Raw genomic sequence first — 57,671 nt, 5'->3', positions numbered from 1 at the left:
CCCTTGTTGGAGATGACAATTTTATCCTCTAGAAGCGATACTAATCCTTCTGCTTCATATTTTTCAAATAAATGCCTTATATTCTCAAAACAGAGTCCGGTTAAGTCTTCGTACTCTCTAATTGGAATAGGAGAAAATAATCTGAGACGATTAAGAAAATATTCAAAGGTAAGGTCTTCATTTGATATGTGGTCATCAGTAGCATAAATATTACTAATTCTGTTCTCATTCATGCTCCTGATATATTCGCAGGTATTTTCGATTCGTGATTGTCTGTGGATGCTGTTACTCTCCGTGATTTTACTGTGAGCCCCTGAACCTGCGCCTAGATAATCTCCGAAAGTCCAATAATTGAGATTGTGTTTACATTCAAATCCTTTTTTTGCAAATGCACTAACTTCGTAATGTACATAGGAGTGTTGCTTTAGAAGGTCATAGCCTTCAAGATAGATTGAATCAATGATATCCTCTTTAGGTAGGGGAGGTATATTTCTGGCATAAGGAGTATCCTCCTCAATGGTCAGTTGGTACCAGGATATATGGTTGGGATTTAGTTTGATAACCTCATCAAGATCCAATATAGCATCTTTAAGATTTTGTCCAGGCAGAGAGTGCATAAGATCAATATTAAAGTTTTGAAAATATTTTGCTATATTTTCGGCAGCTATGATGGCTTCATTTCTGTTGTGTATTCTGCATAGCCGTGTAAGACTGTCATTATTAAGACTTTGTACTCCAAGACTTATTCTGTTAATACCTAAACGACGATACTCTCTGATGTTGTTCTCTGTAACTGTTCCCGGATTAGCCTCCATACTGATTTCTACAGAATCGGACAAACAGAAATTACGAACTATGGCGTCCATAATCGATTCAATCTGTTTAGGATTAAGAAGAGTCGGTGTACCTCCACCGATGTATACGGATTCTATTTTTCTTCCGGAAGACGCTTCAGAATATATGCTGAGTTCTTTTATTAAAGCACTGACATAATTATCCTGTACACCGTCAGTACCTATTTTTTCAGAAAAGAAATCACAATATGGACATTTGCGAATACAGAATGGAATATGTATATACAGGCCTAACGGTGGAATAATCATAGAGAATTAAACTCCATATTTTTTAAGGAGAACTTCTAACATATCTTTCATTGCCTGTCCCCTGTGACTGAGTTTGTTTTTTAGCTCTGGGGAGATTTCGGCAGCAGTTTGTCCTAGTATCGGAATTAAAAAGGATGGATCATAACCAAAACCATTGGTTCCTCTTTTTTCTAAAATAATTTTACCTTCCCACGATCTTTGACAAATTATCGGGGTTGGGTCCATTTCGTTCTTCATAAAAACAAGAACACACCAATAACGTGCTGTTCTATTACATTCCGGATACGCAGATACTTCTTCAATGAGTTTATTAAGATTTTCCTCGTCAGTTGCATTAAGGCCACTGTAACGTGATGAATAAACACCAGGTCTGCCATTTAGACAATCGACCTCTATACCGGAGTCATCTGCAATAGCCGGTAATCCAGAATACTTTGCGGCATTTCTTGCCTTTATAATGGCATTTTCAACAAAGGTTGTTCCTGTTTCATCTGCAGAAGGAACATTGAATTCACTTTGAGGTATAACCTTAATATCAGTAAATTGAAGCATTTTATTAAATTCTGCACACTTAGCTTTATTGCCGGTTGCCAGCACTATCTGTTTTTCTGAAGTATTCAATTTAAGTTCCTTGAAAAAAAACGTTATATCAGAATAAAATTCTGCAACTTATCGGTTAACTAGTATCAGGTTAGTATACGAACAAAAAAGACTAATTTCTACAAAAAAGGGAATCACAGTGTGTGTGATTCCCTTAGCGCAAGAGATATTAAATATTATGACTGGACTTCCAGAGTCTCTGTTTTAGCATTTTTGGGTTTATACTTGGTGAAATATCTCATCACAAGTATAAAGAAGATAGGTACAAAGAATACGGCAAGAACTGTTGCTGAAAGCATACCGCCGATTACACAGATACCTATTTCGTTACGTCCTGCCGCACCGGCTCCAGTACTGATGGCAAGTGGCAGCACACCAAGTATGAATGCAAATGATGTCATTAATATTGGGCGTAAACGAATGCGTGATGCTTCAATAACTGACTCAGATAAACGATGTCCCTTATCGTATAATTCCTTAGCAAATTCTACAATAAGAATTGCATTTTTGGCAGAGAGACCAATAGTGGTTAAAAGACCAACCTGGAAGTAAACGTCATTTTCAAGAGGCTTACTCCACGGTATCAGCCAAGGGAATAACTGAGTCAGATAAGCTGCGCCGACAGCACCGACGATACCTAGAGGTACAACCAGCATAACGGCAAAAGGAATACTCCAGCTTTCATATAATGCAGCAAGACAAAGGAATACGAACAGCAGGGAAATGGAATACAGTGCAACTGAGTTCGAACTTGCCTGCCTTTCCTGGAATGAAACGCCATTCCATGCAATGCTGTACCCAGGAGCATTTTCTTCCACAAGTCTTGTCATTTCATCCATTGCCTGACCGGTTGAAATACCATTTGCAGCTTCACCCTGAATTTCTACGGCAGATACACCATTAAAACGTTCAAGTCTAGGTGAGCCATAGGTCCATGATGATTTTGCAAAAGATGAGAATGGAACGAGTTTACCTTCATTGTTGCGGACATACCACTTGTTAAGATCGTCTTCACTCATTCTTGAAGATGCTTCTGACTGCAGATAAACCTTTTTAATACGGTTTCTGTCCATAAAGTCATCAATATAAGAAGAACCCCAGGCTGCAGACAAAGTGTGGTTGATGCTGCTTATTGCAAGTCCCTGAGACATAGCTCTAGGGTAATCAACATCAATCTTAAGCATAGGCGTGTCATCCATACCGTTAGCTCTTACGCGGGTCAGCAGTTTTGCTGACTCAGGAGAATTTGTTGCAGCTATAACTTGATTTCTGACATTCATCAATGCCTCATGACCATGTTGAGACTGGTCCTGAATGAACATGTCAAAGCCTGCTGCGGTACCGAGCTCCGGTATGGCAGGTAGGTTAAATGCAAACACCAGACCTTCACGTATTCCCATCAGGCGAGGGAATGCTCTCTGAACAATTTCTCTAACATGCTGGTCATTACGTTTACGTAAATCCCAGTCTTTCAGCTTGATGAAAGCCATGCCTGCATTCTGGCCGCTGCCTGCAAAAGAAAAACCTGCGATGCCCATTACTGATTCCACGTTCTCAGGTTCTTCATTCAGGAAATAATCACTAAGTTGGTTCAGAACTTCACGGGTTCTTTCCATTGTTGCGCCGGCAGGCAACTGAACCATTGCCATCAGCACACCCTGGTCTTCTTCCGGTACGAAAGAAGTTGGTATGCGCAGGAACATTGCTAAAGTCGCAACACAGATAACAATATAGAGAATAATGTAAGGGATTAAAGATTTGATTACATAATTCACTACTTTTACATATAAATCAGTACAGAATTTAAATGTTTGGTTAAACAGTGCGAAAAACTTATCCAGAGCGATTTTGCGCAGTTTATCTGCAAGAGTATCCTTTATTCTGGCAAGAACACCTAATGGACCACGGTAAGTAGGTTGGGTGTTTTCATCTTTTAATATTGTGGCACATAGAGCCGGTGTCAAAGTCAGTGCCGTAAATACGGACAGAGCCATTGCTGAAACAATGGTAATAGAGAACTGTCTGTAAATGATACCGGTTGAACCACCGAAGAATGCCATAGGAATGAACACGGCAGACAGGACCAAAGCAATACCAACGAGAGCTCCGGTGATCTGATCCATTGATTTCTGGGTTGCCTTGTATGGTGAAAGGCCTTCGGAGTGCATGATTCGTTCCACGTTTTCAACTACCACAATGGCGTCGTCTACAAGCAGACCGATTGCGAGTACAACACCAAACATAGTCAATGTATTGATGGAGAAATTAAACACTGACATGATGGCAAAAGTACCGAGCAGTACGACCGGAACCGTAATGGTAGGAATGATTGTTGCCCTGATGTTCTGCAGGAACACGTACATAACCAGGAATACAAGAATGATTGCCTCAAACAGGGTATGTACTACTTCGTTAATGGAAATCTTAATAAATGGAGTGGTATCGAACGGATATACAACTTCATAGCCGGCAGGCATATATTGTCTGAGTCTTTCCACTTCCTGTACGACTCTGGCTGATGTTCCTATTGCATTTGCACCTGATGCGAGGCGAATACCGATACCAGTCGTAGGCTGTCTGTTATATTCTCCGGAAAACTGGTAGTTTGAAGTTCCGAGTTGAACATCGGCAACATCCTGCAGCTTAACAAAAGAACCATCAGAATTCATGCGAATAATAATGTTTCTGAATTCTTCTGGAGAGGTAAGTCTTGACTGGCCTCTGATGGTATAGCTGTATACCTGTCCTGGAACAGCTGGCGCACTGCCGAGGGAACCGTATGTAACCTGAGCATTCTGCTGAACTATGGCTGATTCAACTTCAGCGATAGTTAAGTTGTACTTATTCAGCTTGTCTGGGGATACCCATACGCGCATTGCATATTCAGCTCCGAATACGGTAATGTCACCTACACCTTCAAGACGGCTGAGAGGTTCTTTCATTACGGAATGGGCGTAGTCTGCAAGGTCATATACTTGGATTGAAGGATCTTTAGAAATAAGACCTACAACCATGAGAAATGCATCGGTACTTTTTTTAACGTCAATACCGTTCTGCTGTACAACAGTAGGTAACTGGGAAGTACATTGATTGAGCTTGTTCTGTACCTGTACCTGAGCAATATCCGGATTGGTGCCAGGTTCAAATGTAATTTTGATTTCAGATGAACCGTAACCATCGGAAGATGAACTCATGTACATGTAACCGTCAAGGCCAATCATGTTCTGTTCTATGATTTTGGTAATTGTATTTTCAACAGTTTCTGCATTTGCGCCCGGATAGCTTGAGCGAATTGTTACTGTTGGTGGGGCAATGGTTGGATATTGTGATACCGGCAGGGAATTAATAGATAAAATACCTGCAAGCATGATTACTATTGCCAACACCCATGCAAAAATGGGGCGATCAATAAAAAAACGGGCCATTGGTTATTTCCTTTATTCCTTGTTCTGCACATCACTGTTTTCAGTCTGTGGTTTCTTGTCTATAGGGGTAACCGGAGCTCCGGGACCGATTTTCTGAAGATTGGTTGTAATAACCCTGTCATTCTTCTTGATGCCACTGACTACTATGTAGTCATGTTCATACTCACCATTAATAACAATGTTGTGCTGTTCAACGGTGTTTACGTTATTTTCGCTCTTAATGGTATATACCATGTTGGTACCATTATTCTGTCGAAGAACGGCTACTTGAGGAACAAGAAGAACGTCTTTCTGGATTCCCTGATTTACGTTCGCCTTGATGTACATTCCGGGGAGAATGTATTGATTATGATTAGGAACCTTTACACGCACATTCACCATACCGGTAGATTCGTCGACGGTAACCTCAGAAAATTCGAGAGATCCCTTCTGTTCCAATTTTTCTCCGTTTTCAAGGAACAGTTCAACCTGTTCACTTCCTGAATTATTTGGGTCGAACAAACCTTCAGCCATATTCTTTTTCATGTTGAGGTGTTCCGTCACCGATAATCCAAGGTCAACATAGATAGGATCCAACTGCTGAATTGTAGCCATAGGCGTTACCTGACTGTTGGTAACCAGAGCTCCTTCAGTTACGTTTGAACGACCTATAGTCCCTGTGATAGGTGCGTATACTTTAGTATAGGCAAGGTTTATTTCTGCTGTTTTGACGGCTGCTTTTGCTGCAAGAACCTGAGCCTCTGCTGCTTTGTTGCTTGCAAGAGCATCATCGTAATCCTGTTTACTGATGGCATTGGTGTTTATTAATTTGCTGAATCTGTCATATCTAAGCTTTGATGAGTATAGATTTGCTTCAGCCTGTGCAAGAGAGGCTTTGGCACTGGCTAACTGGGCTTCGTACATGGCCGGGTCTATTTGATAGAGCTGATCTCCCTGATTGACTACCGAACCTTCAGTAAAAAATCTTTTTAAGATAACGCCTGAAACCTGAGGTCTTACTTCAGCTGTTCTTACGGCTGTAGCTCTGCCGATAAGAGACGAAATTACCGGAATGTCCTTGGAGGTAATTTCCTGATAATCGACAGGAGCCGCAAAGCCGTGAGCTTGATTGTTTGGTGCTTTATCGCATGCTGTAATTGAAAAAGTGGTTAACATACATGCAAAAAAAGCTGTCTTGTTTAGTTTTTTTGAATGATAGTGCATTATAGTGCTCCAAATATTAGTGTACGCTTACAATTATAGCCATTTTTTTTCTTTTTTTCTATACATACATATAAGTATGTATATATACTATTGGTTGAATGGATAAGTGAAATTTAATGTAATTAACAAACAATTACATATATAATTAGTCAATTCGTATGTTAATATGGATATGTCAAACTGTTCTTATGGTCAGTATGGATAAAGATGACGGTTCAGAATCATATATTACGTAGAGAGTAATTTTTAAATGGTTAGGAAAACAAGAGAAGAAGCACTGAAAACAAAACAAAATATAATGGATGTTGCCAAGCAACTGTTCTGTGAAAAGGGCTATGAGAAAACAAATCTTAGTGACATAGCAGACGTGGCCGGAGTTACGAGAGGTGCTATTTACTGGTATTTCCAGAACAAGGATGATTTATTCATTGAACTCTGCAAGGACATGATAGATGCGGATACCAACCTTTTTCACCTTGTCGAAGCCATTAATAGGGATAACCTTTCTCCGTTGCAGAGTCTGAGAGAGTGGTTATACACAATAAATGAATCACTTAGATGTAAGGATAACATCTTATTTATAAAGATAATTAATAATGTGCTTTGGGGAAATCACGGCAGTAAAAGAATAAAAAAGATGTTAAGAGACATAAACAGTGATTTCAACAAGAATTACCTGCTTCTTATCAAAGATGCCATAAAGAAAAAAGAGCTTCCGGAGAACGTAGATCCTGTAAAAGCCTCAAATTTTCTCTGTTCGGTTATAACCGGGTATATCATGCAGTATGTTGACGGAGCCCAATCTGATATAGTCGATTTTAACAAGCCTCTTGTAGACATGTTTATTGAGCAGTTGCCAAAGTTTATATTTTAATTTTAGTTTTTTATCAGTAATCATTTAGATTTTTTAAGATTAATGGATACGACGATTCTAATAAATCGCCGAATATGGGGACAAGGTGAATTATTAATAAACTGTAATTTTATTGTTTTTAATATGTTTGATTTTTGATTAAGCATACTTTATAATAAGATTGTTCGTATATTCAAATATAATAGAATAGTATAAATTTTTTTTATACTTAAAATAATATTAAGAACGAAGGAAGATATTTATGAAGAAAAGTTTATTAGCTGTGGCCGTATTAGGTGCTTTTATTGGTGGTAATGCCTTTGCGGCAGAAGAAAATACCGGTTATATCGGTGTGAAGGGTGGTTGGAGCCATGTAATGGGTCATCAGTCTCGTTGGGTTGACACTGCTGACCGCAAGACCAGCAATGATTTTGATGCAGGTCTGTATGCCGGTTATAATTTCACCAACTTCTTAGGTATTGAAGCTGGTTATGACTATCTCGGTAAGTTTGCCAACAAGGGCTACAATGACAGCAAGAAGCTTGGTGATTACTACGTTCACGGTGCTGAAGCAGCAATTGTTCCTTCATACCCAATTACCAAGGATTCTGATGTTTTCGTTAAGTTAGGTGCTTTATTCGCTACTGTTAAGGATGATGCTTACGGTAAGAATGCATTCCATACCTCTCCATTAGTTGGTGCTGGTACCCGCATCGGTTTAGGTGATGACTTCACTCTCCGTCTTGAGTACTTATATGCTCACAAGTTCATGGATAGTGCTTCTAAGTTCGGCTATGCTCCAAATCTTCAGAATGTAAATTTAGGTCTTGAATGGAAATTTGGCGGTGCTGCACCAGCTCCTGCTCCTGTAGTTGCTCCAAAGGCTCCAGAAACCGTAGTAATTAACGAAACCATTTCTTTAGATGCTGCAACCTTATTTGATTTCGGCAGCTCAAGCTTATCTGCAAATGGTAAGAACCGTATTGCTACCGAAACCCAGAAGATTCGTGAAAACGACTTAAAGGATGTTTCAATTCGCGTAGAAGGTCACACTGACCGTATTGGTTCAGAAGCTGCTAACATGAAGCTTTCAAAGAAGCGTGCTGAAACCGTTGTTGAAGAATTCATCGCTAACGGTGTTGATCAGTCTGCTATCTCTGCTGAAGGTTACGGTGAATCAAGACCAGTTACCGGCACTGAATGTGACAATATCAAGAACCGTAAGAAGTTAATTGAATGTCTTGCTCCAGATCGTCGTGTAGAAGTTAAGTTCTCTGGCGTTAAGCAGGTTATCGAAACCAAGTAATATTCATAATAGAATTATTAACTTGAAATAATTTAAGAAGGGAGAAGCTATGACTTCTCCCTTTTTGATTTTGAATATCATTTTTTAAATTTTAGAATCTCTAATTGTAAAAAGAAAACGGCCGGTAAATGTTCATTACCGGCCTGTTTAACAAATAGTGGAACGATTATTAGTCCACATTAATTAGGTAATTTACTAGGCATCAATTTCAGCTAGATGCGCATTTTCTGAGATAAATTCCTTACGAGGAGCCACTTCTTCGCCCATTAATTTGGTAAAGGCTTCGTTAGCTTCGATGGCATCATTTAAAGTTACTTTTAAGAATACACGATGATCAGGATTCATTGTAGTATCAAAAAGTTCTTCAGGATTCATCTCACCTAAACCCTTGAAGCGCATGATCTTGATTCCGCTTAAACCTTCCTTAAGCAGGAAATCATGAACTTGACCAAAATCAGTTACATTCTGGGTTTTGGTTCCACATCTTACGTATGCATTCTCTTCGAGTAAGCCATTAATAAGCTTGGATACCTTAGCAATCTTCGCATAGTCCTGACTTACAAAGAATTCGTAAGGCAAAGAATAGTTCTTAGTAACCCCGTAATGAAGAACACTGACTTCAGGGTAATAAGATTCTTTATCTTCTCTAAACTTTGTATGAACAGAGAAAACAAGGCCCGGAACTTCTTTCTTCTTCAGTCTTGCTTCGAACGCATTTTTCCATGATTCGAATTTAGATACATCCTTCATGGAATCTTCAGTTAACGGATCTATGAAGACCAGTTCGCTGGTAAGCATCTCAGGAATTCTTCTGTCAATACGTCTGTAAAGAGGGAACAGGTTAACATACTGCAGGAAAATGGATTCTAAAGGCTGACCGAAAATCGGAGGCGCATCAGGATTAACAAAAAGCTGAGCATCATTAAGTGCCAATGATGTTTCATACTCGTTCTTTTCAACTTCGTCAGTTATGTACCTGAAATTCTTCTCAGATTTACTGTATTTGTAGAGCGGAGGCTGAGCAATGTATACGTAACCTCTTTCAATCAGATCAGGTAACTGTCTGTAGAAAAATGTCAGCAACAGAATTCTGATGTGTGCACCATCCACATCCGCATCGGTCATGATTACGATGTTGTGATATCTCAGATTATCAGGATTGTATGCATCCCTGATACCGCATCCAAGAGCATTAATCAGGGTTCCGATGGTTTCAGAACTGATGATCTTGTCGAATCTGGTTTTTTCAACATTCAGAATCTTACCGCGTAACGGGAGAATTGCCTGATATTCAGGTTTTCTGCCTGATTTTGCACTACCGCCAGCGGAGTCACCTTCCACTATGTAAAGTTCACATTCTTCCGGTTTCTTGCTTGAACAGTTAACAAGCTTGCCCGGAAGGTTAGAAATAGCGTCCTTTTTATTGAAACGTTCTCTGATCTTCTTTGCTTCTTTTCTGTACTCTGAAGTTGAAAGAATTCTTTCTATAATCAGTTTAGCTTCAGTTGGATTTTCATTTAAAAATTCCAAAAATTTTTCACTAACTATAGAGCTGACACATGATGAAACTTCAGACGAAACCAGTTTGTCCTTTGTCTGAGAAGAGAACTTAGGATCAGGAACCTTTACAGAAACTATAGCAGTGATGCCGTCAACAGCGTCACTGTGAAGAATATCGATGTTATCCTTATCCTTTTTAGGAATGAAGCTACATTCTTTAATATACTCTTTTACTGCGGAAACAAGACCTCTTCTGAAGCCGTCACGATGTGTACCGCCATCTTTCTGTGGAATATTATTGGTGAAGCAGAAAGTATTGTCCGCATAGGCATCAGTATACTGAACTGCCACTTCAACATTAATTCCTTCCTTTTGATCGAATTTAGCACAGTAGAACAGCTTTTCTGTAAGTTTGTTCTTACCGTGGTTAAGGTATTCGATGAAGGACTGAATTCCGCCCTGATAATGGAATTCATCGTGCTTGTTTTCGACACGTTCGTCTGTAAGGTTTATTCTTACACCGGAGTTTAGGAACGATAACTCTCTCAGTCTGGTCTGTAACTTTGTGTAGTCAAACTCTGTAATGGCAAAAATTGAAGGGCTTGGCCAGAAATGAATTTTTGTACCAGTCTCACTTGTATCGCCTATGGCTTTCAGAGGAGCTGTTGGATGTCCTCCGTCAACGTAGGTCTGCTGCCAAATATGTCCCTGTCTTTTAATTGTGAGCTGTAATTTGTCAGACAAAGCGTTTACAACTGAAACACCTACACCATGAAGACCACCAGAAACTTTGTATGAGTTCTGGTCAAATTTACCGCCGGCATGAAGAATTGTCATTACAACTTCCGCTGAAGAAACACCTTCTTCAGGGTGAATGTCTACAGGTATACCACGGCCATCATCTTCTACGGAAACAGAACCATCGGCATGAATGACAACGTTGATGTTTTTACAGAAGCCCGCCAATGCTTCGTCAATAGCATTATCCACAACTTCGAAGACCATATGGTGCAAACCTGAACCATCGTCTGTATCACCAATATACATACCTGGTCGTTTGCGAACAGGATCCAATCCTTTTAATACTTTGATTGAATCCCCATTATATTCTTTATCTTGTTCGCTCATAGTTTTGTCTTTACTCTTTGAGCCGCCGTAAAGCTCATTACAGCGGTGATGTTTAAACATGAAAAATCAGATGAATTATAGCACAATACAGCTATTTTTTAAATTGCTGTAATGCGTGCTTTATTCTGAACGGACAACAAAATGTGAGTATGCACAAAAACGAAAATTACTTGTACCGAGAGGAGGAATAACTCTGATTATGTTGATAATTTCGATTTGTTTAATACATTGTGACTACAGGTAGCAGTGCAATTATGGATACCATATTGAATTTAAGTGCACAGTTTACATAAAGGTGATTGTATGCTTAAATGAAATTACTTACGTTTTTTACATTAATTCATAATCTTAGGAGACATGTGTTCATGAACCATATTCATTCGGTATTTGATGCCCACAGGGCAGTATGGGCACTGTGGCCTAGCAGTTTATGTAATTATCATGACGAAGCAGTTCCACTTCAGAAATCTTTTGCAAGGTTTGTTGCAGCTGTTTCCATGCACACCCCGGTATTTGTGGCCGTATCAGAAAATGAGTATGAAAGGGCTCGTTTTATAATTCCCAAACACATAACCATGTATAAAATTGACTGTGACGGGGTCTATGCAGATGATCTTCATGTTCATTTTGTATACGAGGACGGGGCTTCAAAAGTGGTTACGGGAGCGGATATTTCCTGTAAGGCTACGTCTGTTTTAAACGGTTTTAATAATTATCACTGTTTAAACTTTTCAGAGAAAAAGCTTTTGTCACATCTCGATTTCGAAACAGATGGCGAAGGTACTTTTGTTGTTCTCCAATCTAACCTGAATTTATGCGGTTTCACATTAGAATCTTTGAGGAATATGTTCGAAAAATTTGGTCGTGTTCATAGGATTATGCTGATAAGGGACACAGATTTTCCGGATATACATGTTCAGTCAGTTACAGATTTATTACGTTTTGTCGGCCCCGGAATCGTGGTGCTTAACAATGTTCCTCACGAGGAGAAAAATCCTTTTTATAAGCTGCTAAATCATGTTTTCGGGATGGTTTCAGGTGAACGTGATTCAGAGGGACGTGAGTATATTATTAAAACAATTCCTTTTGGCAGATACGAAGGTGCGGGATATGCCACATATCGTGATAGGGGCTTTAAATATTCCGTTGCAGGAAGCTATCTCAATTTTATGATTACAAATCAGAGTGTGGTAGTGCCATTAATTGACCCTGAGAATGACAATCAGATTCTGATAAATATGCAGAATAGTTTGGGAGCTCTCGGGTTTGATGTGAATGGTGTGGATGCTGTGGATCTGTATGCAAACGGGCTTGATTTCAAGAAACTGGTAATGCCTGTCTACAGATAGCGACAACTTTTGAGCTGAAAATAATAATATGTTTCCCCCTGTCAACGTTTTGAAAGCAGGGGGAATTTCATATACGGATTTTATTCCTCTGAATCATCAAGTGGTCTTATCATCTGTTTCAGCATGAGTTCAACCTGTTCTGCTATTCTTGGTGATACGATAACAACCATCTGAGAGAATGGCTTGTCTTCCCATTCTATCTGGTTGGTTATAGGATAGCATTCACCCTGAACCCCGTGAATAATGAACGGATATCCGTCATTGAAGTCAAAAATACCTTTAAGACGGATGATTGATTCACCAAACTGTGAATTGATGGCATCAAAAGCGTGAATAACTGTAAATCTGTTAAGGGGTTTGTCAAAAGACATGGCAATTGTCTGGTAATTTGAATGAATCGGCAATGTCTTGTTCATAACTCCTGACATTTTTACCGGAGCCATGCCGGAAGCCAGTTTATAATCACTTCTTTTTGAGTTTATCCATTTCATTGCGGTTTTGATGTCTTTTGGGGTATTAAAGATATCAAAAGAGGTGAAAGCGTCCATTGGAGGATTGTCCAGACTGCTGAGATATACGTCTGCAGACTGGTTTAAGTCTTCAACTGTGTTTTTCAGTGCTTCGATTTCATCCTGGCTGAGTCTGTCGGTTTTACTGATAATAATTTTGTCAGCCATGGCGATCTGTTTGACTGATTCATAGTTATGAGCCAGTTCTTCCTTTGCATTGATACCATCAACTACGGTTATTGTACCTGCAAAGTTATAGTTAATTAGGATATCTTCGTAGTGGAAAATAAGATCAATAATAGGAGCAGGATCTGCGATACCGGTAGTTTCAATAATTACCCTGTTAAAATCAAATTCAGGATTGTTGTCGCGTTCTTCAATAAGGTAGTGAAGTACGTTTACTAGTCCATCCTGTACTGTACAGCAGATACATCCGGAGTCCAGAACAATAACAGGATTATCACCAGAGATAAGTTTGTTATCGATAGGAATTTCACCGACTTCGTTAATGATGAGTACGGTGCCTTTCATTTCAGGGTTGTTAACAACTTTGTTCAATAAGGTGGTTTTTCCGCTGCCGAGAAAACCTGTGAGTATCTGTAGCGGAGTTTGATTAAATACGTTACTCATTTATGCTTCCGATGTTTCTAACAAAATTTTTGCTGCCCGAGTTATATTCTTCTCAATATCAATCCAATTGTTTTCTTCCTGAAGTTTCAATGGTGATATATGGGATGTGCAACAGGCGGCCACGTTTGGTTCATTGATGTAATCCTTGATTATTTCTAAGGTGATGCCTCCAGAGGGCATGAATCTTACATCATAATCTTTGTAAACTTTGCGCAGAAAATCCACGCCTCCGTATTTTTCTGCCGGATAAAATTTTAGCACAGAAAATCCCATGGACAGTGCAATATTTAATGATTCCACGGAATTGACACAGGGAATATATGGCTGATTGTGTAAGCAACAAAATTCCATAAGTTTGGGGTCGAATACCGGGGATATGAGAATGTCCAGTCCCAAGCCTCTGGCTTTAGTTATATCCTGTGTCGAAAGGCATGTGCCGGCAAATATATAGGTATTTGGAAAATCCTTTTGAACAACATCAACAAGCTGTTTCACGTAAGGAGAATTCATTCGTATTTCAATGGTACGGAATCCGTTGTCGTAATACATGGCAAGTAGTTTCCGATAATCGAAACCGTCCGTGACATCTATTATTGGAATGATTCTGCTGCTGGCAACAATTGACAGGATGTTGTCAGAAAAACATCCTCGGCTTCTTGCTAATTTCTGCATGCTCAGTCCTCTGGATCGTCGTCCAAGAACTCGTCTGAATCGTCTGTGTCGCCAAAGTCATCATCTTTGTATCTGTATGAATCCTCGTCGTCAATGGGATTTCCATCTGCATCGACTGCAATGCCATCTTCGTTAAAGATTACGTTGCGATCCCAGACAGCAAAGTCATCATCGTTGAAATTACCCTCATTGGTGTAATTACCGTCATCTTCTTCCTGAAAATAATCATCATCAAAATCACTTGGCGTCATAATAAAACTCCCTGTAATTTACGTTTAGTCAGATAATTTTATAAAATTCAGTATTGCCGCAACAGCCGGTGTTCTGTACTGATCTTCTTCTATAAGGATATCATGAAGACTGTTTTTTATCCTGATAATATTCGGCTTAACCCGGCTGTATAATGCCAGTTTTTCAGTAAAACGCAAAATGTCTGCTGAGGAGACCATATTGTCGTTTTCAGCTACTAGGAAAAGACTGGGAATATCCATATCATACTTAGCAGACCAGACGCTCTCAAGACATGAAACAGCCGCTCTCAGCCAAGAGGTGGTCATGCCTCCGAGTTTTGCTTCCGGATATCGTGAATACAGGTTGTAGTAGTTGTCGTTTCTCTGGCTATCATGAGTGTTGGCATCAAGTCCTATAGTTTTTTTTCTGAAACGATCGTTAAAGTAAAAGAAAACTGGACCATTGCAGGAAAAAGGTTTGGACAGTAAATCTCTCAGATGTGATAGTGCCTTTATCATGAATGTGGGAACCGGCTGCCTAATTCCAAGAAACGGGGAAATGAATATAAGTCTGCTGATGCTTTTAAGTATTTCCGTTCTCTGAATAGCCTTAAGGGTTATCAGACCTCCCATTGAGATGGCAATAACCGTCAGTGGCATGGCGTCGGTTAGCGATTTGATTACATTCCCAAGGTCATTAACGTAGGTGTCAAATGAATCTATGTGGCACATTTCATGGTCGGAAGTAATCCGGGGACTGAATCCCTGACCTATATGGTCGTAAACGGTAACTTTAATTCCATTGTCACAGAGCTGTCTGCAGAAATCCTGATACTTATAGAGCATTTCATTTCTTCCCTGAACAATAAGAACCTGTTTCCCCAAAGGACGTAAGGGCGTGTAGACCAACCCTTCAAGCTTGCGTCCGGATGATTCTATCTGAATACGTTCAGGAATAATTTCTGCTGTCATATGTGACGTCAGCCTTTACGTCTAACTACGCGGTTAATGTTATTAAGCGCCTTGATTTTTCTGATTATGTTGGCAAGATGCAGTCTGTCTCTAACAGTTACAACAAGGTTGAGAATATATACTTTTCCTTCCTTGGTCTCAGAGCTTATTTGTGAAATGTTTGCTCCGCATACTGAAACAGCATTACTGATTTCGCCAATCATGCCCTGTATATTAACCATTTCTATACGTAATCCCGCTTCAAACACTTCATTACATGCGTTATTCATGTCCCAGCTTACAGGAAGGAATTGCTCATTCGGATTTGATGTTTTGAGATTTGCACAGTTGCTGGTATGAATCACCAAACCCTTTCCTGGATTAACATGGGCGACAATTGAGTCACCGGGAATTGGATGACAACAGTTCGCAAATACGTAGTTAAGACCACCTGTGCCATTGATTGATGAAGGCGGTAGGGTTGCATGCGGATTCTTTCCGGTAGGGGAATTCATGGCTTCATTGTTAAGGAGTTTGTTCGCAACGATAACTGTGAATAAATTACCAAGAGCTATATCCACATACAGCTCATTAAGGTTGGCTTTTCCAAATTCTTTAAGAACCCTGTCAATGGTATCGGAAGGAATATTCTCGATTCTGGTTGCACCCATGGCATTACGCAAAAGTCTTTTACCGAGTAACTGACATTCCTCAAGTTTAAGACCTTTAAGATACTGTCTGATTTTGCTTCTTGCTCTGGAGGTGACCACGCTGTCCAGCCAGATTGCGTTTGGCTGAGAAACTGGAGAAGTAAGTATTTCAACACTCTGTCCGGATGATAAAGGTCGGTTTAGAGGAAATGGGTGATGATCCACACGAGCACCTATACAGTGCTGTCCGATGTCACTGTGTACGGCATATGCAAAGTCCACAGGAGTTGCACCATTCGGTAATTCATAGATTTTACCTTCAGGAGTAAACACATAAATTTCTTCCGGAAAGAAGTCTGTTTTAACGCTTTCGATAAATTCAAAGGAGTTGCTTGCACTCTGCTGTAGTTCGAGCAGACTTTTGATCCACCTTTGAGCGTGAATTTGCGCTGATGAGTCAACCATTTCGGAGCCATTAATCTTGTAGAACCAGTGTGCGGCCACACCCTGATTTGCCATCTGATCCATAAAATCGGTACGGATCTGGATTTCTATCGGAATACCGTGTGGTCCGACAAGAGAGGTGTGGAGAGACTGATAGCCGTTAATTTTTGGAATGGCTATGTAATCTTTGAATCCGCCTGGACGCGGCTTGAACAGGTTATGCATTTGTCCGAGAACACGGTAGCAGGTGTCCACATTGTCTACGATGATTCTGAAGCCGTATACATCCATGATTTCATGAAACTGTATCTCTTTTTTTACCATTTTCATATAAATGGAATAGAGATGCTTTTCCCTGCCCTGAATACGGTATTTGATATTGGTTTCCTCAAGGCGGCCGTTTATGTCGGCAAGGATTGATTTGATTATTTCCTTTCTGTTGTTGCGGGCATGCTTCATGGCATCTTTCAGGATGCGGTAGCGCATGGGATACATGGCTTCGAAACCAAGTTCCTCAAGTTCATTTTTAATGCTGCTTATACCGAGTCGGTTTGCGATAGGCGCAAAAATTTCCAGGGTTTCCTTGGCTATTCTTCTTCGTTTATCAGGTCTAAGGGCACCGATGGTTCTCATATTATGTGTTCGGTCTGCAAGTTTAATCAGAATTACACGGATGTCACTGGTCATAGCCATGATCATTTTTCTGAAATTTGCGGCCTGCGCTTCTTTATGGTCGTGAAACTGGAGTTTATCGAGCTTGGTGACACCAAGAACGAGATGAGTTATTGTTTCTCCGAAAATTGAGTTCAGCTGTTCGGCATTGATGGGGGTGTCCTCAACAACGTCATGGAGCAGTGCAGCCATGATTGTCTCATGATCCAGTTTCATTTCAGCAAGAATCTGGGCAACGGCAACCGGATGGGTGATATAAGGCTCTCCGCTAGAACGAACCTGACCTTCGTGGGCATTTTTCGCAGTTGTGTATGCCTGTTCGATTCTTGCTATCTGTTCAGGAGGCAGATATGTTTCGAGAGTTTTTTTCAGATTATCAAATAAATAGAGAACCGTACTCATTGCAGATATTCCTTTAATATATGGCTATATTATAGCATTAAATGTGCCACGGATTAGGGCTCTGAGTGAGTTAAATATGATGAATGTTCTCCATTACTGCGTAAAAACGAAACAAGGAAGAGTACGTGAGTAATCTTCCTTATGTTTCTAATTTGAAAAGCGAATCCAGAAATGGATTGTTTGATTATTGAATTAGTCGAAAAGACTGGTGTTTTCTAAAGGAGGAACGTCAACCATTTCGGCAAACTCCTCAGAATTCTTGAGACGACCCTTCTGATCCTGCTTATCCATGAATTCTTCAGAAATTAAACCTTCTTCGATTTCACGAAGAGCGATTACTGTAGGTTTGTCATTTTCGATCTCAACTAAAGGATCGCAACCATTTACTGAAATTTGACGAGCACGACGTGCGGCGGTTAAAACAAGGTCAAAACGATTGCCGACCTGTTCAACGGCATCTTCAACAGTAACACGAGCCATAAAAATCTCCTAAAATAACTTTGTCTGCATATTCTATCACGCACGACAGAATATGACAACACAATACACTTTGGTGACGAACGAAAGGGAGCGTCAGTTGAGTGTAATTACATACCGGTATGATTTAAAAACTGTAATTGCCTTAAGTTATGACTGGTCATCTTGTCCGTCATAACCGGCCAGAAGGTTTTCCAGAGTTTCCCCTTCATTATTTTCTATGATTACACGGGTATGACGATTAGCATTAATAATTGACCACAGGTCATTTAATGTTTGGTCAAAGTCATCGTTAATAAGGCAGTAATCATACTCATTGTAGTGAGAAATTTCCCTTTGGGCCTTGTTCATTCTGTTTGCAATGACTTCTTCTGAATCCTGTGCTCTTTTAACAAGACGCTGGCGGAGCTCTTCAAGACTTGGCGGCAGTATAAATATGCTTTTGGCTTCAGGCTCCATTTTTCTCATCTGGCGGGCTCCCTGCCAGTCTATGTCAAGGAATACGTCCTGGCCGTTCTGCAGAGCCTGTTGTACCAGTTCTCGTGAGGTTCCGTAATATTTATCGAAAACCTGAGCCCATTCGTAAAATGCCTGTCTTTCAATAAGGTTTTTGAATTCATCGACAGTAACAAAATGATAATGAACATGATCAACTTCACCAGGTCTTGGAGGTCTGGTGGTATGTGATACTGAAAGATACATGGAATTATCATTATTATGCTGTTCAAATAAAGCCTTTAAAAGACTTGATTTACCGGCTCCGCTTGGAGAGGATATTATATAGAGGGTACCTTTCATAGATCTTCCTTATAACCTTTGGTCCATGCCTGTTCATCAATATCGAGTTCATCGTCTGACTCATCATCCGTAAATTCAGGAAAATCAGTCAGAGATGATGTGTCTTGGAACTGTGTATAGAATCGATTGAGGATTTCCTTAATTTCGGACAGTCCCTGTCTGTTTAGCGCTGAAAAGGCAACCAGGTTGTATGAACAACCGAACTCGATCAGTTGTCTCTTAACATCGTTAATTGCATTTTTTCTTGCATTGTTTGCAAGTTTGTCACTTTTGGTCAGTATTATAAGAACTTCAATGTTAGCCATGGCCGCCCAGGTGATAATCTGCCTGTCCAGGTCTTTGAGCGGATGTCGGATATCCATTAGAACGACAACAGCCTTCAGTGACTTTCGTTTTTGCAGATACTCGGTAAGAGAGCGTTGCCACTTTTTTTTCACGGTTAACGGTACTTCGGCATAGCCATATCCTGGGAGGTCAACTATTCTTTTGTTTTCTTCAATTTCGAAAAGATTAATGAGCTGTGTTCTTCCCGGGGTCTTACTGGTTTTTGCAAGGTTCTTTTGTCCGGTTAGGCAGTTTAAAGCCGTTGATTTACCGGCATTTGATCTGCCCACAAATGCTATTTCAATACCGGTATCTTCCGGAAGCTTGCTGATGTCAGGAGCACTTGTGATAAAGTGTGTTTTCTGAAAGTTTATCATTGTTCGTTCCATGCTGATCTATTTCTTAATTTGATCCGGGATGATTAAGTCTTTGGTCTGTACTTTAATACTTCATATATGAAATAGGCCTGATAAGGAATAATCAGGCTTACCCCGCCAATCAGGAAAAAAGGCATGTATATCGGTGGTATTTCCGGAAAACCGAAGAAATGACATGATATGCCAACGAATAGCAAAATAATACCGGCAGCATAAAGTATTTTTGTCCAAAATGGGGCGTGTACTACTAATTTCAAAGCTTTCTGTCCGTTGATTTAAGTTACATTTATGACAGCAGACGTCATATTTAAAGAAGAAATTCAAAAAAATTTATCTAATTTTACTCTATTTTTAGGATATTTGTAAAAAGTTGCAAAAACCGCCGTAAGGCGGTTTTTGTGTGATTATTATAGAGAAGTTTTTTACATGCGAAAGTTTTCTGGATTCATCTGCATGGTTTAGATAATGCTATTCGAGATTAAGATCCTTTAGTTTTCTTGTAAGGGTATTTCTTCCCCATCCCAAAAGTCTTGCAGCCTCCTGTTTATGGTCATGGGTATATCTTAATGCAGTTGTAATCAAAGCCCTTTCAAATTCAGGAAGTGCTTCACCCAGGACATCTGTGCAGCCCTCATGAAGTCTTTGACTAACCCAGTCCTTAAGGAGATTCTGCCAGCACAGATCAATTGGAAGTTTTGATGACGCTCCGTTCTGACATGGGGTAATGTCGGTATTACTATTCTCTTTTTCAAGAAGTTCTGCCGGCAGATCATTGACGGCAATTTCTTTTCCTGAAGCCATTACGGTAAGCCAGCGGCAAACGTTTTCCAGTTGTCTGACATTACCTGGCCATGGAAGATGGCATAAATATTCTTCTGTTTCCGGAGTGAGAACTTTGGTTTCCACATTCAGTTCCTTTGCCGATACGCTGAGAAAACGTCGAGCCAGACGGGGAATGTCAGACTGGCGTTCCTTGAGAGGAGGAATATGAATACGTATTACATTCAGTCTGTAGAACAGATCTTCTCTGAATTTTCCTTCTGCTACCAGCTTTTCAAGATTTTGGTTGGTGGCAGCTATGATGCGGACGTCAACAGAAATGGAACGATGGCCACCGATACGGTAGAATTCTCCGTTTGCCAGTACTCTCAAAAGTCTTGTCTGGGCATCTATCGGCATGTCTCCGATTTCATCAAGGAACAGAGTGCCTCCGTCAGCCTGTTCAAATCTCCCCTGATTTGCAACGTTGGCTCCGGTGAATGCGCCTTTTTCATGACCGAACAGCTCTGATTCTATAAGTTCCTTAGGGATGGCGGCCATATTTAAGGCGATAAATGGTTTGTTTGCACGAACACTGTGTTTATGCAGTGCATGGGCAACAAGTTCCTTACCGGTACCGGACTGTCCGTTTATCAGAACACTTATTGATGACTTTGAAAGTCTGCCTATGGCTCTGAATACTTCCTGCATGGCAGGAGATTCTCCAATGATATCTGTTTCCAGATTATCATGGAATTCGCTTTCGGTTTCCAGAGTCATCTTTTCTTTGTAACTTGCTTCAGCCTTCTTTACGATATCGATGACTTCGTCAATATCAAAAGGTTTAGGAAGATATTCGAAAGAGCCACTCTGGTAGGAATTAACGGCACTGGTCAGATCGCTGTGGGCAGTAGTAATGATAACAGGTATATTTGGATTGTGCTCATGTACTTTTTTAAGCAAATCCAGACCATCAATACCGGGCATACGTATGTCTGAGATGATGACTTTAGGAGAAGATTCCTTTAATGCCAGCAGCAGATTTTCACCATTTTCAAAACAGCGGCATGTATAACCATCCTGCGTTAATGCACGTTCCAAAACAAATCGGATGGAGCTGTCATCATCAACAATCCAAACTTCTTTATTCATACTTACTCCTTGATTGGAATGTAAATTGTGAATTCAGTGTAACCTTTCCAGCTATTACATTCGATTTTACCATTATGCTGATTAATTATGTTCTGTGCGATGGCCAGGCCCAAACCTGTCCCGCCCTTACGTCTGGTGACGAGAGGGTAAAAAATCTTGTCTTTTATGTCCTGAGGAATGCCTGGACCATTATCGGAAATTGTAATTACCAGTGCCAATTTCACAATGCTTTCATAAATGCTTATTCTGTAGGCGGTACGGGTTTTTAAGGTAATTACTCCGTCGGGAGTGTTACTTTCCTGAAGTGCCTGTATGGAATTGCACACAATGTTAATAAGTGTCTGTTCAATCTGTTCTGGATCGACAGACAGTTCAGGGATGGATGGATCATAGTCACGTACGATTTTTATATTAGCAGGCAGATTCACCTGGACCAGTTTGCGCACTTTTTCCAAAATTACATGGATATTGGTCATCACGTGTGGAGATGCTTTCTGCGGGCCCAACAGACGGTTGACAAGATTTTTCAGTCTGTCAGCCTGCTCTATAATAATGGACGTGTATTCTTTCACATCATTATCGCCTTTGAACTGTCTCTCAAGTAACTGTGCTGCTCCCCTTAAGCCTCCAAGAGGGTTTTTGATCTCATGAGCCAGGTCTCTTACAAGTTCTCTCGCTGCTTCCTGCTGTGAATACTGTTCCATATCCTTATCCATGCGTCGTTGCAGTTCAACTTTTCTGAATTCCAGCAGAATATCACATTCAGGACATACGTCGTTTATGGGAGTGACAGTTACTTCCACGATAACGGGAGATGCTTCTATTACAAAGGTTACTTCATAATCGGTGTATCCCATGTCTTTTGAGTGACAGGAGAGAAGTCTGGCAAAATCGAAGTTTGTATAGTCAAAAATTTCATCTAATTTGCGACCTAGAAATTTTTTAGGGCTCATTCTGAAAATTTGTTCGGTGGCATTATTTGCATATTTGACCTGAAGATGACGATCAAGCATGATTACTGCCGTATACATATTATCAAGGGCGCAAACTGCAATGTTACTGTACGTCATATTCCATTCCTGTCAAACTTCTTTTCACAAAATAAAAGGCACCATAATAAAACTAAGTTGCCTTATTATGGTGCCCATTGAGTAAACTGTTAGTTACTTTCTTCCAACAGCCACACGTAATACTGTAACTTTGATCGGTTCTGATGCAATAATTTTGCCATCTTGAGTCTGAAGCTTCACCATAATGGTGTGTTCTCCGCGAGGCACGCCTTCAACTTCCACACGCTGCGTATTTGTTGAGGAGGCAAAGAGGGAGTTATCCACAAATACCCGTACTGCGTAATTACCCTGTGGCTTAGGGGAGATATTGGCTGATACGATTATGGTGCCGTTATTGGCTCTTATTTCCTCACCGTCTGCAGGTGAAGCAATTGAAATACTGTAATTTATGTTCTGAAGACCAAAACCGGTTCGTACGTTTGGTCTAGGTGGAGTGTAAGAGGAAGATGTACTTACGGGAACGTTACCCATTTTAGGGGTCTGCACGTTGATCATTGTTGCGTTGTTCTGCTTGGCAGCCTGAGGGCCGTCACCATAGTGGGTCACACCATTGCTGTCTACCCATTTGTAAACATCTTCAGCCTGTGCGGCGGAAACGATGCCAAGACTCAGACAAGATATCAGAAGAATTCTAGCTATACTCATTTTTTCATCCTCAATAAGAGAAACACATTATCAAGTTATCATGACACATATTAATATGCAAAAAAAAGAGCCTATAAGGCTCTTTTTTTATACTGTATATCAATATATTACATAAAAATATATTGGCGCTTAACTTTAGAGAGAGTAGTAAAGTTCGAATTCAGCAGGATGTGGAATCTTGTGAAGCTTATCAATGTCACCCTTTAAGAGAGCAATGTATGCGTTGATGAATTCTTCAGAGAATACACCACCCTTGGTTAAGAACTCGCTATCCTGTTCAAGACTCTTAAGAGCTTCATCAAGAGAACCGCAAACCTGAGGAATCATTGCTTCTTCTTCTGGAGGAAGATCGTACAGGTTCTTATCCATTGCTTCGCCCGGATCAATGTGATTGATGATACCGTCGAGACCGGCCATTAACATGGCTGCGAAAGCGAGGTATGGATTTGCAGTACAGTCTGGGAATCTAACTTCGATTCTTACTGCCTTAGGGCTTGATACACATGGAATACGGATTGAGGCAGAACGGTTACGTGCTGAGTATGCAAGCATTACCGGAGCTTCGAAACCAGGAACAAGTCTCTTGTATGAGTTGGTTGAAGGATTGGTAAATGCGTTAAGAGCCTTTGCGTGCTTCTTAATACCGCCAATGTACCATAAAGCCATCTGAGAAAGACCGCCATAGAGATCACCGGAGAAGAGGTTAACCATCTTGCCGTTTTCATCGTACTTACCGAGTGACTGGTGAACGTGCATACCTGAACCGTTATCACCTGCGATAGGCTTTGGCATGAAGGTTACGGTCTTACCAAATTCATTGGCAACGTTCCATACAACATACTTTTCAATTAATACTTCATCAGCCTTCTTAGTCAGGGTATTGAATACGGTAGCTATTTCGTTCTGACCGCAGGTAGCAACTTCGTGGTGGTGTGCTTCTATCTTGAGGCCTAATTCTTCAAGAGTCTGGCACATTGCTGATCTGATGTCCTGAGAAGAATCAACAGGTGGAACAGGGAAATAACCGCCCTTTACTGCAGGACGATGACCTTTGTTACCGCCATCGTATTCAGTACCTGAGTTCCATGCTGCTTCTGGATCGTCGATTGAAACGAAACAGCCGCTCATATCGGTCTTGAAACGGATATCTTCAAAAATAAAGAATTCTGGTTCTGGTCCGAATAAGGCATAATCGGCAATACCTGATGACTTGAGGTAATCTTCTGCTCTCTTAGCAATAGATCTTGGATCGCGGTCATAGCCCTGCATTGTGGTAGGTTCAAGAATATCACAACGGATAAACATGGTCTTATCGGCATAGAATGGATCAATTAATGCAGTGTCGGCATCAGGCATGAGAATCATGTCTGATTCGTTAATTCCCTTCCAACCGCATATAGATGAACCGTCAAACATTTTACCGTCAGTAAAGAAGTCTTCATCGATACATGAGGCAGGAATAGAGATGTGCTGTTCTTTACCTCTGGTGTCAGTGAAACGTAAGTCAACAAATCTTACGTTTTCTTCTTTAATTTTATTTAATACGTCAGCTACTGCCATTAAAAAATCCTCCAATAAAGGAAAAAGTAAAATTATAAAAAAAGTTCATGAGTACAAATGCGAGAAATGTGCCACATTTCACATTTGACTGCAATTATGCGTTTTATTTCACTTAAACGGCATTACGTCCGTATTGTGAACCAAAATAAAGCACTTAATAAGTGCAATTGTAATAAGATGGAGCAATTTTAAACTTTCACGGCGATTAAGGCAAATGAACAAAATACATTTTTTGTCAGAGTTAATACCATGATGGTGCGTTATTATGGGGAATAGCTGGGTTTTCGCTTGATTTTGGGGGAATTTGAGAAAATCGAACAAAGTTTGTGTTATAGGATATTATTTTGTTTCTTGCAAAAACAAGGGCTAAAAAAATATAATTAGCGAATATTCTTTGCGAGACACATATTACGGATGTCGTATGTTATAGCATACGGTGACACATCCGTAGTTATAAGGCGCATCTGCAGGTTTGAAAGTATTGGAAAGCAACTGAGGTTTTTATGCTGGAAATATATAACTCACTTACCCACAAGAAGGAAAAGTTTGTTCCGTTAGTTGAAAATAAGGTAAAGATGTATGTATGCGGTGTTACCGTTTACGATTTGTGTCATATTGGCCACGGAAGAACCTTTGTATGCTTCGATACTATTGTAAGATATCTTCGTTATTCCGGATACGACGTAACCTATGTTCGAAACATTACTGACGTAGATGATAAAATCATAAGAAGAGCCAATGAAAACAACGAAACCTGCGAAAGTTTAACTACACGTCTGACTGAAGAAATGTATAAGGATTTCGGAGCCCTGCACATTAACCGTCCTGATATAGAACCTAGAGCTACTCATAATATAGACGTCATCATCGATATGGTGAGCAGATTAATTGAAAACGGTAATGCTTACGTGGCTTCAAACGGGGATGTAATGTTCTCGATTGATTCCTTCAAGGATTATGGACGTTTATCCGGTCAGAATCTGGATGAGCTTCAGGCAGGTATCCGTGTCGGCATCGAGGATGCTAAGAAGAATCCTTATGATTTTGTTTTGTGGAAAATGTCAAAGCCGGGTGAACCAATGTGGGATTCTCCTTGGGGTAAGGGACGTCCAGGATGGCATATCGAATGTTCCGCAATGAATTTCAAGTATCTTGGCAGTGTCTTTGATATTCACGGTGGCGGCTCAGATCTTATTTTCCCTCATCATGAAAACGAGATTGCCCAGAGTTGCTGTGCGCTGCATTCAGATTATGTAAAATACTGGATGCATTCCGGCATGATGATGATTAATAAAGAGAAGATGTCAAAGTCACTGGGTAATTTCTTTACTATTCGTGAACTTCTCGAAAAGTATGACGGTGAAGTGCTTCGTTACTTCCTGTTGAGTGCTCAGTACAGAAGTCAGTTGAATTACTCTGTTGATAATCTTGATCAGGCTAAGGCCGGCTTATCAAGACTTTATACCGCTTTAAGAAACGTGAAGGTTCTGGAAGCTGAACGAAACAGTGAATATGAAGTACGTTTCAGACAGGCGATGGATGATGACTTTAACACTCCTCTCGCTTATGCCGTACTGTTTGATATAGCAAAAGAAATAAATACTTTAAAGAGTAGTGATGCTGAAAAGGCAGGAAAACTTGCCGGCTTATTAAAAGAGCTCGGCGATGTTTTAGGTTTGTTATCAATGGATCCTGAGGAGTTTCTGAAGGGGGCTGTTGATAAGTCTGATGTCGATGTTAGCGTCATAGAGGCAATTATAAAAGAGCGTAATGATGCACGTCGTGAGAAGAACTGGGCTGTAGCCGATGCGGCCAGAAAAAAGCTTTCTGATATGGGAATCGTAATCGAAGACGGTCCTAATGGCACTACCTGGAGAAAGAATTAAAACTTCTGACTTTAAGTCATAATAAGAATACACCCCGTTTCCATACTGTATTGTGGAACGGGGTGTTTTTTTGTTCAGTAAATTAGTCTGTTACTATTCGATGTTCTGAACCTGTTCTCTCATCTGTTCGATTTGAACTTTCAGTTCAATGGCACTGTTAGTGATTTCCGTATTGATGGATTTTGATGCTATGGTGTTGGTTTCCCTGTTGAATTCCTGCATAAGGAAGTCCAAACGTTTACCGCAGATGCCACCCTGATTCAGAATGTGTTTTGCCTGTTCAATATGGGAACTTAATCTATTAAGTTCTTCGGCTATATCCATGCGCTGACAGAGAAGAATGATTTCCTGTTCAAGCAGACTGTCGTCAACTTTGACCTGATGCTGCTTAATGAAGTCGGATACTTTACTCTTCTGCCAATCAACAATTTCCGGCATCCTGTCTATAATATTCTTTCTGAGTGTTTCTATTGCTGAGAGATGTCCGTTGAGGAAGTCTTTGATCTTTTCGCCTTCAAGGGCTCTGGATTCATTGAGTTTCTTCATGCATTCCTTAACGCTGTTGAATATAAGTTCCTGCAGATCATCGCTTCCACCGGTTCTGTCGGTAATGACCCCTGGATACATAAGTATATCATTGGCAGAAAAACAGCATTTTGCTTCAGGGTCTTTTTTACGGTATGCGTTGTTGATTTCAAAGACTTGCGCTGTCAGAGCTTCAACCAGATCGTTGTTGACTTCAAGAGCATTTTTGGTGATTTTATTCTTAAGTGAAATGGAGATTTCAAATTTGCCTCTGTTGAAGAAGTCTTTAAAACAATTTCTTATTTCCATTTCATATATTCTGAGAATTTCCGGGATTCTTACGGATATTTCCATAAATCTTGAGTTTACCGTTTTGATGTTGACTTCAGTAATATATGCGTCATTCTGGTTGGATACGGATGCAAATCCGGTCATGCTGTGTATCATGTTAATCCCTTATGTACTTATGTAAAATTATTAGGCTATATGGTATTATACATTCTAATTTTGGAAGGATAAAAGCCTAATTGTCAACTTATAATGGTGCAAGAAATGAAGGATTACAAAAAGAATTTTATTGAATTGGCTCTTAAGAGAAATGTGCTGCGTTTTGGCAGTTTTACTTTAAAATCAGGCAGAATCAGCCCATATTTTTTTAACGCCGGGCTGTTCTGTACAGGGGCTGATTTAGCACTGTTAGGTGAATTCTATGCTGATGCTCTTCATGACAGCGGGGTTGATTTTGATGTTTTATTCGGACCTGCATACAAGGGAATTCCTATCGTTGCAGCCACTTCCATTGCATATTCAAGAAAATACGGTTCGGAAGCTCCTTGGGTGTTTAACAGAAAGGAAGCAAAGGATCACGGTGAGGGCGGAAATCTTGTAGGTTCTCCGTTAACCGGTAACATCGTTCTTCTCGATGACGTTATAACTGCTGGTACTGCAATCCGCGAATCAATGCAGATTATTTCCGCCCAGGAAAATGCAACTCTTGCGGGAGTTTTAATTGCATTGGACAGACAGGAAAAGGGAAAAACAGACCTGAGTGCCATTCAGGAAGTTGAAAGAGATTACAATACTAAGGTATTTTCAATAATTACCCTGGCAGATCTTATTACCTATATTGCACAGAACGATAGCCTGAAGGTGCACTTATCATCCGTCGAGGAATATCGCAACACCTACGGTATCTGATATCTCTTTTAGAACGTATACAGAACGCGAAAAAACAGGGATAATAGTAGTATGTCCCTGTTTTTTTATTGACTCCTGTGGAACAGAAGTATTTATAATCCGTAAAACAATTATTTCTGATTTACAACCGTTACGGTTTGGAATGGAATGCCGATGCCGGCGGCTCTGAGTGCGTTATATACTTTTTCATTAGTGTCAAAAAATACACCCCAGTAGTCCGCATTTTTAACCCAGACTCGACAGGTGAAATCAACGGAAGATGTGTTGAGGGCACCAACAACAATGGTCAGATCCTTGTCCTTAAGAATTCTATCATCTGACTTAAATACTGATTCCAGTGTGTCTCTTACTTTTTTAAGATCTGAACCGTATTCAACTCCGAAAACGAAATCTACGCGTCTGGTATCCATTCTTGAATAGTTTGTGATACTTCCTGCACTGACAGCACTGTTTGGTATGATGATAACCTTGTTGTCTCCAGTGATTAATGAGGTTGTGAAGATAGTGATTTCTTCAACAACACCCTGATGGCCGGCTACTTCAACAAATTCTCCTACCTTGATTGGACGGAATATTAAAAGAATAACGCCTGCCGCAAAGTTTGACAGAGAACCCTGTAAAGACATTGCTACGGCGAAAGATGCGGCACCGATGATTGCGACGAATGAAGCTGTCTGAATACCAAGCTGGCTAAGACAAGCTGTAACGGCAAATGCGATAACGGCGTATTTAAGTATATTTGAAATGAATTTTGAAATTGTTGGTTCGACTTTAGCCTTGTTCATCACGGAAAGGCAGATTTTGGCAACCATTTTTGCCACTAACCAGCCGATAACGAGTATGAGAATGGCAATTACGATATCCACGCACACACCTGTAATAATTTCCTGATGTTCCTGAATGTAACCGATGGGGTCACTCCATAACTGCTTTGGCAGTATTTCAGTAACAGGCTTTGCAGCTTCGACTGCTTCAGTTGTTGGTTCTGACATAATAAATCCTTATTATTGAATAAAAATATGCTTTGGTGAAAGCATTACTCTGATTTAAACGGGAAGTTGGCCCCGAAGCTGAAATCAGACAGATTTGATTATAGAAAAATTTTGTGTTGATACAACGTTTTGATCTATAAATCTGCTAGTTTTTTGGACAGTGTTCATAATGAACATTCTTTCCATTCATCATATGAAGGGCAAATGTTCATTAAGCTGTTCGGATAATTACACGTTGTTGTCAAGCTGGCTGAGACAGTGGTTCATGATAACGTACCCCAGTTCGTTTTTAGGGGTGTTGATGTAATTAGCAGGTTCACGGGTCGTGCTGTATATGGTTATGCTGTTGTTGTCGCTGTTAAAACCTACAGATTTATCAGAGACGTTATTGGCGATAATCATGTCCGCATTTTTAGATTTTAGTTTTTTCAGGGCGTTTTCTTCAACGTTCTGAGTCTCTGCTGCGAAACCGACAACCAGTCCGGGCCTGTTGGAAAGATGACCGACAGTGGACAGAATATCCGGATTCTTTACCAGTTCAATAATCATGGAGTCGGTATCACCTGTTTTTTTGATTTTCTGTTCAGAAATATTTTTGCATCTGAAGTCTGCAACTGCAGCACATGATATGAAAATATCACAGTGTGGAATATGGCTTTCAGTTGCCGACAGCATGTCTTCAGCACTGATTACGTTTACGAGTTTTACGGACGTTGGAGCCGGAATACTGACGGGACCGCTAATCAGAACAACTTCTGCACCGAGATTTGATGCCGCATCGGCAATGGCATATCCCATTTTACCTGAGCTGTGATTTGATATGAACCTGACCGGATCAATGGCTTCTTTCGTAGGACCTGCCGTAATTACAACCTTTTTTCCTGCAAGAGGTCTGTAATTAAGCTGTCTGACAAGGTAATCCACAATGTGTTCTGGTTCTGCCATTCGGCCAGGTCCTGTCGCACCGCATGCCTGAAATCCCGTTTCAGGGCTGATAACTTTAAATCCGTAATTTTGCAGAGCTTTCAGATTATCCTGAGTTATTGGGTTTTTCCACATGTTTTCATTCATGGCTGGTGCCACGTATATTGGGCAGGTTGCTGCGAGGACAATAGCCGTCAGCAAATCATTTGCCATGCCTGCTCTTATTCTTGCGAGGGTATTGGCTGTTGCCGGAGCTATGATGATGGCATCAGCCTTTGCGGCCATTTCTATGTGTTCAATGCCGCTGTTGCTCTGCGGTTTAAGCGTTTCCGAGAGTACCGGGTGTCCGCTGAGAGCCTGCATAGTTAATTCGGTAATAAAGGATTTTGCCGCCTCTGTCATAATGACCTGCACATCAGCTCCCTGTTTTTTGAGAGCCCTGACTAGATATGCCGCTTTATATGCAGCTATGCCGCCTGTTACTCCGACGATAATAAATTTATTGTGTAAGCTCATATGAATTCACCAAATAAGAAATAAAGTTACCACACTGGGTATTGTTCGCAAGCCGGGTTATTTAAACACATCTTAGGCATTCCGTGTTTAGACGATTATAATGTAAGTAAAAAAATAATTGTGATTTATGTACTATTATTAATTCCTTTGTGATAGAATATCGCAGTTTTTAGCTGAATAGACTGTTTTACATGAATGTATTGATGTCTGTGTCTTGAAGCTATCTTATCAGGTCCTATGGATCTGAGGGTTTTTTTACGCATTTTAACGATAAATTATTGCAAATTTTGCATAAATATTGTATAAATTCGCAAAATTAAATTTGATTGCACACCTTGAAGTTCTCTTCTGGGTTGTTAAAGTAAGTTATATTTTAAAATTTGGAGTGACGGACAATGTCAAGAGTATGCCAGGTTACTGGGAAGCGTCCAGCAGTGGGTAATAATCGTTCTCATGCTAAAAACGCAACCCGTCGTCGTTTTCTCCCAAATCTTCAGACACACAAGTTTTGGGTTGAATCAGAAAACAGATTTGTAAGATTACGTTTAACTACTAAAGCTATGCGTACCATCGATAAGGTTGGTATTGATCAGGTTTTAGCAGATATGCGTGCTCAGGGTATCGCTGTATAATAGAGGAGTATTAAGATGGCTGCTAAGGGTGGACGCGAAAAGATTCGCTTAAATTCTACTGCTGGTACTGGTCATTTCTATACCACTACCAAGAACAAGCGTACAATGCCGGAAAAGATGGAAATCAAGAAGTTTGATCCGGTTGTTCGTAAGCATGTAATTTACAAGGAAGGCAAGATCAAGTAATTCTTGATTTCTGTATTCTTTTAACTAACCCGGGAGAAATCTCGGGTTTTTTTATGGGGAATAAATATGCCTGAATTACCGGAAGTTGAGGTTACCCTAAGGGGAATATCTTCATCACTAATAAATTCTAAGATTAGGGAAGTTAGGGTTCATTATCCTAAATTAAGAGAGAATATCAGCCCGGAGTTCCAAACGTTGAGGAATATGAAAGTTCTGTCTCTGTCCCGAAGAGGCAAATATATAATTATTCGAACAGACGTTGGTTCAATCCTAATGCATCTTGGAATGTCCGGCCATCTGCTTGTATGCTCGCAGGACTCTCCATTGAAAAAACACGATCATGTAGAGATTATTCTGGATAACGATAAGGTTATCAGATTCAATGATCAGAGACGTTTTGGTCTGTTTTTATGGATCCCGGAAGGTCAGGATGTTTACAAAAACAGATATCTGATTAATTTGGGGTATGAACCGCTTACGGATGAATTTACGCCCGCTGCGCTGTTTAATGCACTGCAGAGACATTTAAAAAAGCCGGTTAAACAGGCTCTGATGACTAATGAAATAGTTGTAGGTATCGGTAATATTTATGCCAGTGAGATTCTTTTCAGCTGCAGAATTCATCCGCTTACTCCTGCCGGAACAATCACCATTTCAGAATGTGAAAAAATGGTTCCTGTGATAAAGGAAACTCTTTTAACATCAATTGAAAATGGTGGTACCACAATTAGGGATTTTAGCGGGGCTGACGGGAAAATGGGGTACTTCGTTCAGAATCTCAATGTATATGGTAAATCAGGTGAGAAGTGTCCGGTATGTGGACATGCGATTGAAAGTATTGTGATAGGTGGCAGAAATACATATTTTTGTCAAAAATGTCAGAAATTAAAAAAGCCCGTTAATTAGGGATTAACAGGCTTCAGACGTTGGGTTCTGATATCAGTGGATTTTTTATTTCAGGTGCTTATTAAAATATGGGGCTATCCTGTCAGGAACATAGGAAGATATATCACCTCCGTGTTTGTGTATTTCCCTAACAAGAGTAGATGATACATATGAATACTTATGTTCTGTCGGTAGCATAATAACCTCCAGATTTGGCAGAAAATCCCTGTACATTGCCGTAAGACTCAGCTCGTACTCAAAATCAATGGTATTTCTAATTCCCCTTATCAGAAAATCGGCATGCAACTCTTTAAGAAGGTCTGTCAGCAGGCCACTGAATCCAATTACTCTGACGTGGGGGTTATCGTTACATTTTTTAACCATTTCAACCCGTTGCTCGAGAGAGAATAGCGTATGTTTTGAAGGGCTTTCGCATACTGCAACAACTACGTCGTCAGCAATTTTGACGGCTCTTTGTAAAATGTCCATATGTCCGCGGGTGAACGGATCAAATGTTCCCGGAAATACAGCTAACATATTGTTTTCTACAGATTGTAATCGTTTATAACATCATTGATGGCTTTCTTAACTTCTGCTGAAGTTATATTCAGCATGGCGTGTTTGTTTTTGACTCTTGTTCTCCATTTCAGATTTGAAGAATCGGCGTGTTCCTTCATAATTTCATCTTCATAAATAGAAACAACGTACTTCATGAAATTTGTCGGACCGACGCGCTTCGGATTGTGGTGGGCATAAATTCCGACTACGGGAATGTTTAGGGCATTGGCCATGTGAACGGCTGCAGAATCAGGTGAGACCACAATACCTGCACAGTCGATAACGCCCAGCATTTCCCTTAGTGATGTTTTCCCGGAAAGATTAATGATCTTGTCTTTAATGGCTCCGCAATTTTCAATGATTTCATCAACAATGGCTTTTTCTTTCTTGCTCTTGCCACTGCAGATTGCTATTTTTAATCCTTTTGAGGCGGCAAAACGGCAGGCCTCAACGTAGCCTACGATGGTCCAATTCTTGTAATCCTTTGAACTGCAAGGAGACAGTACCATGGTTGTCTTGTCTATATGATATTTTCTGGCAACGGAATAATCGCTGTCCGTAAGGTGAAAATCCCATACCGGTTTATCGATCTTGCATCCGATTTCTTCCGCAAAGGCCATGAAACCGTCCAGTACGTGAGGTGATTCAGGAGACTTTACCTTAACATTGGTAAATATCTGCTGCATGTCCATGGCTCTGTCTTTATCAAAGCCAAGCTTAGTATTGGTCTTTACCAGAAGAGAAATGAAGCTGGCCTTTAAAGAACTCTGCATGTCAAGAAGACAGTCAAAAGGCATATCCTTAAGGATTTTCTTTATCCTAATGTATTCTTTAAAACCCCCTTTTTTATTGTAGGCAATAAAATTGATGCCGGGAATGCCTGTCATCAGAGAGCTTTCTGTTTTGCCTATCAGCCATGTTATTTTAGTTTCGGGGAATTGCTTCTGAATCAACTGAACAGCCGCCAAGGCATTAATACAGTCGCCAATTGATGATAATCTCAGACAGCATATATTTTTGGGGGCAGGTATTTTAGCCATAACTTCACAATCCAATAAATCACAATAACAGAATTATAAAACACATTTAGTTTAAAAGAACAAACAAGTATGGCTTATGTTGAATAATTTTGTAGTGACTCATTGATTTGAGATATTTGAGTATGTTGTGCCCAATAATTGCCGATAATTAGCTCAATTTAAGAAATTTTTGTTATTGTTCGCAAACAAAACATATATAAATGCAGGTTACTTTTTGCGGTTGTTAATCTGATTGTTATAATTTTACGTAGGAAGGATGTGTTTGGTTAGTATCAGAAAGTGCAAGGGTGAAGTATGGTTTCAATGAAAGAGAAATTTATTGTTAAGAAAAAAGGGATTTCAATAGTCGTTAATCCAGAGTTCATTCCTGAAACTACAGAAGTTGAAAAAATAATCGAGTATTTTGATGTCAATGAATACAAGGTTAATGCAAAAGTTCTGGATGTCCACTATGGTCGCGGTAAAACATATCTAGTACAGGATCCGTATAACAGAAGAGTTATTATCAGACATTACTGGCGCGGTGGACTTATAGGTAAAGTTTTGGGAGATAAATTCTTATCTTTCTTTGGCAGTTCGCATCGTGCATTCAGGGAATATGATCTGCTGCAGACAATGAAGAAGATGGGACTTCCGGTACCTAAGCCTATAGCAGCCAAGGAAGAAAGAAGTCTTTTCTTTATCAGAAACGATATTGTTATGATGGAAATACCCGGTACAAAGAATTTAGGTGAAATTCTGTCAGCCCGTCGTTTGACTGATGAAGAAATAGCAAAGATTGGCGATGCAGTGGGTAAACTGTTTAAGGCCGGTATCTACCACAGTGACCTAAATATCAACAATATTCTGTTTGACGGTGCCGATAATGTTTGGATCGTTGATTTTGACAAGTGCGTCCAGAGAACCATAGGCAAGAAGCAGTATCATGAGATGGTTAACAGACTCAAGAGATCATTTGATAAGTTTAAAGAGGAGCGTAATAACTTTTATTGGTCTGAATATGACTTCTCCAAACTTCTTCCGGCAATTAAGAGTTCATACGAAAAGAATTATTAATTAAGATATTGACGGTATATGATTCAAAAGAAACGGAAAAGAGCTTTTGTCTCTTTTCCGTTTTGGTTTATTAATGGTTATTTTTTCTGATGAATATCATCTGGCATGATTGCAGTGTCAATTAATTTTTTCTGATAACAGGTTGAGTGTCTTTTCAATTGCGCCTTTGTTGGAATTGAGTACGGAGATGGCATTTCTGCTGAGTTCCGTAAGTTTATTGTTATCATTAAGCAGTGATATTATAACGTTTGGAAGATTCTCCGTGTTTGCGACAACACATGCATTACTGGCAACCAGATCGTTGAAAATCTTCTTAAAATTTCTAATATAAGGACCGCTGATCACGGGGGTATTAACTGCGATGGCTTCGAGAGGATTATGTCCGCCTATGTCTGTCAGACTCCCTGCCATCAGCACCAGAGTTGAGGCGCTCATGTATATGGGCATTTCTCCCATGGTATTACCTATAATCACGTCCACATCGGAGGATATTTCTGCATCGGTTTTTCTTGCTGTTTTAAAGCCTGATTCTTCTGCTATTTTATAAACATTGTCGAATCGTTCCGGATGTCGTGGTATCAGAATCAGCAGAAGTCCAGGAATGTTTTCCCGTACCTTTTGGAATATATTCAGTGCGATTTCGTCTTCACCTTCATGTGTGCTGGCCACACACAGTATTTTTCTTGGTGCAAAACGCTGACTGAATTGTTCACCGAGTGCAATTTTCTCCTGATTAACATCAATGTCAAATTTGAGAGATCCGGAGATATGCAGTTTATCGGAACTGATTCCAAGTTTTTCAAAATTATTTCTGTCATCGTTAGTCTGACATATGAGCATTGTCAGTCTGTCCCCAATATACTTATTGAAGGATTTTCCCAATAAGGAGTATCTGGATGCACTTCTGTCTGAAAGTCTGGCGTTCATAAGAATAACAGGTACGTTATTTTTCTTTAGTCTCGCAAGAAGATTTGGCCACAATTCAGTTTCCATGATTATCATGGCTGATGGTTTAAGCTGGTCAATAAATCTGTTTACGGCTATTGTCGAGTCAAGAGGGGCATAAAGGTGCTCCACATATGATATGTTTCGGTACAGTGCTGCACCGGTTGGTGTTGAAGTCGTAACTACAACTTTCCTGTCAGGGTTCAATTCATGAAATCTTTTAATTAATGGGAGAGCTCCCATTGTTTCTCCTACGCTTACTGTGTGGAACCATACCGGACAGCCATAATCTTTTGCAGGTATGTCGCCAAGAAGTTCCTTGATTCTGTCACCGTAAGCCGAGCCCTTGGAAGACAACTTTATTTTGAGATATATCACCGGTGCAAGTATAAAAGTAACTGCTTTATAAAGAAATTCCAGCATTATTTTATGTCTTCCCATTTATTACAGATTTTTTCCCAGACCATTTCTGAACGCAGGTTCTTAAGGCATGCAGTTGTTCCGTAACGGCACTGTTTTTTAAAACAAGGGTGGCAAGGTTCATCAGATTCGATAAGCAGTGCGTTTGAAGTGGTCGGCGGGGTGTAAAGAGTGCTTGTTGAGCCAAAAATTGCTATTACACGTACGCCAACTGCGGCACTTACGTGCATAAGTCCGGAGTCATTACAAATTACAAACTGACATAATGCCAGAAGATCTATTGCCTCTTCAATGGTTGTCAGCCCTGCAAGAATATGAACCCTGTCATGAAGATTATCAGGTATGTTCTCTTTTAACTCTTCAGCTGTTTTTATGTCTTTGTTTGAGCCGAATATCCAAACTTCTCTATGACTGTCTGAACTCAGGTATTTCTCTGCTATGGAGGCGTAATATTCGGGTGGCCATTTTTTTGTAGGGCCGAATTCCGCTCCCGGGCAAATGCCAAGAACCGGTGAATTTACGTTAATGGAAAATTTCGAATATGCCGTTTCTGCGTCAGGTTTTATTGTTTTAAGTTTTGGAGTAGGTATTTCCTTCAGATCTTGTTCGTTTTTAACTTCATTATTGGTATGTGCAAGAGATGTGTAACGTGCAATAAGCTTTGGAAAATCCTTTTTATTCTTTCGGTAATCAGAGAGTATGAAATACCTGGATTCGCCGAGCCATCCTCTGCGGTACTTAATTCCGGCAAAAAAAGGAATAAGGGCACTCTTAAATGAATTTGGAAGTATGTACGCCATGTCATAATGCTTTGTTCTCAGTTCTTTTCCGAGGCGGTATCTTTCTCTCAGATTGAATACTCCATGTCCTAACGGCATTAGTATGGCATCTGTAACTTCAGGCATTCTGCGCAGTACGTCAAGGCACCATTTAGGAGCCATTACGTCTATTTCGGCCTCAGGATGAATCTTTTTTAGTTCCATGTAAAGACATTGGGACATGACCAGATCTCCAATCCACGATGGAGCAATTACCAGAATGCGCATAAAAAATCCTTATTAATTTAAGATACATCTGTTATTATAAGTCAAGTCAATCTCAAACTGACGCTGTTTTGTTTATAAGATGGTGATTATTAAAGAAGATTTCAAAAAATATACCGTTACATATTCGGTTATTGCTCTCTGCTTCATTGTTTTTCTGTTGCAGCAATTTATGCACGGAAAGATAGAGTATTTGCTGTTTTTTATTCCCGACAGGATTGTGGATAATTTTGAAATATGGAGGGTTTTTACTCCGGCGTTTCTCCACTTCGGCCTTTTTCACATTCTTTTTAACATCCTCATTTTTTCCTTTTTTGGAAGGCTGATTGAAAACAGCTTCAGCTGGGTGAAGCTGCTACTGATGTTTTTTATTTTTTCAGGCACCAGTAATCTTTTTCAGTATCTTATAAGTCAGAGTTACACATTTGGCGGATTATCAGGTGTTGTATCCGGAGTAGTTGGATACTGCGTGATTATTGCCCTGTCTCCTTGTGCGGACAGCAGATATAAAATGGCAGTGGGGCTGTGCCTGATTAACATAGTATTCAACATTGTGGAATATTTTTCCGACAGTCATGTGGCTTTCGGGGCTCATGCCGCGGGTCTTGCGGCAGGATTGGTCTGGGGGATAATTGATTATCGGAAGATTGTTGCCGGAATGGGCAGAAAAGAAACCCTGGGTGATATTTTCGGCAGACTGGTCGACATCCTGAAGAACAGGTAAATCAGTCGCTTCTGTTAGGTCGAACGAAGCAGCCTCAGTCCCTGTCTTCATTTTAGGCGTCTACTTTACGGTATGTCGCAGATTATTTGGTAACAGCGGTCCGACAGCATTTACGAGTTTTTGCAGTTTTGCCGGATTTTTCTTAATAGTTCCAGGAATCTTTTTCTTAGGTTGTTCTTCAGACTTTTCTTCCATAATGAATATGTACTGATGCCTTATCAGTGTTTCACTCATAACCCTGAAGGTTATCGGATCAGAGAACTCAGGAGAATTATCCGTAATTTTTACGGGCAGCTCCTTGCTCTTCTTAACGCATTTATCGATAAAATCCTTTATGGTAATTACGTTATCTTTTTCAGAACTGAGAATCCTTACGGCAAGAAGATACCTGATTAGATTTAGGTATATACAGCTGCTCAGAATACGCATAAGATCGCCATATTTTTCATTTATGTAATACATGTCGTCTTCAGTTCGCATATACTCCGCAAGTTTAAAGGACTTAAGATAGTCGGATACGGTCTGATCCAGTATTGCTTCGGAAATAGGTGAGAACAGCTCGTGCCTAAGAAAATAAAAAACATTTCTGGTGTGAACAATGATGTCTTTATAACTGATCTTCTTATGTACCATGACAATAGTGGTAATAAGTGCCGGCAGTACAAAGAAATGCTGGATATTATTGCGGAAATAAGTCAGATAAATAATTTGTTTTGGTGATGGCTTTGCATATTTTTCACCATCAATTTTTTCGATATGGAACGGATGAAGTTCCATGGCCTGACGGAGCAGTATCTGGCTCGGAGTTTCGGGGATGATGTCCTGTTTGATGGCAGGACTGCTTTTCAGAACCTGAATATAGAATTTAACTACTTCATGCAGCTTGGAAATACTTAAGGTATGTTTGTTCGCAGACAGGATGGCCAGTGCGCTTAGATTAAGCCCGTTGATAGCGGCAGAGGCATTAAGATTTATGATAATCTGATCTGACAGCTGGTTAACTGTATCGAACAACCATGAAGGCTTGGCATTGGGTGACATCCCTCTGATATCATCCTGCCATGTAGGAATATTCTGTTCCAGATAATTTTTAATGGTTATGGGTTCACCGAAACTGATATACCCGCGACCATAATACTTAAATCTCTTGTATATGTTAAACAGCTGCCAGAAACTTTCCTTTTCCTTCTGTTTTGTTCCTGTGAGTTCATCCATATATGAATTGACTTCAAGTACCTTTTCGTATCCCAAATATATCGGAACAAACGTTATAGGCTTGTTTGGAGTCTGAAGCTGGTTCAGTACAGCCATGGACACGAGTCCCGTGCGCGGAGGCAGGGTTCTGCCGGTTCTGGATCTTCCTCCTTCAATGAAAAATTCGATACTGTATCCTTTGGTACACAGTGTATGGATATATTCCCTGAATACGGCCGTATACAGAGTATCTCCTTTGAATTTGCGACGCATGAAGAATGCTCCGCAGGCGCGCAGATACCTGTTAATAGGAAAGAAGTTTAAATTATTGCCGGCCACTACATGAGGAACGACAAGACATTCGTTAAAAAGAGCATAAAACAGCAGCAGGTAGTCCATATGACTGCGATGGCATGGAACGTAGATAATTTCATGTTCCTTGCGAATGAGTTCGTGAACCTTGGCCGCTCCTTTTATGGTGATACCCTGATACAGTTTATTCCACACAAGATGAAGCAGTACAGAGGTAAAGCGGAGTGACGAGTAGGAAATGTCCGCAAGTATTTCATCAAGCATACTGTATGCATCTGATTCAATTTCAGAGTAATTTTTTCCGGTATCCCTGCTTATCTGTTTGATGGCTTCTTTTATGTTGTCGCTCTGCAGCAATTCCTGAATCAGATATTGTCTGTTAGGGAGCCTTGGCCCAATGAATTCGAGATGTCTGTTTTCAAAATCAGCTCTTGTAAGACTTGCCAGCTGAAGAACAACTTTGTCTTCCGGGTACTCCGCTATCAGTTTGTTTAGACTTATTGGTTCAGACAGAACTGTCAGGTTATCAAGTCCAAGAAAAACTACCCGAAGAAACTTTCTGAACATGCTTCGTGGTCGGTTGATGGGATCTTTGTATGCTTCACCCACATGTCCGGGATTTCTCCCCCAAAAGATACTGACGGGGATAATCTGTAAATCTTCACCGGTTTTTTTTGAATAGTTAATCCATTCACGGAAGTTTTTTTCAAAGTTGTAGTCTTTGGCTTTCCCGGAAAACAAAAGATTAACCTTTTTCATGTAGGTGGTACGGGGAATTTTACGGTTGCCGTATTCAATAACGGAAAAAGGATTTGGAAGCCTTTGTGCACGGGTAAGCTTTTCCAGAGTTAACATGTCACTTATGGAATTGGACTGCATTATGTAGCAGACTCTTTTGTTGTCATCAAGATTGAGACTGTCCCTTAGATTTTCCTTTTTATAGTGACATGCCCCCAAGAACTTAACGGGAACGTAAAAAATGGCTCTGAGTATGTTTTCTTTAAGCATAGCCGTCCCCCTCCCGTTTTTAAGTAAATAAGGCTTATACTTTTTATTATACTTACGATCCCTTTATTTTAATGTGATTAAACAGAAAAAAGTTATCATGATGAGTCCATGCGAAATAACAATTAGATTTTTACCGTAATATATCGCTGTAAATCAGCGAATGACTCAGATAAGATTCAGCATGGCTGATGGAAATGTATTCTGTAATTTCTGACCTGGGCTTTATTTGGCATAATCAGGTAAAAGTATTATGATTTATATAGAGTGTTATTCTGTACGGATACGGTGGTATTCCGGACAGCATAGGAAACGTATATATGGTATCTGAGGAACAGAAATATTCACGTCTGGTGGTCATGGCATCACTTAGTTCAATTGCCATGGCACTGATTCTTGTGTTGGCCAAGATGTTTGTATGGTTTTTTTCCAATTCCATAACCATTCTGGCATCAATGACCGATTCCATGATGGATCTGGTCACGTCGCTTATTAACTATCTTGCAGTAAGATGGGCCATAAAGCCTCCCGATGAGGACCATAATTACGGTCATGCAAAAATGGAGGCTCTTGCCGGTCTTGCACAGTGTGCGTTTATATCCGCTTCAGCGGTTTTCCTGCTTGTGAGTTCCGTAAACAGGTATCTGAATCCGGTGCCTCTTGTGAATATAGATCTTGGTATTTACGTTACATATCTGGCTCTTATTCTTACCATGGTTGTGGTGGCATTCCAAACCTACGTCGTTAAAAAAACCAACAGTCAGATTATTGCTGCGGACAGGCTTCATTGTCAGAGTGACATATATTCTAATGTGGCTATTATCGTATCCCTGTTCATATCATCAACCGGATATGAAATAGCTGACGTTATTTTTGCATTGATGATTACCTTATACATTGCATGGGGAGTTCATGGCATAGGGGTCAGATCTCTGGATGTACTTCTGGATAAAAAGATCTCCAATTACATTATAGATGACATAACTTCGATAATGATGGCAACTCCGGGGGTGATGGGTTTACACGAGATGAGAACACGCAGAGTCGGTAACTGGATATATGTACAGGTTCATATGTGCATAGACAGAAATATTTCTCTCGAAGAAGCTCATGCTATTGCTTCAAAAGCACAAAAAGCGGTATTATGCAAATATTCACAGGCCGACATATTGATACATATGGATCCTGTCAATAATCCTGAAAAAGTGAATAACATAAGGTTGTAGCAGTGATTTTAGAGCAGATTTGGGATACCATCAGGACAGAAGCCACAAGCATGATGGTTAAGGAGCCAATGCTTGGCAGTTTTTTTCTTCAGGCCATAATTAATCAGAAAAGCTTTGCTGATGCTTTAAGTTTTCAACTTTCAAACAGACTCAACTCAACGGTAATGCCGGCTGTTGTATTACGTGAAATTTTCGACGAAGCCTTTGCGAGTGATGACAGCATTATTCGGGCGGCTGGTATTGATCTTGAGGCAGTAAAGGCAAGGGATCCTGCGGTTCTATATTACACCACGCCGTTACTGTATCTTAAAGGTTATCAGGCTATTCAGGCATACAGAATAGCTCACTGGCTGTGGATGAATCAGAGACATGAGATGGCTTATTTTCTGCAGAATATCATTTCAGTTACATTCGGTGTTGATATTCATCCTGCGGCCAAAATTGGCGCAGGCATCATGTTTGACCATGCCACCGGGATTGTTATCGGTGAAACTGCAGTCGTTGGTGATGATGTATCGTTCCTGCATAATGTAACACTGGGCGGTACCGGACATGAGCACGGTGACAGACATCCAAAAATTTGCAGTGGGGTTATGATTGGCGCTGGTGCCAGTATTTTGGGAAACATAATAGTTGGAACCGGAGCCAAAATAGGAGCAGGAAGTGTGGTGTTGCATGATGTTGAGGCACATACTACCGTTGCCGGTGTTCCTGCAAAGGTTGTTGGAAAATGTTCCTGCGAAAAACCAAGTGATGACATGGATCAGCAGATCTTGTAGGAGGTAATTATGTATCTTAGCACTTCAAAAATCTGTACCATATATGGTGACTCTGTTGACGTATTGGAACCGCTGTTTAATTCATACGGTGGCCGGAAGGAGTTTTACGGTCAGGTTGTTACGGTAAAGTGTTTTGAACAGATAGGGCTGATTCTTGATATTCTCCGTCAGGACGGATCCGGTAAAGTACTGGTTATTGATGCCGGTGGTTCTCTTAGAAAGGCCGTAATATCCGAAGATATAATTTCCCTGGCAACTCATAACGCCTGGGAGGGGATTGTCTGTTACGGAGCTGTATGCGATGTGAAGGAACTTTCAGAGTTCGATATCGGTATAAAGGCAGTGGGAGCTTATCCTGTACTGGCAGAAGAAAGTGATCAGGGCGAGCAGGATTGTCCGGTCAACTTTGCCGGTACCTCAATCTATTCTGGTGATTACATATATGCAGATGAAACAGGGGTAGTTCTTAGTCAGGAGCCTTTGGATCTTAACAGTTAGTATTATTTATCTGTTTTTATCATGCCTATGGAGCTGGCAATTCTTCGTTGCCAGCTACACATTTTCTCTTTCAGATTACTGTTTTCTCTGCGAAGAGCCTCATTTTCCTGAAGTGATGACTTCAATTTACACTCTGAATCATGCAGTTTCTGATCGCAGGCTGACTGATAGCTGCTGATCTTGTTTTTCAGACTTTCTATTTTCTGAATTATTTCATCCTGTTCGGAAAATTCGGCCATAAATTCCCCCTAAATTTAGAGAATATATCTGCTGAGATCCTCATCTTCAACGAGCGTATCGAGGTGTTCCGATACATAGGCTTTATCAATTGTAAAAGATGAGCCGCGATATTCAGGTGCGTTGAAAGAAATGTCCTCGGTAAGTTTTTCCATTATGGTATGCAGGCGCCTTGCACCGATGTTTTCAGTGGTGCTGTTTACTGAGTAAGCAGCTTCGGCAATGGCTTCGATACCGTCTTCGGTAAACTTAATTTCTACTCCTTCAGTTTCCATGAGTTTAATGCACTGTTCAGTCAAAGATGCATGAGGTTCAGTGAGGATTCTGGCAAAATCCTTTGCGGTCAGTGGCTGAAGTTCAACTCGTATAGGCAGTCTGCCCTGGAGTTCGGGAATAAGATCTGAAGGTTTTGATAATTGGAACGCTCCAGAGGTAATAAAGAGAATATGATCTGTTTTGATCATTCCGTACTTTGTTCTTACGGCACAGCCTTCAATCAGAGGAAGAAGATCTCTCTGAACACCTTCTCTTGAGACTCTTGTCTGAGTATCGTTTTTGTTCTCGCAGATCTTATCTATTTCATCGATGAAGATAATTCCATGATTTTCGACAAGATTGATTAAATCAATTCTCAGATCATTCTCGTTGATTAACTTAGAAACCTCATCGTCAATAATAGCCTTCATGGCTTCAGTTACTTTAACTTTGGATGGCGTTGACGGTCCGATTTTTATCTGTCCAAAAAGTTCTTCCAACTGACTGGCCATGTCTTCCATTCCCGGCGGGGTCATGATCTGTACGTTGGAATGGTCAGCTGAAGGAGGGAGCACGATACTGATTTCCTCATTATCATAGGTACCCTTCCTCAGATCTTCCAGAATCTCCTCCTGTGTAGGTATCTGATAAAAGAAGGTTCCTGATTCGTCCGATTCCTGATGGTCTTCCTTCAGTTTTGCGAGAATTGCTTCAACCACCTTTTTTTCAGCTTTGGCAGAAGCTTCACTCTGGTGCTTTTTATGCTGCTGTTCGCGAAGCATTTTCATGGCAACATTCGCCAGATCCTTGATTATGGAATCAACTTCCTTGCCGACGTAACCGACTTCTGTGAATTTCGTGGCCTCAACCTTCAGAAAAGGAGCGTCCGTGAGTTTTGCCAGTCGTCTGGCAATTTCTGTCTTACCTACACCGGTAGGACCTATCATTAAAATATTCTTTGGAGTGACTTCAGATCTGAACTTCTCATCCAGTTGCATGCGTCTCCATCTGTTGCGCATTGCTATTGCCACGGAACGTTTTGCTTTATCCTGGCCAATGATGTGTTTATTCAGCTGTTCTACAATTTTACTAGGGGTTAAATCGTTCATCTGCAATAAATTCCGTTAAGATAAATGTTGCGCTGCTGTCACGCCTCAATTGATTCAATTGTGAATTTGTTGTTGGTGAATACGCAGATTTCACCTGCGATGGTAAGAGCTTTCTTAACTATTTCTTCAGCATCAAGGTCGGTATTTTCCAGCAATGCCTTGGCGGCACTGTACGCATAATTACCACCTGAGCCTATGGCCAGAAGATCATCATCCTGTGTAATGACGTCACCGGCACCGCTGATAAGAAAAGATTTTGACTTATCAGCCACAATCATCATGGCTTCCAGTCGCCTGAGGGCCTTATCGGTTCTCCAAAGTTTGGAGAAGGAAATTACGCCTTTTTCAAAATTGCCGTTACTGGATTTTACCTGTTCTTCGAAAATATCCAGAAGTGTGAATGCATCTGCGGTTGAACCCGCAAAGCCGGATATAATGGTTCCATTGTTTAATTTTCTGACTTTTCTGGCATTCGCTTTTAGAACTGTGTTTCCGAGAGAGACCTGTCCGTCTCCTCCGATTACAACCTTGCCATTTCTGCGGACTGATACGATAGTTGTCATGAGTTGATTATAAATCCGTTAATGTTTTAGTATTTGACAAGGGCACATGATGACCCCAGTTTTGCATTTACGATTTCGGCTCTTGATTTCTCTGCTTCGGCCTGTGTTGAGTAAGGGCCAACACGGACGGCGAATGCATATCCGCCACCGATCCTTTTGTGGAAAACGTTGGATTCCTTGCCGTGGAACGCAAGCATTGCCTTTTTTTCCTGAGCAAGTTTCTCAGTTCGGTAATTCTCAGCGCATTCAATATAGAATTTCCCGGGAAGCGCCGGTTTTGAAGGTACGGTACCGGTGCCTTTAGAGGAAGCGACTGAATCCTGTTGGTTTTTGGCCATCTGCTTGGCTTTTTTCTCTTCGGCAAGTCTGCGTTTTTCTTCTGCAAGACGTCGTTTTTCCTCGGCTATTCTGGCCTTCTCTTCTTCAATTCTGCGACGCTCTTCTTCCAGTTTTCTTCTTTTTTCCGCCAATGCCTTTTTTCTGGCATTTTCTCGGGCAATCGTTTCTGCTTCATAGTTTCGGGTAATGGTTACGCCTGAACCGGTATCAATACTCTTCTTTTCCAGAATTTCAGTGTACTGATACCTGTTGACGTTATCGGCAACCTGCTTCTTTCCAGATTGTTGTGAGTTTTTCTGGGAATAAGTCGCAGGTTTGCCTGACTGTTTATTTGACTGCAATTGCCACAACAAAGCACCCAGCATGGCAATAATTAATATCGCCGCCAGGATGATGATTTTTGCCTGCCATCCGGAAACCTGACTCTTTTTAGAGCCTTTTTTGGATGACCTTTTTCTGGTTCTTACAGTCGCTACCATTACATTCTGTCCAGAACATTAATGCCGAGCATGCCGAGGCCTGTCTTGAGAATTGACGAAGCTGCTTTACACAGTGAAAGACGACTTGCCTTAATATCTGCCGGTACATCATCCTTGTTGATAGGACATGCTTCGTAGAATCTCATGAAAAGGCCTGCGAGTTCATATACGTAGGTACAAATGAGGTGAGGGGCAATCTTTGCGGCCGCATTGTTAACAGCCTCATTAAACTTGACAAACTGCTGTGCAAGCGCCTCTTCTTCCGGGGTATTGATAACAATACTGCCGGGTTCCGCATCACCTGCTTTTTTGAAGATTGACTGTATGCGGCTGTACGCATACTGGAGATACGGTGCAGTATTGCCTTCGAAGGTCAGCATGTTATCCCAGTCAAAAACATAGTCGGTGGTTCTGTTTTTTGAAAGGTCGGCATATTTAACTGCGCCCATAGCCACGGTTTTAATAACCTGTTCCCTGAGATCTTCAGGAAGATCGTTGTTTCTCTGTGCTATAAGTTCAGCTGCTCTGGTTTCGGCTTCATTCAGCAGATCTTTTAATTTAACGGTACCGCCGTCGCGGGTCTTGAACGGCTTGCCGTCTTTGCCGAGCATCATGCCAAAAGCTCCGTGTTCGAGAACAACCCCGTCAGGAACATATCCGGCAAGGCGGGCAATTTCCCATGACATCATCAGATGTTCGTGCTGGCGACTGTCTGCAAAGCAGATGATTCTGTTAGCGCCGAGAGTTTCACAACGGTACTTTGTACATGCAATGTCTGTAGTGGTATAGAGGAAGCCACCGTCCTTTTTCTGGACAATCACGCCACGAGGATTTCCGTCCTTGTCTGCGAAGTTCTTGAGGTAAACAACCATTGCACCGTCATCCTTCACAGCGAGATTCTTGTTGACAAGGTCTTCGACCAGAGGTTTGAGCATAGGGTTGTATAAGCTTTCACCCATGATGTCGTTTTCTGTGAGGGAAATGTTTAGCCTGTCATATATTTCCTGGTTCTGAACCATGGTGATGTTAACAAGCTTTTTCCACATCTTAAGACAGTATTCATCGCCACTCTGAAGTTTAACGACGTAGCCTCTTGCCTTGACTGCAAATTCTTCATCGCTTTCATAGCATTTTTTGGCTTCACGATAGAAAATGCGATCAGCATGCCGAACTGGGTTCCCCAGTCTCCTATGTGGTTTGCTCTGATAACCTTGTGACCAAGGAATTCCAGAATACGGACTACCGCATCACCGATAACCGTTGAACGGATGTGATGAACTGCCATTTCCTTGGCAACGTTAGGAGAGGAGTAGTCTATAACCACTGTTTCCGGTTTGGCGGCCGTTTTTACGCCGAGATGTTCGTCATTAAGGATTGCTTCAACCTGAGAAGCCAGATAATTTTTACTAACAAAGAAATTGATAAATCCAGGACCAGCAATTTCAACCTTGGTAATCTCATCCGTTACGGGGATGCTGTCAACAATCAGTGAAGCGATTTCCTGTGGCTTCTTCTTCATAGGCTTGGCCAGAAGCATGGCAAGATTGGTGGCGTAATCACCGTTCTTCTTATCCTTGGTGTTTTCAATCATTACTCGGATTGTTGCATCCTGAGGAATAAGATTATTCTTTTTAAACTGTTCGACTATTTCGGTTAAGATGTCTTGAATTTTCTGTTTCATAATCGCGATTGCTATATTAGTAAAATACACAAATTTTGCTAAATTTTACTCTGTCAGCGTTTTTTTTTCCACTTAAATAATAAATCGGGAATTAACGCTCATGCATCAGTTATTCATTGCTCAGCGGATCTATTTCAATTACGGCATGAACTCCCGATTTGTCCCGGAATTTATCAATATTTGCAATGATTATGTCGACAAAATCCGACAGGTCTTTTTTTCCTGCGGCATTAATCAGTATGTTAAAGTGATATCGTTTTTGTTTTCTTGCAATATACGCTGATGACGGATGCATAACTTTCACTGATTGGAATTTTTGAGATTCACGGAGCATGAATGCGTAGGCATCAGAAATAAACGTTATAACTTTTTCACGTGATGAGCTGTCAGCTTTTAGTATGGCATTGCTTGTGAATGGAGGCAGCATCAGTTGTCTCCTTATATTAAGACAGTTTTCTGTAAAGGCCTGATATCCCCCGGCCAGAAGCGTTGTAAGAACCGGATGTTCCGGACTGTGTGTCTGAAGAAATACGTATCCCTGTTTATTTCCGCGACCTGATCTTCCCGCAACCTGCACTATCAGTTGTGCAAGCAGCTCGTGGGCACGGTAATTATTTGAAAAAAGGCAGGAATCAATATCAACAATCCCTACCAAGGTGACGTTTGGAAAATGATGTCCTTTTGCCAGCATCTGCGTGCCGATGATAATGTTGTACTTGTTGTCATTAATGTCATCGAGGAGTGTGTTGAGGGTTCCTTTTCCGCTGACGGAATCTCTGTCAACTCTGACTGGACGGGCGTTGGGAAACAGCTGCATCAGGTGCTCAAAAATCTGTTCTGTACCGTTTCCGGTAGGTGTCAGCTCGGTAAATCCGCACTGCGGACACTGATGTGGAATACTGTATCTGGATTCGCAATGGTGGCACAACAGCTTGTTTTCGGTCTTGTGATACGTAAGACTGGAATCGCAGTTGGTGCACATGAAAACATATCCGCAGTTGTGGCAGATGAGTTTCTGTGAATATCCCCTGCGGTTCAGAAGGAGCAATGCCTGATTGCCCTTAGCCAGTTCTTCATTTATGTGGAGAGCCAGTTCCCTTGAGATACCATGATCTATGAATTGTTTACGCATGTCGATGATACTGAATATTGCATCGGTGGCGTTTCCAGCTCTTCTTGTCAGTATCAGTTCCCTGTATTTGTTTTTTCGGATGTTGTTTACGGTTTCGATAGAAGGGGTAGCTGTTCCCATGACTACCGGAATATTACGAAGATATCCCAGCATTACGGCGCAGTCTCTGGCATGATACCTGAATCCGTCACCCTGACGGTATGATGAATCATGTTCTTCATCGATGATGATAATTCCTAGATTAGGGATGTTTGCGAAAAGGGCGCTTCTGGTTCCTATGAGTATTGCCGCTTCGTTTCGCTGCATCATGACAAAAGATTCAAAACGTTCACTGTCATTCATGGATGAATGAATGCATACTATGGGAGCATTGAACCGATCGTAAAATCTTTTTACCGTCTGCGGGGTAAGGTTTATTTCCGGGACAAGAACCAGGGCCTGTTTGCCCTCAGCCAATTTATCGGCTATGAGCTGAAGGTATATTTCGGTCTTTCCCGAACCGGTAACACCATTTATCACAAAGACGTTGAACCCGGAGGCAGAGCTGATTGTATCGTATGCCGCCTGCTGTTCCTCATTAAGTTTTTTGGTACCTGTTACCTCTAGCTGTTCCTGTGACCATTCATTTACCTGATCACGAAGATTGGTTTTAGTTATGAGATTCAGCCCCGATAATTTGTTAATGATGGCTGAACTGATTCCAAGTTCTTTTAATTTGTGAGTTGTACACGGGGACTGTCTGATGATTTCAAGTGTCGACTGACATGCTTTTGCTCTTTTTATCGAGGAAGTGTCGGCTCCGGGGGCGGCTGACCACAGATCGATAGGTTTAAGTTCTGCTTTATTCTGTTTTTTCAGAAGAGGTGGCAGAGCAGTATAGAAAACCTCTCCTACAGGATAGTGATAATATGATGATGCCCATGAGAGAAGGCGAATGGCATACATGTCAAATACGGGGGTGTCATCAAGAATTTCTTCAACTTCCCTGATAACGCCTCTGCCCGAATACGACTGCTTATCCGATGTGCTTACAATAACACCTATGGTTTTTCTGTTACCGAATTTGACAAGCGCACGACATCCGCACAGATTTCTGTCTGAATAAACAATATTCTGTGGTGTTTTGTATTCAAAGGTTTGATATATCGGAGTGTTTACGGCTAACTGTAAGTACATGGCAATATTAAATGTCAAAAAATCAAAAGTTTATCTTGCAGAACATTGCTCAATAATATATCATTCGCATGCATTTTTATATTTTTGTTTGTATTTTACATCGTATCTGACGCGAAAAGTGGTCAGAAGGGCGATGTAACTCTATCTTAAGAGGTTTTCCATGAAAAAAGATATTCATCCAGCATACGACGTTGTAACCGTTAAGTGCTCATGCGGTAATACTTTCCAGACCCGCTCAACCGTTGGTCACGACATCGTTATTGATGTTTGTTCAGCTTGTCATCCTTTCTACACCGGTAAGCAGAAGATTGTTGATACCGGCGGACGTGTAGAACGCTTCAACAAGCGCTTCGGTATGCTTTCTTCAAAGAAGTAAAAGGCTTCTGAAAGTAAATCAATCAAGACACACTGCACTGTCGTGCAGTGTGTTCTTTTTTTGGGGAAGAGAAACTTCACAAACAATGACAGACTTTCTGACCTTTTTTGCGTAATTAATGCGCTATCAATTCTTAAAATTGTGGGATAATCATAAATTTTATAAAGATAAGCCCCGTATCCTGTAACAAAAGAAAAATTCTCGCTTATAATTAAACCCTACACACTCAGTATACAGATAACTAGGTATACTCAGAATAGGTGGAATTGTATATTTTGTTGTTATACAAAGGGTTAATAAAATTAGAAAAACGTAACAACATACTGTGCCAGGTATGTTGTAATTCGGAGATTATCGAATGGCCGATAAGAAATTACATGATGATGCTTTGGATTACCATGCTCATCCGACACCTGGTAAGATCTCCATTGAGATTACCAAACCAGCTGATACGTCACATGATCTGACTCTGGCTTACAGTCCTGGAGTTGCAGAACCAGTACGTGAAATAGCCAAGAATCCAGAAGATGCGTACAAGTACACCATCAAGGGCAACCTTGTTGCCGTTATATCAAACGGTACCGCAATATTAGGTCTGGGTAATTTAGGTCCTTTGGCCTCTAAGCCGGTCATGGAAGGAAAGGCTCTGCTGTTCAAACGTTTCGCAAATGTAAATGCCATAGATATCGAAGTTAAACACAAGGATGTTGATGATTTTGTTAATACCGTTGCTAACATTGCCGATACCTTTGGCGGTATTAACCTTGAGGACATTAAGGCTCCGGAATGCTTTGAAATTGAAGAAAAGTTAAAGAAAATCTGTTCAATTCCTGTATTCCACGATGATCAGCACGGCACTGCCATTGTTACTACTGCAGGTATGCTGAATGCTTTGCAGCTTCAGGGTAAGAAGGTTGAAGACTGCAGAGTTGTATGTCTTGGCGCAGGGGCTGCCGGTATAGCATGTTCAACATTCCTGTTACAGTGTGGCGTAAAACCAGAAAACTTCTTTATGATTGATCGTCACGGCGTCATTAGATCCGACAGAACCGATCTGAACGAACAGAAGAAGAAATTCATCAACGATACCGGTCCAAAGACTTTAGCTGAAGCCATGGAAGGTGCAGATGCGTTCCTTGGTGTGTCAGGTCCTAATCTGGTGACTAGAGAAGAGGTCATGAGTATGGCTCCAAAGGCTGTAATTCTTGCCTGTTCAAATCCTGATCCGGAAGTTTCCCCGGCACTTGTTCAGGAAGTTCGCCCTGACATTATTTTCGGAACCGGAAGATCGGATTATCCAAATCAGATTAACAATGTAATCTGTTTCCCATTCCTTTTCAGAGGTGCCTTAGACGTAAGAGCCACCGAAATTAATCTCGAAATGAAGAAGGCTGCAATGAATGCAATTCGCCTGCTGGCTCAGGAACCGGTTCCTGAAGAAGTTGCAAAGGCTTGTGGTGAAGATCATTTTGAGTTCGGACCTCATTACATTATGCCTAAGCCTGTAGATCACCGCCTGTATTCATGGGTATCAAAGGCCGTTGCTGAGGCAGCCGTGAAATCAGGTGTCGCACGTGCTCCGCTTCCTGATCACTATCTGGAAAACGAATAATCCCGGTGAGTCCGGTTACGGACTTAATGCGGTATGAACCATAACCCCCCGTTACCTGTGTAACGGGGGGTTATTTTTTATCGTCCGGAAACGGAATTGATTACGTTCTGGAGTGAAAACCGGATAATTACTGAGGTTTTCTGGTCAGAATGACTCCGCTCTCAATATGCTCCTCGGTATAAGGGAACTGGTCAAAGAAGGCGAATCTGCTGATGTCATGGGTTTCGGTCAGGGATTTGAGATTGTCCATCAGGGTAACCGGATTGCATGAAATGTAAATGATGATCTCGTATCTCTTAAGCAGATCGATGGTATCCGGATCCAGACCTGCTCTCGGCGGATCAACCAGTACGGCCCTGCATGAGTAGTCATCAAGATTTACGTTGTTGTTCTTAAGACGGTTGAATTCCCTCTTCTTGTTTAAGGCTTCGGTGAACTCCTCGGCACTCAGGCGGATAATCTTGAGATTGGTTACGTTGTTCATGGCAATGTTAATCTGAGCCGATTCCACGCTGGTCTTGGAAATTTCCGTGGCAAGGATCTTTCTGAAATTTCCTGACAAGGCGATGGAGAAATTGCCGTTACCGCAGTAAAGCTCCAGCAGATCGGTGTCACTTAATCCTCTGGTATTGTCCTGAACCCAGGTGAGCATTTTTTCGGAAACGTGGGCGTTCGGCTGGGTAAAGCTGTTTTCCACCTGCTGATATCTGTACTTTCTGCCGTTAACAGTGAGAGTTTCGTAAACGCAGTCGGTATCCAGAAGAATCTTCTGTTTCAGGGCTCTGCCTATGATGTTTATGACGTTATCCGGAAATCTTTCACGGAGCTGTTTAAGAAGGTTGCGGGCGGCTTCAATCCAGACTTCATCAAGCTTTCTGTGATAAAGAAGGGTAATTAAGGCCTCTCCGCTCAGGGTTGTCAGAAAGTTAATTTCGAAAAATTTCCGGGTGAGTTCGGCGTTTCCGCTTATGAGTTCGGCAATGACCGGCATGAGTCTGTTGATTAGAACCGAAGCCGTAGGGAACTGTTTAAGGAAAGCCTTTCTTTTGTTCTGGTCAGAGGTGTCCACCATGTAGTAACGCACGGTATCGCCTTCGAGATAAATACAGAATTTGGCTCTCATTCTGTAGTGAATCGGATCGGAGGTAAAGATTTCCGGGGCGGGAACGTTAAAAAGATTTTTAAACTCGGCCGTTAATCTTGAGGTCTTCACGGTTAACTGCTGTTCATAGGTGGAGGTATCTAATATTTCAAAATCTTTCATATAAAACCTTCTGGCTTAAAACTTAATCGGCGAGGATTATAACAGAACATTAAGGATTCTAAAAACTTATTCACAGAAGGGGGATTTCCCCTTCAGCCGGGGGCGGATTGTTTTTTTGTGGATAAATCAATATAATGCCGTCGCATTATGTTAAGAATAAGCTTTTACTTCAGCTTTTAGGAACGGTTCGGGATGCCGCAGGCGTTGAATATGCGATGCTACATCCGATTTTGATTTAACCTTAATGAATGTAATTTATTTGATGATACAATGACTGTGACTTTTGAATTCCGGTTGTTTTTTGACCGGAAAAGCAAGGAAATACGGTGAAAATCCGAAACTGTCGCGCAACGGTGATATCGTCGGTGGGAACTGCGTGTTCTTTTCCCGGCGTTCAGTCCGAACACTTGCCAATGGTCTTAGTAATTTTACATGTCTACGCGCAATGGATAGTTTTATGAAAAAAAATGTACTCTTAGCAGGTTTGTTCGTGCCTGTTCTCGCTTATGCCGGAACCGATACAACGGATGAAGTTGTTGTTTCCGCATCCCGTATTTCCGAAACAAAGACACACGTTCTCGGTCAGATTGACGTTATTACCGAGAAGGAAATTCAGGAAAGAAATCTGAAAACCTTAACTGATATTGTTGCACTTTTACCTAGTGTACAGGTTACATCATATGGTGGCAGAGGTCAGAATGCATCATTCTACGTTCGCGGCGGTAATTCAAATCAGGTACTCGTGCTTCTTGACGGTGAATCACTGAGCACCAGCAAGATAGGTGAATTAAACGCCAATCATATACCAGCCAACATGATTGAGAAGGTTGAGTTCATTAGAGGCCACAGGGCTTCCGTTTACGGTGCCAATGCTGTTCTCGGTGTAATTAATATCATTACCAAGCCTGAATATAAGAACAAGCAGAGAGCCGCATATACTTATTCGAGCTATGATACCCACGACTTCAATCTGCAGAATACTTTTGCAATTACCGAAAATGATGCATTAAAGGTAACAGGTGGCGTAAGCAGTTCTGACGGGTTTAATGTACATCCCGTTCCCGGAATTAATGATGGGGCCAGACACGGATTTGACAACTATGATGTTCAAATAGGCTACTCACATACTTTCGACAACGATCTGGAAATAAGAGCCGACTACAAGCGCATTAAGAATGAAGGTGATTACGACAATTCATGGAACGGTGTTGCCGGCACCAGCGTGAACTACGACGAAAACCAGATCGCGTCAATCGGAGCCGATTTCGGTAATGATCTGTATGCTTTCGATTTCGGTACCATGTACACCCATGACAATGACTACAATCATCCAAAGGGTGTTCCTGTTTCCGACATGCAGTCCTCTGCATTCAAGATGGATACCATTAATTCTCATTTCACCAATGAATTCTATCCCGTAACTGATCTGAGACTTGGTTTCGGGGCTGACTATGCTTACAGCAGACTTAATAAGAATTCAAAGGTTGAATGGAGCGGCAATTTCGCAAACAGTGCGATTTCAATTAACAATAAGGCTGCCTTTGTATTTGCAAGGTACGATTATTCATTCCTGTCAGGTGAATTGTCAGGAAGAATTGACGACAATTCCGTTTACGGTTCTGAAGGAACTTATAATGTTGGAATCGGTGCATCATTCCTTGAAGATTACCAGTTCTCCGTAAGATACGGAACGGCTTATAGAGCGCCTAACATGCAGGAATTATATTATCCTGGATATGGCAACAGCAGACTGGATCCGGAAAAGTCCAAGAATCTTGAAGTTACTTTGAGAAACCAGTATTTCTTTATTTCAGGTTTTTACAATAACATAAAGGATCAAATAGGTTCAGACCCTCTTACCTGGCAGTATGAAAACATCAGCAAGGTTAATATCAAGGGTGTTGAAGGCGGAGCAAATATTCCGTTTGCAAAGTATCATGAACTCGACTTCTCTGCATCTCTTATGAATCCGAAGAACAAGGATACTCATAAGACAGTATACGGCAGGGCCAAGCAGCTCTACAAGGCAAAGTACATGTTCGATTCAGATGATATGTTCGCTGATTTTGGTTTAGACGGCTATGCCGATTACAGATTTACCTCAAAGAGAACATTCTCAAACGGCAAGACTCTGGGCGGGTTCGCTGTTGTTAACTTAGGTGTAGGCGTAACTCCTGCAGGAATGAACAAATATGTACGTTTCGGATTCGGTATTGATAATCTGCTTGATAAGAAGTATGAATACAATGCAGGCTATCCTACCGGTGGCAGAGTATATTCAGGTACAATCGAAATAAAGAATCTGTTTTAATTATTTCTGATTTGGATTTATTATTAGGGCGTCGGTATATCCGACGCCCTTTTTTGTAAAGAATAGAGATTACCATGAATTACAGTGTTCTTTTTTTTGATTCAGGAATAGGCGGACTGTCAGTTTGTCAGGAGGCTATGAGACAGAACGGGAATATTAATCCCCTGTATCTGTTTGATAATCTTTGTTTTCCGTATGGTATTCAGCCGGATGATGTTGTAATACGCAGAGTAGTGGATCTGATTCAGAGATTTACTTCGGCAATTCACGTGGATCTTGTCGTAATCGCCTGCAATACGGCAAGTACCGTGGCTTTGGAACAGGTCAGGAAATCCGTGACTATTCCCATTGTCGGTGTTGTTCCTGCCATTAAACCGGCTTCAAAGATAACCAGAAACGGGGTTATAGGTCTTCTGGCTACACCAGCCACAATAAGACGAAAATATACGATGGATCTTATTAACGCCTTTGCACATGATAAGAAGATACTGAAAATAGGAACATCAGAATTAGTAGAAATAGCTGAAAGAAAAATGATCGGCTTACCGTATGATGCCGAAATAATTAGTCACGTTCTTAACGAGTGGACATGCGGGGATGTCAGACCTGATACCGTAGTTCTCGGCTGTACACATTTTCCGCACTTAAGAGACGAAATCCAGAAGGTCCTTCCTGAGGTCGTTTTAGTAGATTCCGGCGATGCCATAGCCAGAAGAATAAGATATCTTCTTGAAAATGAGAAAGAAAAAAACTGTGAAAATACAGAAAATTCTGTCACAGAGGTAATAACCGAACCTACGGCCTACTGTACGGATATCAGAAAACTGAACAGCGAACTTATATCCGGTTTCAGAAAGTTCGGATTTAGTGATCTCAGAATTTTCGCATGATAAAGGCTATGCGGATATTGTCCTGTTGTTTGCTTCCTTGACTGACAGTTTTCTGCCCTTTACCTCGCGACCGTTCAGACCGGATATGAATGAGTCCTTTTCCGTACTGAGCACGCGTACGAAGGCGAAGTTTTTACGCTTCTTTGTTTTTGGGTCCTTAGGAATTTTTATGGAGCAGATGTTTTTGCTGACGCCGAATAAGATTTTCTTCAATTCAAATTCGTTTAAGGCAAACGGTATGTTGCCGATAAAAATATCACACACCGCAGATTCATCCTCAGGCATTGGGATAAAGGAAAAATAGGTTTTCTGAGGTGGTTCGGAAGAGTTCTGTGGTTTATTGGTATTCACCGGGTTGGAAAGAGATTTCTTTAAATTCTTCGGAAGGTCTATCGGTGCATCATCAGGTCTTGCGTTCTCAATTTCGTCAGTAACTATTTTATCCTTAAGAGTGAATGCCAGCGGGGCAATCAGGCCTGACATGAAAACAAATATGGTGCTTGTGATTAAGAAAGATGGTTCCGGTTCTAATTTGAAGGCTTTCAGTGCGACGGCAACATATACTAGAGTTACTATCAGAGAAAGAAAACATGACTTCAGATATTGTGTGTTAACGGACATAATGTTTTCCTCATGTTTTGAAAATTACATGTCTGCAACCTTAAGTTTAGATGACATGCACAAAGGAATGGAAATAAATCCAAGCATTCTTGTGATTTTAAGTATAAATAATTGCGACAAAGTTGATTAATAGCTCAAAAATTGACTTATATTATGATAATTGACAAAAATTTGACCAAAAAATTTAAAAAATCTGAAAAAGATCAAAAAAAGTGTTGACGAAAAAAATAAAAAACCTAAAATACACATCGTTCGCTGAACAGAGCGAAACGAAAAAAGTTCTTTAAAAACGAA

Annotated in this window: 49 protein-coding genes, 1 pseudogene and 1 riboswitch (1 of these 51 running past the window's edge); of the genes and pseudogenes, 17 read left to right on the top strand and 33 right to left on the bottom strand. The window is 40.8% G+C overall.

Annotated elements, in window-relative coordinates:
* From hemW to QZU58_RS01950, 4 genes are all read right to left on the bottom strand, one after another.
* On the bottom strand, positions 1 to 1,103 hold the 5' portion of the coding sequence (hemW, locus tag QZU58_RS01965) for a radical SAM family heme chaperone HemW (protein ID WP_294494291.1). 40 nt of this gene lie to the left of the window's left edge; the window shows 1,103 of its 1,143 coding nt (coding positions 1-1,103); its start codon is at positions 1,101 to 1,103; its stop codon lies beyond the left edge, outside the window.
* Between the two features lie 6 nt (positions 1,104 to 1,109).
* Complete coding sequence (gene rdgB, locus QZU58_RS01960; RefSeq protein WP_294494287.1) at positions 1,110 to 1,724, bottom strand: RdgB/HAM1 family non-canonical purine NTP pyrophosphatase; 615 nt, start codon at positions 1,722 to 1,724, stop codon at positions 1,110 to 1,112.
* 155 nt (positions 1,725 to 1,879) lie between these two features.
* Positions 1,880 to 5,128, bottom strand: a complete 3,249-nt coding sequence (locus tag QZU58_RS01955) for an efflux RND transporter permease subunit (RefSeq protein ID WP_294494285.1) — start codon at positions 5,126 to 5,128, stop codon at positions 1,880 to 1,882.
* Between the two features lie 12 nt (positions 5,129 to 5,140).
* A complete protein-coding gene (locus tag QZU58_RS01950) occupies positions 5,141 to 6,283 on the bottom strand; it encodes an efflux RND transporter periplasmic adaptor subunit (protein WP_294494282.1) in 1,143 nt (380 codons plus the stop codon).
* 298 nt (positions 6,284 to 6,581) lie between these two features.
* Between QZU58_RS01950 and QZU58_RS01945 the strand changes: the two genes are divergently transcribed.
* Together QZU58_RS01945 and QZU58_RS01940 are read left to right on the top strand one after the other, a co-directional pair.
* Positions 6,582 to 7,205, top strand: coding sequence for a TetR family transcriptional regulator (locus QZU58_RS01945; protein ID WP_294494280.1), 624 nt, complete (start codon positions 6,582 to 6,584; stop codon positions 7,203 to 7,205).
* A gap of 241 nt (positions 7,206 to 7,446) precedes the next feature.
* On the top strand, positions 7,447 to 8,490 hold the full coding sequence (locus tag QZU58_RS01940; protein WP_294461850.1) for an OmpA family protein: 1,044 nt from the start codon (positions 7,447 to 7,449) through the stop codon (positions 8,488 to 8,490).
* A 195-nt stretch (positions 8,491 to 8,685) separates the two neighbouring features.
* On the opposite strand, the gene gyrB is transcribed toward QZU58_RS01940, so the two are convergent.
* Complete coding sequence (gene gyrB, locus QZU58_RS01935; protein ID WP_294494277.1) at positions 8,686 to 11,118, bottom strand: DNA topoisomerase (ATP-hydrolyzing) subunit B; 2,433 nt, start codon at positions 11,116 to 11,118, stop codon at positions 8,686 to 8,688.
* Positions 11,119 to 11,483: 365 nt separating this feature from the next.
* Here gyrB and QZU58_RS01930 point away from each other — a divergent pair, with 365 nt between their 5' ends.
* The gene (locus QZU58_RS01930; RefSeq protein ID WP_294494274.1) at positions 11,484 to 12,467 is read left to right on the top strand and encodes an agmatine deiminase family protein; all 984 of its coding nucleotides are present in this window, start codon (positions 11,484 to 11,486) and stop codon (positions 12,465 to 12,467) included.
* Between the two features lie 80 nt (positions 12,468 to 12,547).
* Here QZU58_RS01930 and QZU58_RS01925 read toward each other — a convergent pair whose 3' ends face one another.
* From QZU58_RS01925 to glnA, 12 genes are all read right to left on the bottom strand, one after another.
* Complete coding sequence (locus QZU58_RS01925) at positions 12,548 to 13,606, bottom strand: GTP-binding protein (RefSeq protein WP_294494271.1); 1,059 nt, start codon at positions 13,604 to 13,606, stop codon at positions 12,548 to 12,550.
* The gene (locus QZU58_RS01920) at positions 13,607 to 14,278 is read right to left on the bottom strand and encodes a hypothetical protein (RefSeq protein ID WP_294461842.1); all 672 of its coding nucleotides are present in this window, start codon (positions 14,276 to 14,278) and stop codon (positions 13,607 to 13,609) included. It abuts the gene before it with no gap.
* A 2-nt stretch (positions 14,279 to 14,280) separates the two neighbouring features.
* A complete protein-coding gene (locus QZU58_RS01915) occupies positions 14,281 to 14,529 on the bottom strand; it encodes a hypothetical protein (protein ID WP_294461841.1) in 249 nt (82 codons plus the stop codon).
* Positions 14,530 to 14,553: 24 nt separating this feature from the next.
* Entirely contained in the window at positions 14,554 to 15,480 is a 927-nt protein-coding gene (locus QZU58_RS01910) for an alpha/beta hydrolase (protein WP_294494268.1), read from the bottom strand.
* A gap of 8 nt (positions 15,481 to 15,488) precedes the next feature.
* Positions 15,489 to 17,627, bottom strand: coding sequence for a bifunctional GTP diphosphokinase/guanosine-3',5'-bis pyrophosphate 3'-pyrophosphohydrolase (gene spoT, locus QZU58_RS01905; protein ID WP_294494266.1), 2,139 nt, complete (start codon positions 17,625 to 17,627; stop codon positions 15,489 to 15,491).
* Positions 17,628 to 17,819: 192 nt separating this feature from the next.
* A complete protein-coding gene (gene rpoZ, locus QZU58_RS01900; RefSeq protein ID WP_031578713.1) occupies positions 17,820 to 18,107 on the bottom strand; it encodes a DNA-directed RNA polymerase subunit omega in 288 nt (95 codons plus the stop codon).
* 147 nt (positions 18,108 to 18,254) lie between these two features.
* The gene (gene gmk, locus QZU58_RS01895) at positions 18,255 to 18,902 is read right to left on the bottom strand and encodes a guanylate kinase (protein WP_294494261.1); all 648 of its coding nucleotides are present in this window, start codon (positions 18,900 to 18,902) and stop codon (positions 18,255 to 18,257) included.
* Entirely contained in the window at positions 18,899 to 19,615 is a 717-nt protein-coding gene (gene yihA, locus QZU58_RS01890; protein WP_294462635.1) for a ribosome biogenesis GTP-binding protein YihA/YsxC, read from the bottom strand. The genes gmk and yihA overlap by 4 nt, the downstream gene beginning before the upstream one ends.
* Before the next feature lie 456 nt (positions 19,616 to 20,071).
* On the bottom strand, positions 20,072 to 21,514 hold the full coding sequence (gene glnG, locus QZU58_RS01885; protein WP_294494258.1) for a nitrogen regulation protein NR(I): 1,443 nt from the start codon (positions 21,512 to 21,514) through the stop codon (positions 20,072 to 20,074).
* A 2-nt stretch (positions 21,515 to 21,516) separates the two neighbouring features.
* Complete coding sequence (gene glnL, locus QZU58_RS01880) at positions 21,517 to 22,584, bottom strand: nitrogen regulation protein NR(II) (RefSeq protein WP_294494256.1); 1,068 nt, start codon at positions 22,582 to 22,584, stop codon at positions 21,517 to 21,519.
* 93 nt (positions 22,585 to 22,677) lie between these two features.
* Positions 22,678 to 23,229 (bottom strand): DUF4124 domain-containing protein, encoded by a 552-nt coding sequence (locus QZU58_RS01875; protein WP_294462628.1) that lies wholly within the window; start codon positions 23,227 to 23,229, stop codon positions 22,678 to 22,680.
* Between the two features lie 135 nt (positions 23,230 to 23,364).
* Positions 23,365 to 24,789 carry a glutamate--ammonia ligase gene (glnA, locus tag QZU58_RS01870; protein ID WP_294462624.1) on the bottom strand — a complete coding sequence of 475 codons (1,425 nt, stop codon included), beginning with the start codon at positions 24,787 to 24,789 and terminating at the stop codon, positions 23,365 to 23,367.
* A gap of 503 nt (positions 24,790 to 25,292) precedes the next feature.
* Here glnA and cysS point away from each other — a divergent pair.
* Complete coding sequence (gene cysS / locus QZU58_RS01865) at positions 25,293 to 26,675, top strand: cysteine--tRNA ligase (protein ID WP_294494253.1); 1,383 nt, start codon at positions 25,293 to 25,295, stop codon at positions 26,673 to 26,675.
* A gap of 93 nt (positions 26,676 to 26,768) precedes the next feature.
* Here the strand turns inward: cysS and QZU58_RS01860 are convergent, their stop codons facing one another.
* Complete coding sequence (locus QZU58_RS01860; RefSeq protein WP_294463397.1) at positions 26,769 to 27,647, bottom strand: YicC/YloC family endoribonuclease; 879 nt, start codon at positions 27,645 to 27,647, stop codon at positions 26,769 to 26,771.
* A gap of 105 nt (positions 27,648 to 27,752) precedes the next feature.
* On the opposite strand from QZU58_RS01860, the gene pyrE reads away from it, so the two are divergent.
* Entirely contained in the window at positions 27,753 to 28,397 is a 645-nt protein-coding gene (gene pyrE / locus QZU58_RS01855) for an orotate phosphoribosyltransferase (protein WP_294494251.1), read from the top strand.
* A gap of 110 nt (positions 28,398 to 28,507) precedes the next feature.
* Here the strand turns inward: pyrE and QZU58_RS01850 are convergent, their stop codons facing one another.
* Together QZU58_RS01850 and coaBC are read right to left on the bottom strand one after the other, a co-directional pair.
* A complete protein-coding gene (locus QZU58_RS01850) occupies positions 28,508 to 29,389 on the bottom strand; it encodes a mechanosensitive ion channel domain-containing protein (protein WP_294494249.1) in 882 nt (293 codons plus the stop codon).
* Positions 29,390 to 29,617: 228 nt separating this feature from the next.
* Positions 29,618 to 30,829 carry a bifunctional phosphopantothenoylcysteine decarboxylase/phosphopantothenate--cysteine ligase CoaBC gene (coaBC, locus tag QZU58_RS01845; RefSeq protein ID WP_294494246.1) on the bottom strand — a complete coding sequence of 404 codons (1,212 nt, stop codon included), beginning with the start codon at positions 30,827 to 30,829 and terminating at the stop codon, positions 29,618 to 29,620.
* Positions 30,830 to 31,224: 395 nt separating this feature from the next.
* Here coaBC and rpmB point away from each other — a divergent pair, with 395 nt between their 5' ends.
* From rpmB to mutM, 3 genes are all read left to right on the top strand, one after another.
* Positions 31,225 to 31,461, top strand: coding sequence for a 50S ribosomal protein L28 (rpmB, locus tag QZU58_RS01840; protein ID WP_031578726.1), 237 nt, complete (start codon positions 31,225 to 31,227; stop codon positions 31,459 to 31,461).
* Positions 31,462 to 31,476: 15 nt separating this feature from the next.
* Positions 31,477 to 31,647, top strand: coding sequence for a 50S ribosomal protein L33 (rpmG, locus tag QZU58_RS01835; protein ID WP_031578727.1), 171 nt, complete (start codon positions 31,477 to 31,479; stop codon positions 31,645 to 31,647).
* A 66-nt stretch (positions 31,648 to 31,713) separates the two neighbouring features.
* Positions 31,714 to 32,553: a bifunctional DNA-formamidopyrimidine glycosylase/DNA-(apurinic or apyrimidinic site) lyase gene (gene mutM / locus QZU58_RS01830; RefSeq protein WP_294462164.1), complete on the top strand. Its 840-nt coding sequence runs from the start codon at positions 31,714 to 31,716 to the stop codon at positions 32,551 to 32,553.
* A gap of 45 nt (positions 32,554 to 32,598) precedes the next feature.
* Here the strand turns inward: mutM and coaD are convergent, their stop codons facing one another.
* Complete coding sequence (gene coaD / locus QZU58_RS01825) at positions 32,599 to 33,069, bottom strand: pantetheine-phosphate adenylyltransferase (protein WP_294462162.1); 471 nt, start codon at positions 33,067 to 33,069, stop codon at positions 32,599 to 32,601.
* A gap of 8 nt (positions 33,070 to 33,077) precedes the next feature.
* Positions 33,078 to 34,130 carry a glycosyltransferase family 9 protein gene (locus QZU58_RS01820; RefSeq protein WP_294494243.1) on the bottom strand — a complete coding sequence of 351 codons (1,053 nt, stop codon included), beginning with the start codon at positions 34,128 to 34,130 and terminating at the stop codon, positions 33,078 to 33,080.
* 303 nt (positions 34,131 to 34,433) lie between these two features.
* Between QZU58_RS01820 and QZU58_RS01815 the strand changes: the two genes are divergently transcribed.
* Positions 34,434 to 35,186 carry a 3-deoxy-D-manno-octulosonic acid kinase gene (locus tag QZU58_RS01815; RefSeq protein WP_294462157.1) on the top strand — a complete coding sequence of 251 codons (753 nt, stop codon included), beginning with the start codon at positions 34,434 to 34,436 and terminating at the stop codon, positions 35,184 to 35,186.
* A gap of 117 nt (positions 35,187 to 35,303) precedes the next feature.
* Here QZU58_RS01815 and QZU58_RS01810 read toward each other — a convergent pair whose 3' ends face one another.
* On the bottom strand, positions 35,304 to 36,554 hold the full coding sequence (locus tag QZU58_RS01810; RefSeq protein WP_294494240.1) for a 3-deoxy-D-manno-octulosonic acid transferase: 1,251 nt from the start codon (positions 36,552 to 36,554) through the stop codon (positions 35,304 to 35,306).
* A complete protein-coding gene (waaF, locus tag QZU58_RS01805) occupies positions 36,554 to 37,597 on the bottom strand; it encodes a lipopolysaccharide heptosyltransferase II (protein WP_294494237.1) in 1,044 nt (347 codons plus the stop codon). Before waaF ends, QZU58_RS01810 begins: the two co-directional genes overlap by 1 nt.
* Before the next feature lie 79 nt (positions 37,598 to 37,676).
* On the opposite strand from waaF, the gene QZU58_RS01800 reads away from it, so the two are divergent.
* Entirely contained in the window at positions 37,677 to 38,318 is a 642-nt protein-coding gene (locus QZU58_RS01800) for a rhomboid family intramembrane serine protease (RefSeq protein ID WP_363174808.1), read from the top strand.
* 60 nt (positions 38,319 to 38,378) lie between these two features.
* On the opposite strand, the gene plsB is transcribed toward QZU58_RS01800, so the two are convergent.
* Positions 38,379 to 40,832: a glycerol-3-phosphate 1-O-acyltransferase PlsB gene (gene plsB, locus QZU58_RS01795; protein WP_294461981.1), complete on the bottom strand. Its 2,454-nt coding sequence runs from the start codon at positions 40,830 to 40,832 to the stop codon at positions 38,379 to 38,381.
* 317 nt (positions 40,833 to 41,149) lie between these two features.
* On the opposite strand from plsB, the gene QZU58_RS01790 reads away from it, so the two are divergent.
* From QZU58_RS01790 to rraA, 3 genes are read left to right on the top strand one after another with little or no spacing between them, the layout of a single operon-like run.
* Complete coding sequence (locus QZU58_RS01790) at positions 41,150 to 42,055, top strand: cation diffusion facilitator family transporter (RefSeq protein WP_294461978.1); 906 nt, start codon at positions 41,150 to 41,152, stop codon at positions 42,053 to 42,055.
* 2 nt (positions 42,056 to 42,057) lie between these two features.
* Complete coding sequence (gene cysE / locus QZU58_RS01785; protein ID WP_294461976.1) at positions 42,058 to 42,834, top strand: serine O-acetyltransferase; 777 nt, start codon at positions 42,058 to 42,060, stop codon at positions 42,832 to 42,834.
* Between the two features lie 9 nt (positions 42,835 to 42,843).
* Complete coding sequence (gene rraA, locus QZU58_RS01780; RefSeq protein ID WP_294461974.1) at positions 42,844 to 43,332, top strand: ribonuclease E activity regulator RraA; 489 nt, start codon at positions 42,844 to 42,846, stop codon at positions 43,330 to 43,332.
* 2 nt (positions 43,333 to 43,334) lie between these two features.
* Here the strand turns inward: rraA and QZU58_RS01775 are convergent, their stop codons facing one another.
* The 6 genes and pseudogenes from QZU58_RS01775 to QZU58_RS01750 form a co-directional block, all read right to left on the bottom strand.
* Positions 43,335 to 43,571 carry a hypothetical protein gene (locus QZU58_RS01775; protein ID WP_294461971.1) on the bottom strand — a complete coding sequence of 79 codons (237 nt, stop codon included), beginning with the start codon at positions 43,569 to 43,571 and terminating at the stop codon, positions 43,335 to 43,337.
* A gap of 15 nt (positions 43,572 to 43,586) precedes the next feature.
* The gene (gene hslU, locus QZU58_RS01770) at positions 43,587 to 44,933 is read right to left on the bottom strand and encodes an ATP-dependent protease ATPase subunit HslU (RefSeq protein ID WP_294494234.1); all 1,347 of its coding nucleotides are present in this window, start codon (positions 44,931 to 44,933) and stop codon (positions 43,587 to 43,589) included.
* Positions 44,934 to 44,971: 38 nt separating this feature from the next.
* Positions 44,972 to 45,496 (bottom strand): ATP-dependent protease subunit HslV, encoded by a 525-nt coding sequence (gene hslV / locus QZU58_RS01765; protein WP_294461966.1) that lies wholly within the window; start codon positions 45,494 to 45,496, stop codon positions 44,972 to 44,974.
* A gap of 26 nt (positions 45,497 to 45,522) precedes the next feature.
* Positions 45,523 to 46,314 (bottom strand): SPOR domain-containing protein, encoded by a 792-nt coding sequence (locus QZU58_RS01760; RefSeq protein WP_294461963.1) that lies wholly within the window; start codon positions 46,312 to 46,314, stop codon positions 45,523 to 45,525.
* Positions 46,314 to 47,995 (bottom strand): annotated as a pseudogene (argS, locus tag QZU58_RS01755) (arginine--tRNA ligase). The gene QZU58_RS01760 and the pseudogene argS overlap by 1 nt, the downstream one beginning before the upstream one ends.
* 109 nt (positions 47,996 to 48,104) lie before the next feature.
* Complete coding sequence (locus QZU58_RS01750; RefSeq protein WP_294494231.1) at positions 48,105 to 50,303, bottom strand: primosomal protein N'; 2,199 nt, start codon at positions 50,301 to 50,303, stop codon at positions 48,105 to 48,107.
* A 160-nt stretch (positions 50,304 to 50,463) separates the two neighbouring features.
* On the opposite strand from QZU58_RS01750, the gene rpmE reads away from it, so the two are divergent.
* On the top strand, positions 50,464 to 50,679 hold the full coding sequence (gene rpmE / locus QZU58_RS01745; RefSeq protein ID WP_031578746.1) for a 50S ribosomal protein L31: 216 nt from the start codon (positions 50,464 to 50,466) through the stop codon (positions 50,677 to 50,679).
* A 358-nt stretch (positions 50,680 to 51,037) separates the two neighbouring features.
* On the top strand, positions 51,038 to 52,291 hold the full coding sequence (locus QZU58_RS01740) for a malic enzyme-like NAD(P)-binding protein (protein WP_294494228.1): 1,254 nt from the start codon (positions 51,038 to 51,040) through the stop codon (positions 52,289 to 52,291).
* A gap of 127 nt (positions 52,292 to 52,418) precedes the next feature.
* Here QZU58_RS01740 and trmA read toward each other — a convergent pair whose 3' ends face one another.
* On the bottom strand, positions 52,419 to 53,555 hold the full coding sequence (gene trmA / locus QZU58_RS01735) for a tRNA (uridine(54)-C5)-methyltransferase TrmA (protein WP_294494225.1): 1,137 nt from the start codon (positions 53,553 to 53,555) through the stop codon (positions 52,419 to 52,421).
* Between the two features lie 278 nt (positions 53,556 to 53,833).
* Positions 53,834 to 53,985, top strand: a riboswitch (cobalamin riboswitch).
* Positions 53,986 to 54,012: 27 nt separating this feature from the next.
* Here trmA and QZU58_RS01730 point away from each other — a divergent pair.
* Complete coding sequence (locus tag QZU58_RS01730) at positions 54,013 to 55,866, top strand: TonB-dependent receptor (RefSeq protein WP_294494222.1); 1,854 nt, start codon at positions 54,013 to 54,015, stop codon at positions 55,864 to 55,866.
* 74 nt (positions 55,867 to 55,940) lie between these two features.
* On the top strand, positions 55,941 to 56,756 hold the full coding sequence (gene murI / locus QZU58_RS01725; protein WP_294494220.1) for a glutamate racemase: 816 nt from the start codon (positions 55,941 to 55,943) through the stop codon (positions 56,754 to 56,756).
* A gap of 6 nt (positions 56,757 to 56,762) precedes the next feature.
* On the opposite strand, the gene QZU58_RS01720 is transcribed toward murI, so the two are convergent.
* Entirely contained in the window at positions 56,763 to 57,377 is a 615-nt protein-coding gene (locus tag QZU58_RS01720) for an RNA-binding protein (RefSeq protein ID WP_294461469.1), read from the bottom strand.
* Positions 57,378 to 57,671: the final 294 nt, after the last annotated feature.

The organism is uncultured Ruminobacter sp. (assembly GCA_902764345.1).
Classification (GTDB): domain Bacteria; phylum Pseudomonadota; class Gammaproteobacteria; order Enterobacterales; family Succinivibrionaceae; genus Ruminobacter.
This window is presented reverse-complemented; position numbering and strand designations above follow the sequence as displayed.

Excerpts from the sequence above, each read along its gene's own strand:
- QZU58_RS01850 (WP_294494249.1), bottom strand. The coding sequence starts at position 29,389 with ATGTCAGAACCAACAACTGAAGCAGTCGAAGCTGCAAAGCCTGTTACT.
- QZU58_RS01945 (WP_294494280.1), top strand. The coding sequence starts at position 6,582 with ATGGTTAGGAAAACAAGAGAAGAAGCACTGAAAACAAAACAAAATATA.
- rpoZ (WP_031578713.1), bottom strand. The coding sequence starts at position 18,107 with ATGGCTCGTGTTACTGTTGAAGATGCCGTTGAACAGGTCGGCAATCGT.
- QZU58_RS01810 (WP_294494240.1), bottom strand. The coding sequence starts at position 36,554 with ATGCTGGAATTTCTTTATAAAGCAGTTACTTTTATACTTGCACCGGTG.
- rpmG (WP_031578727.1), top strand. The coding sequence starts at position 31,477 with ATGGCTGCTAAGGGTGGACGCGAAAAGATTCGCTTAAATTCTACTGCT.
- QZU58_RS01750 (WP_294494231.1), bottom strand. The coding sequence starts at position 50,303 with ATGTACTTACAGTTAGCCGTAAACACTCCGATATATCAAACCTTTGAA.
- gmk (WP_294494261.1), bottom strand. The coding sequence starts at position 18,902 with ATGAAAGGTACCCTCTATATAATATCCTCTCCAAGCGGAGCCGGTAAA.
- rraA (WP_294461974.1), top strand. The coding sequence starts at position 42,844 with ATGTATCTTAGCACTTCAAAAATCTGTACCATATATGGTGACTCTGTT.
- QZU58_RS01820 (WP_294494243.1), bottom strand. The coding sequence starts at position 34,130 with ATGGCTAAAATACCTGCCCCCAAAAATATATGCTGTCTGAGATTATCA.
- hslV (WP_294461966.1), bottom strand. The coding sequence starts at position 45,496 with ATGACAACTATCGTATCAGTCCGCAGAAATGGCAAGGTTGTAATCGGA.
- QZU58_RS01790 (WP_294461978.1), top strand. The coding sequence starts at position 41,150 with ATGGTATCTGAGGAACAGAAATATTCACGTCTGGTGGTCATGGCATCA.
- QZU58_RS01730 (WP_294494222.1), top strand. The coding sequence starts at position 54,013 with ATGAAAAAAAATGTACTCTTAGCAGGTTTGTTCGTGCCTGTTCTCGCT.
- QZU58_RS01920 (WP_294461842.1), bottom strand. The coding sequence starts at position 14,278 with ATGCAGAAATTAGCAAGAAGCCGAGGATGTTTTTCTGACAACATCCTG.
- QZU58_RS01860 (WP_294463397.1), bottom strand. The coding sequence starts at position 27,647 with ATGATACACAGCATGACCGGATTTGCATCCGTATCCAACCAGAATGAC.
- rpmB (WP_031578726.1), top strand. The coding sequence starts at position 31,225 with ATGTCAAGAGTATGCCAGGTTACTGGGAAGCGTCCAGCAGTGGGTAAT.
- cysS (WP_294494253.1), top strand. The coding sequence starts at position 25,293 with ATGCTGGAAATATATAACTCACTTACCCACAAGAAGGAAAAGTTTGTT.
- gyrB (WP_294494277.1), bottom strand. The coding sequence starts at position 11,118 with ATGAGCGAACAAGATAAAGAATATAATGGGGATTCAATCAAAGTATTA.
- yihA (WP_294462635.1), bottom strand. The coding sequence starts at position 19,615 with ATGGAACGAACAATGATAAACTTTCAGAAAACACACTTTATCACAAGT.
- QZU58_RS01930 (WP_294494274.1), top strand. The coding sequence starts at position 11,484 with ATGAACCATATTCATTCGGTATTTGATGCCCACAGGGCAGTATGGGCA.
- pyrE (WP_294494251.1), top strand. The coding sequence starts at position 27,753 with ATGAAGGATTACAAAAAGAATTTTATTGAATTGGCTCTTAAGAGAAAT.
- QZU58_RS01815 (WP_294462157.1), top strand. The coding sequence starts at position 34,434 with ATGAAAGAGAAATTTATTGTTAAGAAAAAAGGGATTTCAATAGTCGTT.
- glnG (WP_294494258.1), bottom strand. The coding sequence starts at position 21,514 with ATGAATAAAGAAGTTTGGATTGTTGATGATGACAGCTCCATCCGATTT.
- murI (WP_294494220.1), top strand. The coding sequence starts at position 55,941 with ATGAATTACAGTGTTCTTTTTTTTGATTCAGGAATAGGCGGACTGTCA.
- spoT (WP_294494266.1), bottom strand. The coding sequence starts at position 17,627 with ATGAGTACGGTTCTCTATTTATTTGATAATCTGAAAAAAACTCTCGAA.
- plsB (WP_294461981.1), bottom strand. The coding sequence starts at position 40,832 with ATGCTTAAAGAAAACATACTCAGAGCCATTTTTTACGTTCCCGTTAAG.
- QZU58_RS01950 (WP_294494282.1), bottom strand. The coding sequence starts at position 6,283 with ATGTTAACCACTTTTTCAATTACAGCATGCGATAAAGCACCAAACAAT.
- waaF (WP_294494237.1), bottom strand. The coding sequence starts at position 37,597 with ATGCGCATTCTGGTAATTGCTCCATCGTGGATTGGAGATCTGGTCATG.
- glnA (WP_294462624.1), bottom strand. The coding sequence starts at position 24,789 with ATGGCAGTAGCTGACGTATTAAATAAAATTAAAGAAGAAAACGTAAGA.
- trmA (WP_294494225.1), bottom strand. The coding sequence starts at position 53,555 with ATGAAAGATTTTGAAATATTAGATACCTCCACCTATGAACAGCAGTTA.
- hslU (WP_294494234.1), bottom strand. The coding sequence starts at position 44,933 with ATGAACGATTTAACCCCTAGTAAAATTGTAGAACAGCTGAATAAACAC.
- QZU58_RS01955 (WP_294494285.1), bottom strand. The coding sequence starts at position 5,128 with ATGGCCCGTTTTTTTATTGATCGCCCCATTTTTGCATGGGTGTTGGCA.
- coaD (WP_294462162.1), bottom strand. The coding sequence starts at position 33,069 with ATGTTAGCTGTATTTCCGGGAACATTTGATCCGTTCACCCGCGGACAT.
- mutM (WP_294462164.1), top strand. The coding sequence starts at position 31,714 with ATGCCTGAATTACCGGAAGTTGAGGTTACCCTAAGGGGAATATCTTCA.
- QZU58_RS01800 (WP_363174808.1), top strand. The coding sequence starts at position 37,677 with ATGGTGATTATTAAAGAAGATTTCAAAAAATATACCGTTACATATTCG.
- QZU58_RS01910 (WP_294494268.1), bottom strand. The coding sequence starts at position 15,480 with ATGACAGCAGAAATTATTCCTGAACGTATTCAGATAGAATCATCCGGA.
- glnL (WP_294494256.1), bottom strand. The coding sequence starts at position 22,584 with ATGACGTACAGTAACATTGCAGTTTGCGCCCTTGATAATATGTATACG.
- QZU58_RS01925 (WP_294494271.1), bottom strand. The coding sequence starts at position 13,606 with ATGAGTAACGTATTTAATCAAACTCCGCTACAGATACTCACAGGTTTT.
- QZU58_RS01915 (WP_294461841.1), bottom strand. The coding sequence starts at position 14,529 with ATGACGCCAAGTGATTTTGATGATGATTATTTTCAGGAAGAAGATGAC.
- QZU58_RS01775 (WP_294461971.1), bottom strand. The coding sequence starts at position 43,571 with ATGGCCGAATTTTCCGAACAGGATGAAATAATTCAGAAAATAGAAAGT.
- coaBC (WP_294494246.1), bottom strand. The coding sequence starts at position 30,829 with ATGAGCTTACACAATAAATTTATTATCGTCGGAGTAACAGGCGGCATA.
- QZU58_RS01720 (WP_294461469.1), bottom strand. The coding sequence starts at position 57,377 with ATGTCCGTTAACACACAATATCTGAAGTCATGTTTTCTTTCTCTGATA.
- QZU58_RS01940 (WP_294461850.1), top strand. The coding sequence starts at position 7,447 with ATGAAGAAAAGTTTATTAGCTGTGGCCGTATTAGGTGCTTTTATTGGT.
- QZU58_RS01760 (WP_294461963.1), bottom strand. The coding sequence starts at position 46,314 with ATGGTAGCGACTGTAAGAACCAGAAAAAGGTCATCCAAAAAAGGCTCT.
- QZU58_RS01740 (WP_294494228.1), top strand. The coding sequence starts at position 51,038 with ATGGCCGATAAGAAATTACATGATGATGCTTTGGATTACCATGCTCAT.
- rpmE (WP_031578746.1), top strand. The coding sequence starts at position 50,464 with ATGAAAAAAGATATTCATCCAGCATACGACGTTGTAACCGTTAAGTGC.
- QZU58_RS01875 (WP_294462628.1), bottom strand. The coding sequence starts at position 23,229 with ATGAGTATAGCTAGAATTCTTCTGATATCTTGTCTGAGTCTTGGCATC.